The organism is Gimibacter soli, from assembly GCF_028463845.1.
Lineage (GTDB): Bacteria > Pseudomonadota > Alphaproteobacteria > Sphingomonadales > Kordiimonadaceae > Gimibacter > Gimibacter soli.
Genome location: NZ_CP116805.1, coordinates 1416219 through 1472768 on the forward strand (window position 1 = coordinate 1416219; position 56550 = coordinate 1472768).

At 61.7% G+C, this 56550-nt stretch carries 55 protein-coding genes and 1 other RNA gene (2 of these 56 running past the window's edge); 32 read left to right on the forward strand and 24 right to left on the reverse strand.

Translation table 11 applies throughout. From position 1 onward, the window contains the following. Positions 1-144, forward strand: partial view of an outer membrane protein assembly factor BamD gene (locus PH603_RS06605; protein WP_289505239.1) — the 3' portion only. It extends 225 nt beyond the left edge of the window; only the last 144 of its 369 coding nucleotides appear in the window; its start codon lies beyond the left edge, outside the window; it ends in the stop codon at positions 142-144. A gap of 70 nt (positions 145-214) precedes the next feature. Here the strand turns inward: PH603_RS06605 and PH603_RS06610 are convergent, their stop codons facing one another. From PH603_RS06610 to PH603_RS06625, 4 genes are all read right to left on the reverse strand, one after another. Next, on the reverse strand, positions 215-397 hold the full coding sequence (locus tag PH603_RS06610) for a hypothetical protein (RefSeq protein WP_289505240.1): 183 nt from the start codon (positions 395-397) through the stop codon (positions 215-217). Positions 398-606: 209 nt separating this feature from the next. Continuing rightward, the gene (locus PH603_RS06615; RefSeq protein WP_289505241.1) at positions 607-993 is read right to left on the reverse strand and encodes an MAPEG family protein; all 387 of its coding nucleotides are present in this window, start codon (positions 991-993) and stop codon (positions 607-609) included. Between the two features lie 93 nt (positions 994-1086). Further along, positions 1087-2217, reverse strand: coding sequence for a beta-ketoacyl-ACP synthase III (locus tag PH603_RS06620; protein ID WP_289505242.1), 1131 nt, complete (start codon positions 2215-2217; stop codon positions 1087-1089). Positions 2218-2248: 31 nt separating this feature from the next. Then, a complete protein-coding gene (locus PH603_RS06625) occupies positions 2249-3382 on the reverse strand; it encodes a beta-ketoacyl-ACP synthase III (protein WP_289505244.1) in 1134 nt (377 codons plus the stop codon). 212 nt (positions 3383-3594) lie between these two features. On the opposite strand from PH603_RS06625, the gene PH603_RS06630 reads away from it, so the two are divergent. The 4 genes from PH603_RS06630 to PH603_RS06645 are packed head-to-tail and all read left to right on the forward strand — an operon-like array spanning position 3595 to position 7209. Then, positions 3595-4350: a J domain-containing protein gene (locus PH603_RS06630; RefSeq protein ID WP_289505245.1), complete on the forward strand. Its 756-nt coding sequence runs from the start codon at positions 3595-3597 to the stop codon at positions 4348-4350. Further along, positions 4351-5253, forward strand: coding sequence for a DMT family transporter (locus PH603_RS06635; RefSeq protein WP_289505246.1), 903 nt, complete (start codon positions 4351-4353; stop codon positions 5251-5253). 7 nt (positions 5254-5260) lie between these two features. Then, a complete protein-coding gene (locus tag PH603_RS06640; RefSeq protein WP_289505247.1) occupies positions 5261-5998 on the forward strand; it encodes an N-acetylmuramoyl-L-alanine amidase in 738 nt (245 codons plus the stop codon). Continuing rightward, the gene (locus tag PH603_RS06645; protein ID WP_289505248.1) at positions 5995-7209 is read left to right on the forward strand and encodes a hypothetical protein; all 1215 of its coding nucleotides are present in this window, start codon (positions 5995-5997) and stop codon (positions 7207-7209) included. Before PH603_RS06640 ends, PH603_RS06645 begins: the two co-directional genes overlap by 4 nt. A gap of 10 nt (positions 7210-7219) precedes the next feature. Here PH603_RS06645 and PH603_RS06650 read toward each other — a convergent pair whose 3' ends face one another. Both PH603_RS06650 and PH603_RS06655 read right to left on the reverse strand, forming a co-directional pair. Beyond that, positions 7220-10393, reverse strand: a complete 3174-nt coding sequence (locus tag PH603_RS06650; protein ID WP_289505249.1) for an efflux RND transporter permease subunit — start codon at positions 10391-10393, stop codon at positions 7220-7222. Between the two features lie 15 nt (positions 10394-10408). Then, positions 10409-11569, reverse strand: coding sequence for an efflux RND transporter periplasmic adaptor subunit (locus PH603_RS06655; protein WP_289505250.1), 1161 nt, complete (start codon positions 11567-11569; stop codon positions 10409-10411). Between the two features lie 188 nt (positions 11570-11757). On the opposite strand from PH603_RS06655, the gene PH603_RS06660 reads away from it, so the two are divergent. Further along, positions 11758-12453 carry a TetR/AcrR family transcriptional regulator gene (locus PH603_RS06660; RefSeq protein ID WP_289505251.1) on the forward strand — a complete coding sequence of 232 codons (696 nt, stop codon included), beginning with the start codon at positions 11758-11760 and terminating at the stop codon, positions 12451-12453. A gap of 42 nt (positions 12454-12495) precedes the next feature. Here the strand turns inward: PH603_RS06660 and PH603_RS06665 are convergent, their stop codons facing one another. Further along, positions 12496-12720: a hypothetical protein gene (locus PH603_RS06665; protein WP_289505252.1), complete on the reverse strand. Its 225-nt coding sequence runs from the start codon at positions 12718-12720 to the stop codon at positions 12496-12498. Between the two features lie 132 nt (positions 12721-12852). Between PH603_RS06665 and rnpB the strand changes: the two genes are divergently transcribed. The 18 genes from rnpB to PH603_RS06755 all read left to right on the forward strand — a co-directional run bounded on the left by rnpB (position 12853) and on the right by PH603_RS06755 (position 32409). Further along, an RNA gene (gene rnpB / locus PH603_RS06670) (RNase P RNA component class A) lies at positions 12853-13239 on the forward strand. A gap of 373 nt (positions 13240-13612) precedes the next feature. Then, a complete protein-coding gene (locus PH603_RS06675) occupies positions 13613-14026 on the forward strand; it encodes a division/cell wall cluster transcriptional repressor MraZ (protein ID WP_289505253.1) in 414 nt (137 codons plus the stop codon). Continuing rightward, on the forward strand, positions 14023-14997 hold the full coding sequence (gene rsmH / locus PH603_RS06680) for a 16S rRNA (cytosine(1402)-N(4))-methyltransferase RsmH (protein ID WP_289505254.1): 975 nt from the start codon (positions 14023-14025) through the stop codon (positions 14995-14997). The genes PH603_RS06675 and rsmH overlap by 4 nt, the downstream gene beginning before the upstream one ends. 2 nt (positions 14998-14999) lie before the next feature. Next, positions 15000-15425: a cell division protein FtsL gene (gene ftsL, locus PH603_RS06685; protein ID WP_289505255.1), complete on the forward strand. Its 426-nt coding sequence runs from the start codon at positions 15000-15002 to the stop codon at positions 15423-15425. After that, the gene (locus tag PH603_RS06690) at positions 15422-17155 is read left to right on the forward strand and encodes a peptidoglycan D,D-transpeptidase FtsI family protein (RefSeq protein ID WP_289505257.1); all 1734 of its coding nucleotides are present in this window, start codon (positions 15422-15424) and stop codon (positions 17153-17155) included. The genes ftsL and PH603_RS06690 overlap by 4 nt, the downstream gene beginning before the upstream one ends. A 21-nt stretch (positions 17156-17176) precedes the next feature. Beyond that, the gene (locus PH603_RS06695) at positions 17177-18613 is read left to right on the forward strand and encodes a UDP-N-acetylmuramoyl-L-alanyl-D-glutamate--2,6-diaminopimelate ligase (protein WP_289505258.1); all 1437 of its coding nucleotides are present in this window, start codon (positions 17177-17179) and stop codon (positions 18611-18613) included. Positions 18614-18627: 14 nt separating this feature from the next. Continuing rightward, a complete protein-coding gene (locus PH603_RS06700) occupies positions 18628-20049 on the forward strand; it encodes a Mur ligase family protein (protein ID WP_289505260.1) in 1422 nt (473 codons plus the stop codon). A 48-nt stretch (positions 20050-20097) separates the two neighbouring features. After that, positions 20098-21174 carry a phospho-N-acetylmuramoyl-pentapeptide-transferase gene (mraY, locus tag PH603_RS06705; protein WP_289505262.1) on the forward strand — a complete coding sequence of 359 codons (1077 nt, stop codon included), beginning with the start codon at positions 20098-20100 and terminating at the stop codon, positions 21172-21174. Between the two features lie 4 nt (positions 21175-21178). Further along, positions 21179-22540 carry a UDP-N-acetylmuramoyl-L-alanine--D-glutamate ligase gene (murD, locus tag PH603_RS06710; protein WP_289505263.1) on the forward strand — a complete coding sequence of 454 codons (1362 nt, stop codon included), beginning with the start codon at positions 21179-21181 and terminating at the stop codon, positions 22538-22540. Further along, on the forward strand, positions 22537-23688 hold the full coding sequence (gene ftsW, locus PH603_RS06715; protein ID WP_289505264.1) for a putative lipid II flippase FtsW: 1152 nt from the start codon (positions 22537-22539) through the stop codon (positions 23686-23688). The genes murD and ftsW overlap by 4 nt, the downstream gene beginning before the upstream one ends. Next, positions 23685-24797, forward strand: a complete 1113-nt coding sequence (gene murG, locus PH603_RS06720; RefSeq protein ID WP_289505265.1) for an undecaprenyldiphospho-muramoylpentapeptide beta-N-acetylglucosaminyltransferase — start codon at positions 23685-23687, stop codon at positions 24795-24797. The genes ftsW and murG overlap by 4 nt, the downstream gene beginning before the upstream one ends. Continuing rightward, complete coding sequence (murC, locus tag PH603_RS06725) at positions 24794-26209, forward strand: UDP-N-acetylmuramate--L-alanine ligase (protein WP_289505266.1); 1416 nt, start codon at positions 24794-24796, stop codon at positions 26207-26209. Before murG ends, murC begins: the two co-directional genes overlap by 4 nt. Continuing rightward, on the forward strand, positions 26209-27144 hold the full coding sequence (murB, locus tag PH603_RS06730) for a UDP-N-acetylmuramate dehydrogenase (protein WP_289505268.1): 936 nt from the start codon (positions 26209-26211) through the stop codon (positions 27142-27144). Before murC ends, murB begins: the two co-directional genes overlap by 1 nt. Next, positions 27141-27917, forward strand: a complete 777-nt coding sequence (locus PH603_RS06735) for a cell division protein FtsQ/DivIB (RefSeq protein WP_289505269.1) — start codon at positions 27141-27143, stop codon at positions 27915-27917. The genes murB and PH603_RS06735 overlap by 4 nt, the downstream gene beginning before the upstream one ends. After that, positions 27914-29170: a cell division protein FtsA gene (gene ftsA, locus PH603_RS06740; RefSeq protein ID WP_289505270.1), complete on the forward strand. Its 1257-nt coding sequence runs from the start codon at positions 27914-27916 to the stop codon at positions 29168-29170. Before PH603_RS06735 ends, ftsA begins: the two co-directional genes overlap by 4 nt. 133 nt (positions 29171-29303) lie before the next feature. Then, positions 29304-30944: a cell division protein FtsZ gene (gene ftsZ / locus PH603_RS06745; protein ID WP_289505271.1), complete on the forward strand. Its 1641-nt coding sequence runs from the start codon at positions 29304-29306 to the stop codon at positions 30942-30944. 192 nt (positions 30945-31136) lie between these two features. Continuing rightward, the gene (locus tag PH603_RS06750; RefSeq protein WP_289505272.1) at positions 31137-31514 is read left to right on the forward strand and encodes a GntR family transcriptional regulator; all 378 of its coding nucleotides are present in this window, start codon (positions 31137-31139) and stop codon (positions 31512-31514) included. A gap of 10 nt (positions 31515-31524) precedes the next feature. Then, entirely contained in the window at positions 31525-32409 is an 885-nt protein-coding gene (locus PH603_RS06755) for a hypothetical protein (RefSeq protein ID WP_289505273.1), read from the forward strand. A gap of 4 nt (positions 32410-32413) precedes the next feature. Here PH603_RS06755 and PH603_RS06760 read toward each other — a convergent pair whose 3' ends face one another. The 8 genes from PH603_RS06760 to PH603_RS06795 form a co-directional block, all read right to left on the reverse strand. Continuing rightward, positions 32414-33103 (reverse strand): SIMPL domain-containing protein, encoded by a 690-nt coding sequence (locus tag PH603_RS06760; RefSeq protein ID WP_289505274.1) that lies wholly within the window; start codon positions 33101-33103, stop codon positions 32414-32416. Positions 33104-33192: 89 nt separating this feature from the next. After that, on the reverse strand, positions 33193-33672 hold the full coding sequence (locus PH603_RS06765) for a molybdenum cofactor biosynthesis protein MoaE (RefSeq protein ID WP_289505275.1): 480 nt from the start codon (positions 33670-33672) through the stop codon (positions 33193-33195). Positions 33673-33676: 4 nt separating this feature from the next. Continuing rightward, positions 33677-33928 (reverse strand): molybdopterin converting factor subunit 1, encoded by a 252-nt coding sequence (gene moaD, locus PH603_RS06770; RefSeq protein WP_289505276.1) that lies wholly within the window; start codon positions 33926-33928, stop codon positions 33677-33679. A gap of 4 nt (positions 33929-33932) precedes the next feature. Beyond that, positions 33933-34517, reverse strand: coding sequence for a CDP-diacylglycerol--glycerol-3-phosphate 3-phosphatidyltransferase (gene pgsA, locus PH603_RS06775; RefSeq protein ID WP_289505277.1), 585 nt, complete (start codon positions 34515-34517; stop codon positions 33933-33935). 54 nt (positions 34518-34571) lie between these two features. Continuing rightward, positions 34572-36428, reverse strand: coding sequence for an excinuclease ABC subunit UvrC (uvrC, locus tag PH603_RS06780; RefSeq protein ID WP_434783320.1), 1857 nt, complete (start codon positions 36426-36428; stop codon positions 34572-34574). A gap of 385 nt (positions 36429-36813) precedes the next feature. After that, positions 36814-37248: a dihydroneopterin aldolase gene (gene folB / locus PH603_RS06785; protein WP_289505279.1), complete on the reverse strand. Its 435-nt coding sequence runs from the start codon at positions 37246-37248 to the stop codon at positions 36814-36816. A gap of 1 nt (position 37249) precedes the next feature. Next, positions 37250-38020 carry an SDR family oxidoreductase gene (locus tag PH603_RS06790; protein WP_289505280.1) on the reverse strand — a complete coding sequence of 257 codons (771 nt, stop codon included), beginning with the start codon at positions 38018-38020 and terminating at the stop codon, positions 37250-37252. A 38-nt stretch (positions 38021-38058) separates the two neighbouring features. After that, positions 38059-38997, reverse strand: coding sequence for a 2-hydroxyacid dehydrogenase (locus PH603_RS06795; protein WP_289505281.1), 939 nt, complete (start codon positions 38995-38997; stop codon positions 38059-38061). A 299-nt stretch (positions 38998-39296) separates the two neighbouring features. Here PH603_RS06795 and rpmF point away from each other — a divergent pair, with 299 nt between their 5' ends. From rpmF to PH603_RS06815, 4 genes are all read left to right on the forward strand, one after another. Further along, complete coding sequence (rpmF, locus tag PH603_RS06800) at positions 39297-39482, forward strand: 50S ribosomal protein L32 (RefSeq protein ID WP_289505282.1); 186 nt, start codon at positions 39297-39299, stop codon at positions 39480-39482. 100 nt (positions 39483-39582) lie between these two features. After that, on the forward strand, positions 39583-40365 hold the full coding sequence (locus PH603_RS06805) for a M48 family metallopeptidase (RefSeq protein WP_289505283.1): 783 nt from the start codon (positions 39583-39585) through the stop codon (positions 40363-40365). Then, complete coding sequence (locus PH603_RS06810) at positions 40362-40877, forward strand: DinB family protein (protein WP_289505284.1); 516 nt, start codon at positions 40362-40364, stop codon at positions 40875-40877. Before PH603_RS06805 ends, PH603_RS06810 begins: the two co-directional genes overlap by 4 nt. 177 nt (positions 40878-41054) lie before the next feature. After that, complete coding sequence (locus PH603_RS06815) at positions 41055-41453, forward strand: hypothetical protein (protein WP_289505285.1); 399 nt, start codon at positions 41055-41057, stop codon at positions 41451-41453. A 16-nt stretch (positions 41454-41469) separates the two neighbouring features. Here the strand turns inward: PH603_RS06815 and nadC are convergent, their stop codons facing one another. The 4 genes from nadC to modA all read right to left on the reverse strand — a co-directional run bounded on the left by nadC (position 41470) and on the right by modA (position 45508). Further along, entirely contained in the window at positions 41470-42309 is an 840-nt protein-coding gene (nadC, locus tag PH603_RS06820; protein WP_289505286.1) for a carboxylating nicotinate-nucleotide diphosphorylase, read from the reverse strand. 5 nt (positions 42310-42314) lie between these two features. Beyond that, entirely contained in the window at positions 42315-43316 is a 1002-nt protein-coding gene (gene nadA, locus PH603_RS06825; RefSeq protein WP_289505287.1) for a quinolinate synthase NadA, read from the reverse strand. 94 nt (positions 43317-43410) lie between these two features. Next, positions 43411-44313 carry an MBL fold metallo-hydrolase gene (locus PH603_RS06830; protein WP_289505288.1) on the reverse strand — a complete coding sequence of 301 codons (903 nt, stop codon included), beginning with the start codon at positions 44311-44313 and terminating at the stop codon, positions 43411-43413. Positions 44314-44725: 412 nt separating this feature from the next. Further along, positions 44726-45508, reverse strand: coding sequence for a molybdate ABC transporter substrate-binding protein (gene modA, locus PH603_RS06835; protein ID WP_289505289.1), 783 nt, complete (start codon positions 45506-45508; stop codon positions 44726-44728). A gap of 191 nt (positions 45509-45699) precedes the next feature. Here modA and PH603_RS06840 point away from each other — a divergent pair, with 191 nt between their 5' ends. Beyond that, a complete protein-coding gene (locus PH603_RS06840; RefSeq protein WP_289505290.1) occupies positions 45700-46620 on the forward strand; it encodes a pirin family protein in 921 nt (306 codons plus the stop codon). Here the strand turns inward: PH603_RS06840 and PH603_RS06845 are convergent. From PH603_RS06845 to PH603_RS06855, 3 genes are all read right to left on the reverse strand, one after another. Continuing rightward, a complete protein-coding gene (locus PH603_RS06845; RefSeq protein ID WP_289505291.1) occupies positions 46598-49138 on the reverse strand; it encodes a hybrid sensor histidine kinase/response regulator in 2541 nt (846 codons plus the stop codon). The two genes, PH603_RS06840 and PH603_RS06845, sit on opposite strands and share 23 nt — an antisense overlap. A gap of 162 nt (positions 49139-49300) precedes the next feature. Then, positions 49301-50746: a cryptochrome/photolyase family protein gene (locus PH603_RS06850; RefSeq protein ID WP_289505292.1), complete on the reverse strand. Its 1446-nt coding sequence runs from the start codon at positions 50744-50746 to the stop codon at positions 49301-49303. Between the two features lie 54 nt (positions 50747-50800). Further along, a complete protein-coding gene (locus PH603_RS06855; protein WP_289505295.1) occupies positions 50801-51580 on the reverse strand; it encodes an IclR family transcriptional regulator in 780 nt (259 codons plus the stop codon). Between the two features lie 161 nt (positions 51581-51741). Between PH603_RS06855 and PH603_RS06860 the strand changes: the two genes are divergently transcribed. Then, positions 51742-53163 (forward strand): amidohydrolase, encoded by a 1422-nt coding sequence (locus PH603_RS06860; protein ID WP_289505296.1) that lies wholly within the window; start codon positions 51742-51744, stop codon positions 53161-53163. 24 nt (positions 53164-53187) lie between these two features. Here the strand turns inward: PH603_RS06860 and PH603_RS06865 are convergent, their stop codons facing one another. Further along, the gene (locus PH603_RS06865; RefSeq protein ID WP_289505297.1) at positions 53188-54006 is read right to left on the reverse strand and encodes a substrate-binding periplasmic protein; all 819 of its coding nucleotides are present in this window, start codon (positions 54004-54006) and stop codon (positions 53188-53190) included. Positions 54007-54201: 195 nt separating this feature from the next. On the opposite strand from PH603_RS06865, the gene phbB reads away from it, so the two are divergent. Continuing rightward, the gene (gene phbB, locus PH603_RS06870) at positions 54202-54924 is read left to right on the forward strand and encodes an acetoacetyl-CoA reductase (protein WP_289505298.1); all 723 of its coding nucleotides are present in this window, start codon (positions 54202-54204) and stop codon (positions 54922-54924) included. Positions 54925-54981: 57 nt separating this feature from the next. Here phbB and PH603_RS06875 read toward each other — a convergent pair whose 3' ends face one another. Beyond that, positions 54982-55548, reverse strand: a complete 567-nt coding sequence (locus tag PH603_RS06875; protein WP_289505299.1) for a DUF2239 family protein — start codon at positions 55546-55548, stop codon at positions 54982-54984. Positions 55549-55661: 113 nt separating this feature from the next. On the opposite strand from PH603_RS06875, the gene PH603_RS06880 reads away from it, so the two are divergent. Then, positions 55662-56550: the 5' portion of a class I SAM-dependent rRNA methyltransferase gene (locus tag PH603_RS06880; RefSeq protein ID WP_289505300.1), read on the forward strand. Its footprint extends 317 nt past the window's final position; only the first 889 of its 1206 coding nucleotides appear in the window; its start codon is at positions 55662-55664; its stop codon lies beyond the right edge, outside the window.

Below are 56550 nucleotides of genomic sequence, written 5' to 3' on the forward strand. Positions count from 1 at the left end.
ACGGGCCGCACCGACAAGGCGGTGGCGCTGTATCAGGAAATCATCAACGGCGACGAAAATCCCTATGCCGTGCTCCTGAACGGCAAGCCGCGCCGCGTGAAAAACATCGCCAAGTTTGCCTTGGCTCAGCTGTCCACCAACTGAGCCTGAAGCGGCGGCAATAAAGAAGGGGCGTGACCGGCTGGGTCACGCCCCTTTCTTTTCGGGTTTGGCTTCAGACCTTGATATCGATCTTCAATCCCTTGCCGCCACCGGCAGGGGAAACGATCTGGGCGGCGTTGCGAGGCTTGCCACCCTTATCCATCACGATATCGTTGCCATGATCCTTGTTCATCGCGCCGACCTTGGAGGCCAGCTGACTATGGACACCCGAGACAATCGCTTTGATCGCGGCCATTGTCTATTAGCTCCCTTGAACTCGAAAACTATACGCTACATTCGGTGCCTGATGAGCCGGTTCTACCTGCAAAAAATGTGGGTGTGAAGATGTGCCTAAAAATTTAGGAAATTCCAAAGTCGTCCGTATATATGTTGTTTAAAATCATGTGGTTGAATAAAAACGCCGGGCAAGATTGCCCGGCGTTTTGCGTTATTCTGGCCGTAAATTCAGAGCAGGGCGAGGGCGATCTTGAAAAGCCCGACGACCGACACGGCCCAGGCGAGCGGGCGCACCCACGGTACCGGGAAAAGATAGAGCACCGCATGCACCACGCGGGCATAGAAGAAGAGCTGGGCGCCGAGAATTGTCGCATCGGTCGAGACGCCCGCCGCATGCGCGATCAGCACGAGCGGCGCGAACATCACCATGTTTTCCATCATGTTGTTGCGCAGGCGCGTGGCGCGCTTGTTGAAGACCGAGGGCTCCGGCATGTTGTCGCGCGGGCCGGCCTGTACGGCGCCGCCATTCTTCAGGATGGCCTCGCCGGCCGGAATCATGATCAGCACGAAGAAAAGGATCGTGCTGTAAAGAAGCATCGTCAGTTCAACGGACATTGTTTCCTCCCCAGAAAATGTCACTTGGTGTGACAGAGGATAGCGACCGCCGGCCATATATGCCAGCGGCTCTTTTCAGGGAGGAATGGAGCCTCAGATCCGCTCGAGAATGAAGGAGCCGATCGAATAGCTTGCGCCGAACGAACAGAGGAGACCGAACTCGCCCGGCTTGAAATCGTCCTTGTATTTATCAAAGGCGATGATGCAGCCGGCGCCCGCCGTGTTGGCATATTCATCCAACACAATCGGGGCCTTGTCCTGTGTCGGGTCTTCACCCAGCAACTTGCGGGTCGCGAACATATTCATGTTGATGTTCGCCTGATGCAGCCAGAAGCGCTTGAAATCCTCGACCTTGTAGCCCTTCGCGGCAAGCTGGGCATTCACATGGTCGATCACCTTCGGCAGCAGTTCCTTGAAGACGACACGGCCCTGCTGGATGAAGCGCTGGTCAGGATGGCTGATCTTGTCGCGCTCGATCAGCGTACGGGTGCCGAAACCGGCGGCGATATTCGTGGAATATTCGGTGAAAAGCTTGCGGTCGTGGATGCGGAAGGCGCTGGTCGATTTCGTCTCGGCCTCGCGTTCGATCACGATGGCAACGGCGGCGTCGCCGAAGATGAAGTGGCTGTCGCGGTCGGTATAGTTCATCGCGGGCGTGATATATTCCGCCGTCACCACCAGCGCCTTGTTGGCCATGCCGCTTTGCACGGCATCAACCGCTGTCGACATGCCGAAGGTGGCGCTGGAGCAGGCCATGGCCATATCGAAGGCAAAGCCCTTGGCACCAAGGATCTTCTGCAGTTCGGTCGCCATCGAGGGCACGAAGCGTTCCCAGATCGAGGACGACAGGATCACCAGATCGATATCTTCGCCTTTGAGGTTGGCTTCTGCGAGTGCCTTTTCAGCCGCCGCCAGCGCCATCTGCACCTGCACAGGCGTGCCCATCGGGCCTTCGGGCGCCAGTTCCGAAAGGTTCGGATACATGCGCGTCGGGTCCGTCGGGCCCTTGCCGTCCATCATGAAGCGGTTCTTGATGCCCGATGCCTTTTCGATGAATTCCACGGAAGACATCTGCATGGCGTCGATGGTGCCTGCCTCGATTTCCGCCTTGTGGTCATCGTTCCAGGCGGTTGCCCAGGCGTTATAGCTTTCCACAAGCGTTTCGTTGCTGATGGAATGCGGCGGGGTGTAAACACCCGTGCCGCTGATCACGATACCGGTCATAAACCTTGCCTCCCCGTCAGGTTTTGCCGCGTCAGCCGCGTTCTACGATCAGGCTGCCGATCGAATAGCCGGCGCCGAACGAGCAGATGATGCCCTTGGCGCCTTTCGGCAGGTCGGCCCGGTGCTTGTGGAAGGCGACAACCGAACCGGCGCCTGCCGTGTTGCCATATTCATCGAGCACGGTCGGGGCCTCGTTCGGCTCGGGCTCGCGGCCCAGAAGCTTCTTCGCGGCATACATATTCATGTTGATGTTGGCCTGGTGCAGCCACATGCGGGCGAGATCGGAAACCGTGAGGCCATTGTCGGCCAGTTGCTTCGAGATGAAGTCGGTGACGATGGGCAAGAGTTCCTTGAAGACCTTGCGGCCTTCCTGAACGAAGAACATGTCCTTGCGCATCATCGAGCCGTCATCAAGCCGCGTGAAGGGGCCATAGTTCGACCGGATATTGTTGGAATACTGGGTGAAAGACCGGGTGTTCAGCACTTTCCAGTGGTCGCGGCCTTCGGCGAGATCGGCGCGTTCGAGCACAACAGCCGTGGCGATATCGCCGAAGATGAAGTGGCTGTCGCGGTCGCGGTAATTCACAAGGGTGGAGAAAATCTCCGGGTTGATCATCAGGACGCGCTTGGCGGCACCCGATTTGATCGAATTGACGGCGGCGATCAGGGCGTAGGTCGCGCTGGAGCAGCCCATGACCATGTCATAGGCCGAGCCGCCCTCGATGCCCAGATGGTGCTGCACTTCAACGGCGATTGCCGGGAAGGAGCGCTGCAGGAGCGCGGTGCCGCAGATGATCTGGTCGATATCGCCGGGTTGAAGGCCGGCCTGTGCGATGGCCTGCTTGGCGGCATCAAGCGCCATCCTGGCCTGCAGGGCGGGTTCTTCAGTGGTGCCGTGCGCGCCTTCAGGGCAGCGCGACAGCAGACGGTCGAGATCCATCACGCCACCGACTTCCACCAGATGGCGCTTCTTGATGCCCGAGGCTTTTTCGATGAATTCGGCGGAGGAATATTGCTTCGCGGGGGTCAGGCCAGCGTCGATATCGGCTGCGTGCTCGGCATTATACTGATCGACGTGGGCATTGAAGGCCGCAACCAGTTCTTCGTTGGTGATTGCGGCAGCCGGTACGTGGAGACCGGTGCCCGTGATGACTACATCAACCATATCTTCGCTTTCTCCGGACAAGCTAGGCGGGCGGTTTCCGTCCGTCCCACTGACATATTTGTCACAAACGCGCCAAGCTATACTGCCTTTTATCGGGCGGGGAAACCGAACAATCGGCTTTTGCCATCAACTTTCCTCAAGTTTTCGCCTAGTGCCTTCTAAACACTGACTTTCGAGTGGCTGACGCCGAGCGGGCATGCTAGGGGAAAGGCATGTCCATCTGGGGAAAAATCATCGGTGGTGCGGCCGGGCTTGCCCTTGGCGGGCCGCTTGGCGCGCTTGTCGGCCTTGCGGTCGGCGCAGCGGTCGACGTGGGGATCGAACGCACCCCCGCAACCGCCCGTACAGCACGCCACACGCGGGAGGTGACCTTCACCATCGGTGTGATCGCGCTTGCCGCCAAAATGGCGAAGGCGGACGGCGTCGTGACCCGCGCCGAGGTGGATGCCTTCAAGAAAGTATTCAAGGTACCGCCCGCCGAGATGCGCAATGTGGGCCGGGTCTATGATCTCGCCCGCCAGCATACGGCAGGGTTCGAGGCCTATGCCCAGCAGATCGCCTACCTGATGCAGGGCAACCGACCGGTACTGACCGATCTTCTGGAGGCGCTGTTCTTCATCGCCAAGGCGGACGGCGAGGTGCACCCGGCGGAGCTTGCCTTCATCCGCACCGTTGCCGATATTTTCGGCTTCTCGCCCGACGAGATCGAAACGATGATCCTCAGGCATATCGGACCTGATCCGGAAAGCCCTTATACGATCCTCGGGGTGACACCGATGACGGATGATGCGACGCTGAAGGCGCGCTACCGGCGACTGGTGCTTGAAACCCACCCCGACCGCCTGATGGCGGAAGGTGTGCCGGCGGACCTAATCGCGGTGGCAACGCGGCGGTCGGCGGAGATCAATGCCGCCTACGATGAAATCATGGCAGCGCGCCGCAAGGTGCGCGAACGGGGAGCCGTCTGAATGACGCCACGGGACTTCATCCTGCTGATCGGTATCAATCTCGTATGGGGCCTTAATTTTCTGGCGGTGAAGTGGGCAGTTGCCGATCTGCCGCCGCTTGTGGCCAATGCTGCGCGCTTCTTTATTGTGCTTCTGTTCCTGTTCCCCTTCCTGCGGTTGGTGCCAGGGCGGATGAAAGCGCTGATCACGCTCGCGACCGTTCTCGGTTTCATGCATTTCGGCGCTGTTTTCATTGGCATGTCGCTCGCCGAGGATATCAGCGCGGTTGCCATCGCGACCCAGCTTTCCACGCCTTTCTCGACCCTTCTCGCCATTGTCTGGCTGAAGGAAAAGGTCGGCTGGCGGCGTATCCTCGGTCTTTCCATGAGCTTTTCCGGGGTGTTGGTGCTGGGGCTTGATCCTGCAGTGCTCAACTATCTGGATGCGGTGGCCTGGATCGTCTTTTCGTCTTTCCTTTATGCAACCGGTACCATCCTCATGCGGCAGTTGCGCGATGTGAATGCGTTCACAACGCAGGCATGGATCGCCATCAGTGCAATCATTGGCTCGCTGTTGCTGTCGGCGTTCATGGAAACGGGGCAGGTAGAGGCCGTTCAGAACGCCCACTGGCAGGCATGGGCAGCAGTCCTTTATGCCGCAGTCTTCTCGTCTATCGTCGGCCATGGTGGTGTGAACTATCTGCTGCGGCGGTACGAGGTGTCGGTCCTGTCGCCTTATTTCCTCCTCACCCCATTTTTCGCCATCGGGGCTGGTGTCATTGTGCTCGGCGAAAGCCTGACATGGCGGGTGCTGCTGGGCGGTGCCCTCACACTTGCCGGCGTGTTGATCGTCACACTCAGGAACGCGCGGCGAAACCGCGCTCTGGCAGACACAATCGTGCAGGCACGGACGAGTGGGGAATAGGGCGCCCATGCAGGCGATTTCCCATCCATCACCGAACCGCGATGCCCGGGCGGGCGGTATCACGCCCGATATGGTGATCCTGCATTATACCGGCATGGAAACAGGCGAGGCGGCACTGGCCCGGCTCGTTGATCCCTCGGCTTCGGTGTCCGCCCATTATCTGGTTGAGGAAGACGGCCGTATTTTCCAACTGGTGGATGAGGCCGACCGTGCGTGGCACGCCGGCGTGTCCCACTGGCAGGGACGCGAGGCATTGAACCACCATTCCATCGGGATCGAGATCGTCAATCCGGGGCACGAGTTCGGCTATCGAGCATTCCCCGAGGCGCAGATCGCGGCGCTTCTGGCTCTGCTTGCCGATATCGCGGGGCGACGTGCGATCCGGCGTGACCTTTATATCGGCCACAGCGATGTGGCGCCGGACAGGAAAACCGATCCCGGCGAGCTTTTCCCGTGGGAGCGGCTGGCTGCAGCCGGATTCGGCGTCATGCCGGCGGTGGAAGATGCTGTCCTCGCCGACACAGGCGACGCGCCTGCCGATCAACTCGCCGCGTGCTGGCACCATCTGGCCGAGATCGGCTACAGAATTGACGCAAACGATCCCTATGGTAAAGGGGCGGACATTGTGGCCGCTTTCCAGCGCCACTGGCGGCGCGGCGCGGTGACAGGTCAGATCGACCGGGGCACGGCTGCCGCCATTGCCAGCGTCCGTGACCAGATTATCCGCCTGAAGGAGGCTTCATGAAACCTACTGCCCTCGCTGTTCTTGCCCTTTCTGCCTTCGGGGCCGCCGCGCAGGCTGCACCCCAGCTGGGGGTGACGTCGGATCACGCACCGAACGCCGAAACGGTTGCCTGTCTTGAAGCGCTGACCGCAGATTGCGCCATTGATGCAGCGCTCAAGACAGTGATTGCCGAGGAACTGGGGATCGACCGCGCCCGGGTGCTGATCGGCGTGGCACGCTCGCTGATCGCCGCCGGGCAGCAGGAACAGGCGCAACAGACCCTGATGCTGGCGATGGAAGAGGCACGCTCGGTGCAGCTGTCGCTTGTCACGCAAGGCATGATCAAGACGATTGCCCCCCTGATGGTGCGGGCCGGCGATATGGCGAGCGCACTGGCGCTGACCGAAGAACTGACGATCGAGACGATCCGCGATCAGGTCTATCTGGCCCTCGCTGATGAGGCCGGGCATCGTGGCGCCTACGGCGACATCAAGGTGGCGCTTTCAAAACTGGCGAACCCGGCGCGCGGGCGCTGGAAGATGATCGACCTGATGCTCATCCTGCCGAAGGAAGCGCTGCTTGCTGACCGCATGAGTGAAGCCATCGCCTTTGTCGGCAGCCTTGATGACCCGAAGGAACAGTATCGCGGCCTTGTGGCGCTTGCTGCGCTCAATGACAAGCTTGGCGATACCGGCACGCGCGACGCACTGATGGTGGAAGCCGGCGAAACTTTCCAGGCCGTGTTCGGGATCAATGACCGGGCCGAGGCCTCGGCGCAGGCGCTGAAAGCGCTTGTCACGGCAGGTGCCGACGAAAGCCTTATCAGTGCGGCCTACGATCTTGCCCTGATGCATGGCGGGCGGGTGCGCTCCCGCGAGGACCGTGCTGATATCGATATGGCGCTCGGCCCCGTGGAAGCTGCCAATGGCCATGTCGATACGGCATTCAAGCGGCTTGAAGGCTTCGATGAGGGGGCAGGGCAAGCGGGCTATCTGGCCGCCGTTGCCACACGCCTGCCGCAGGGCGAGAACCGGCTCATGGGGTCGGTCAATGCCGTTCTTGATGATATCGATGAAATCGACGGCGCTTATGACCGCGACCAGATGCGCCTCACGCTGCTGGACGGTCTGGTCGCCGGCGGGCACAAGGCGCCCGCCGAAGCACTGGTTAAACGGATCGAGGATGACGACAGTCAGGCCCTTGGCCTCGCGCTTCTCGCTCCAATGCTCTGACTATTAAGTCTCAGCTTTTGGCTTCCGCCTCCGCGCCTTCGGGCACGGGGGTGTGGCCGCTGCCATCGTTGCCGATGCTGATGGCTGCATAGGGCCGCATCCGGGCGAGTACGAGGAAGGCGGCCGGGGCGAAATAGAAGCTCACGATCATCGACAGGAATGTCCCGCCCACGATCGCGACGGCAAACGGCGGCCAGAAGGCCCCGCCATCGAGGATCAGCGGCATGAAACCGCCAACCGTCGTCAGCGTCGTCGAGATGATGTGGCGGCCCGTTTTCATCACTCCGTGCACCACAGCCTCGCCGTCGCCGTCACGGGCAGCGGGCATGTTGCGCAGCTCTGACAGGATCACGATGGCCGCGTTGATCGCGAGGCCGACAAGGCCCATCAGGCCGATGATCACCACGAAGGTGAGCGGATAACCGAAGAACCACAGCGAGAAGAAGCCGAGGCCCGCTGCCTGCACGGCGGCAAGGAAAGTGACGAGGGCAAGGCGGAAGCTGTTGAAGGTCAGCACGATGGTCAGCACCATCAGGATGACAAGAAGGCCGACGGTTGCGAACAGCTGCCCGAGTGCCTCGCCGCGTTCTTCGCTTTCGCCGCCAAACTCCAGCCGGTAGCCCGGCGGCATCTGCAAGGGATGCGCGGTCAGTTCTTCCTTCAGGGCGTTGAAGGCGATATCGGGGATCGTGTTGAACTCGAGGAAGCCCTGAATCTCATTGATCCGTTCGCCGTCATGGTGGGCAATAACACCAACCTTCGAATTCAGCCGCACATTGGCAACCGCCGAAACCGGCAGGTCCTCGCGGAAGCCGTCCGCCGTGTTTTGCGGCATGGTGCCGATGAGGCCCATGTCGGCAACCGAGTTGATATCGGTGCGCGCCCCGCGGTCCACGATCAGGCGCACGGGCACCTGCTGGGTTTCCTCGATGATATGGGTGGCGATCACACCGCCGGTGAGGGCGGCCATCTGGCTTTCAACATCCGAAAGCGTCAGGCCGGCAACCAGCACGTCATCCTCGCGGGCGTCGATCTCGACAAGCGGCAGCGAGCCTTTGAGCGTGGCGGAGGTGTGGGTGACTTTCGGCAGGCGGCTGACAATCTCGCGGACCTTGTCACCATATTCCTGCAGCACGGCGAGATCGGGGCCAATCACACGCACCTCGATGGGGGCCTGGATCGGCGGGCCGGTTTCCAGCTCGCGCACCTGCACGACCGCCTCGGGCAGCAGGGCCGGGGCTTCACGCTGCAGGCGCGGCATGATCTCGGCCAGCCGGTCATAATCATCCAATGTGACCATGGCTTCGGCGATGCTGACCACGCCGTCGTTCGAGGCGATCACGCTGTAATAGAATTTGCCGGGGCGCACGCCGATGTACCAGTGCAGGCTTTCCACGCCTTCATACTGGCGCACGAAGGCATCAAGCTTGCGGGCTGCCGCTTCGGTTTCCTCGATCGAGACCTGCCCTGGCATCTGCAACTGCAGGCGGAACTGGTTGCGGTCGCTGATCGGGAAGAACTGGCTTTCTACCTGTGTAGCTGCCACGAAACCGAGCATGGGGATAAGCATGGCAAGCGAGGCCGACAGGATCGGACGTTTCACCGACCAGCGCAGCGACTTTTCAAAGCGGGACGAAAGCCAGCGGCCTTCCACCCCGTCGCGCCACCAGACGCGTTCGGGCTTTGCGCTCATGTCCGCATTCGGGTCGCGGCCTTCGACCACACGGCCGGCAACGGCCGAAATGATGGTGAAGCCGATGACATAGGACGCAATCAGCGAAGCGATCACGGCGGCAGGGATCCCTACCAGAAAATCACCCGCGTTGCCCGGCATCAGAATGAGCGGCATGAAGGCGATGATGGTGGTGGCGGTGGAGCCTGCAAGCGGCAGCCACAGTTTCCGCACCGTGATGCCAACGGCGGTGGAGCGGCGCACGCCCATCAGGCGCAGATGCTGGATCTCGTCGGTGATCACAATGGCGTTGTCGACCATTATGCCAAGCGCCACGATCATGCCGGTGACAAGCACCTGCTCGATCCGCAGCCCCATGATATTGACGATGGCAAGGGCGGCGAGCAGCGTGAGTGGCAGGATGGAAGCGGACACAAGCGAGGCCCGCCAGCCAAGCGACACCAGAAGCACAGCCAGCACCACAAAGGCACCTTCGGCAAGGTTTGCCATCAGGCCGTTCAGGCGGTCATCGGCATACAGGCGCTGGTCGAAGATGCGCTCCAGCTTGATCGAAGCGGGCAGCGTTTCTTCGGATTCCGCCATCATGCGGCCAACGGCATCCGACCAGCGGTCAATGCGGCTGTCTTCAAACATGCGGGCGGCCACCACAACGCCGTACGAGCCTTCGTTGATGGCAACCGTGCTTGCCGGGTTTTCAAAGGTGCGCTCGATGCGGGCGATATCGCCTAGGCGCACGGCAGCGCCTTTTTCATCCTGTCCGAGCGATACGCGGGCGAGCCGCGCGATATTGTCGATGGCGCCCGATACCTGCACAACCATGCGGTTGGTATCGCTGCTGACGATGCCGGCAGCGCCCTTGGCGTCAGACCCGGCAACGCGGGCGGCGACCTGCGCCACCGTCAAGCCGTGGGCGGCAAGGGCCTTGGGGTCGAACGATACGCGGATTTCCTCGTTCGGCAGGCCGAGAACGTCCACAAAGTCGGTGCCTTCAAGGTTACGGAGCTTGCGTTCGATCTCCCGCGCGTGGCGGCCAAGGATGGCGTAATTGACCGGCGTGTCGCTGTGCCATGTCAGCGCCAGAATGGCCGAGTGGGCATAGATGCGGGTGTCCGAGAAATCGGGGGCTGTGACGCCTGCTGGCAGGTCCGTCACTTCAGCCACCTTGTCTTTCAGGCGCTGGGTGATGGGCTTGGCGTCTTCGACCCGGTCTTCAAGCTCAATGCTGATGAAGCTGATCCCGGCGCGGGTGACGGATTTCACCTCCTTCACCTCGGGGATTTCGAAAATCTTGCGCTCCAGCTTTTCGGTGACCTCGGCCTCCACCCGTTCCGTATCGGCGCCGGGATAGAAGGTTGTCACCTGAACGACCCGGCTTTGCATGTGCGGGTCTTCAAGGCGGGGCATGTGGGTATAGGCGTTGAAACCGGCGATCACGATCACCAGAAGGATCAGCCACACCAGCCGGGGGTGATTGTAGAGAGAGCCGCGCATGACTGTGCCCTCCCGTTAACTGCGGGGTTCGGCGGCGCTTGCCGACTGGGTGGTGCTATCCACGGCAGCCACGCGCTGGCCGGGGGCAAGGCGCTCTGTGCCGTCGGCAATGATCTTGTCGCCGTTCGAGATGGAGCCTGTCACGAACACGCGGTCGCCGTTGGTGTACAGCACTTGCACATTCTCGATCCGGGCTTCGGTGCCGGCAGCGCCGTCCACAATCTTGAAGACACGCCACAGGCCGCGGACGTCTGCGGTGATGGCGCGCAGCGGCAGCCAGGTGCCGGTGCCGGCGCGGCGATCCTCGATCACGGCGTTAACGAGCTCGCCGCGGGCAGCGCTGCCCTCGGGCAGGTCGAAGGTAACAAGCATGGTGCGGGTCTGGCCGGTGATGACGGGCACAAGCCCGCGCACTGTGCCGCCCTTGATCTCGTGACGGGAGCCGTCAAACAGCTGATAGGGCGCACCGCCCGCAATCGCTTCGGCATGGTTCTGCGGCATGCCGATATGAGCTTCGATGCGGCCGTTTTCGGTCAGTTCCACCACCGGTGCGCCGGGGCCGACAATCACGCCTTCATCCAGATAGCGTGCGGTGACGGTGGCATCGAACGGTGCCTTCAGCGTCGCCTTGGCAAGATCGACTTCCATGGCGCGGATGGCGGCATCCACACGGGCAAGGCGGGCAATGACCGTGGCATGGTTCGCCTGCGCTTCATCCAGCCGCTGGGCCGACACATGGCCGTTCTTGAACATATCTTCGGTCCGCGCCAGCGTGACATTGGCCAGATTGAGCGAGGCGTTCGCTTCCGCCCGTTCGGCCTTCAGCTGGGCAAGGCTTGCCTGAAGGCGGGCCGCGTCGAGTCGCGCAATCACATCGCCTTTTTTCACCCGGTCCCCCAGATCGACGGCCACAGAGGCGAGCGTGCCGCCCTGTTCGAACGCCAGCGCCGACAGACGCCCGGCGACGACGCGGCCGGTAAAGCTGCGGCGGGCCATATAATGATCTTCGATGGAAACTTCGGCCACATTTACGGGAAGAACGCGCGAAAGCCCTGCTTTTGCCTGCTCTTCATCAGGAGCGGCGGCGATCAGTCGAACGGCGAGAAGGGCGGTGATGCCAAGCCCGGCTGCCATGAATGCGACACGGCGGCGGGTGAGCGCGGGGAGCTGTCTCATTTCCTCAATCCTGCTGGCGTATATGGGCTGGCCAAATCGGCCCGCCTCTGTTTTTATAACGATGGTGCAATGAATACCAAAATTGGACTAGTCAGTCCAGAAAATAATCTTTCCCCATTGGCAGAAGCGTCTCCCATCGGTTACGATAGGGAAATGCCTAGTTTTCAAGGCCGCGAAGAGGGACACAAGTGACCGAGTTGAAGAGATTGGTTCGCGAAGACGAACCCTGCGATCATGATCCGGAAGAGTTGCGGGCAGCAAAGCCCACGCGGGGCCGTCCGCGTTGCCTTGAAAAGAATGTCGCCATTCTGGATGCGGCTGTTGCCCTGTTCCTCGAGAACGGCTTCGATGGCACCAGCATGGACGAGGTCGCCCGCCACGCGGGTGTTTCCAAACAGACCGTCTACAGCCACTTCTCAAGCAAGGAGCAGCTTTTCTCCGAGGCCGTGCATTCGAAGATCGCGGAATATGCGCCTTCGATCACGCTGTCGAAGCTGCAAGAGCATACGATGGAAGAAGAGCTTTCCGCCGTTTGTCATTCCTATGCCGAACTGCTGGTGAGCGAGGATGCGATTGCGGTTTACCGCCTGCTCGTTTCCGCCGCCAACAAGGGGCCGGCGCTTGCCGACCTGTTCTGGCGTTCGGGGCCGGAGGAAATGTGTCAGAATCTGATGGATTTCCTGCAGTCCTGGGTCGACCGCGGCGAACTGGTTATCGAGAATGTGGAAACCGCAGCCTTGAACCTGCTGGCGCTCCTGAAAGGTGACCTGCATTTCAAGCGCTCGATCGGCCTGATTGACAGTGTCGACGAGAAAGCCCTGCACAAGCATGTTGATGAAGTGCTGATGGGCTGGCTGATGGTCTATCGCCGCCGCAAGGCCTGAGGCTCGCGGCGGTTCAGCCTTCAATCCTGAAAACGTGGAAGATCAGTCTTCGCCGCCGTCGCGGCTGGTGAGGCTTTGGCCGACAACGGGCGACGGCGAATGCGAGGCATTGTCGGTGTCGCCGCGCAGGTCACCCGGCAGGGATTTGGCCTGCGCTTCGGTTTGCGGCCCGAGGCGCGTGTCGAAGACGATCTCGTCGCCCTTGCTGTCAAAAATGCCGCAACCGGCGAGCATGAACAGGGCAGGGGCGATCAGCAGATATTTCATGGAAAGTCCTCGTTAGGTTCTGGCGATGCATCGCCGGGCCGGACTTTGCCGCAAACTTCGGGGGCAATCAACCGCTTTCCGGTTTCACGCCTTTTCTTGACGGCGGGGCGCCACTCTGGTTCATTGCGCGCGGCAGATGGCCGGATGACCGCCGCCGCGCAAGCGGGGGAGGAAAGTCCGGGCTCCACGGAAACACGGTGCCGGCTAACGGCCGGCGAGGGCGACCTCAGGGAAAGTGCCACAGAGAGCAGACCGCCCGGCGGCGGGGCTTCGGCTCCAGCAGGGCAAGGGTGAAAGGGTGCGGTAAGAGCGCACCGCGCCCCTGGTGACAGGGGCGGCATGGTAAACCCCACCGGGAGCAAGACCAATAGGGATGGTTGTCCCCTCGAGGGACAGGCGGGTTTCTGCGCCACCGTCCGGGTCGGTTGCTTGAGCGTGTCGGCAACGGCGCGCCTAGAGGAATGGTCATCGAAGCGCGCAAGCGCGGAACAGAACCCGGCTTACAGGCCATCTGCCACTATTTTTTCATCGATTCCCATTTGGTGGCCGCATATGTGGCACCTTTCCCATGGTATCCCATGAATGGGCCTGCTTGGGCGGGCAAGAACATACCGTAAACAAACATAAAGACCATGTCGAAAGCCGCAGAATTCTGCGGCTTTTTGCGTTTCTGGTGCTTGGTGAGAAACCCATAAAAAAACGGCTAAAACCCATGGGGTTCCATTGACGCCCATGTCATCCCATGATATCCCATAAATACCCAAATGTGGGATTTGGGACTCGTGCGTCATCAGCCGTCTGCAGCGGCGACGTGCGATGAGGCTTCGGGGCGCGGCGGGCAATGGCGTTTTTCCTGTCCACATTTACGAACAAGGTCGACAAGAAGGGACGTGTGTCCGTTCCTGCGACCTTCCGTGCGGCCGTCGCCGGCGGTGCCTTCCCCGGCATCGTGCTTTATCGTCCCTTCAATCTTGCCTGCATCGAAGGGGCAGATATGGCGTTCCTCGAGCGCCTTTCAGACCAGTTCTATGATGAATTCGGCCCCTTCAATCCCGATCAGGCGGCGCTGACCGCCACCATCCTTGCCGGTGCCGTGCAGCTCGCCTTCGACCCCGAAGGGCGCGTCATGCTGCCGGGCGAGTTCAAGGAACATGCAGGCATCACCGACACCGCGACCTTTGTGGGTATCGGCCGCAAATTCCAGATCTGGGGCCCCGAGGCCTTCGAGGCCTATCAGGCCGACCAGTTCGTCAAGGCCGCCGAGGCCGCGCCCAAGCTGCGCCCTGCGAAGGGAGGTCAGTCATGACCGCGTTCGGCCATATCCCTGTGATGCTGGATGAGGTTGTCGTCGCCGTTGCCCCCGAGGCCGGCGACGTGATTGTTGATGGCACCTTTGGCGCTGGTGGCTACAGCCGCGCGATCCTTGAAGCTGCCGATTGCCGGGTCTATGGCATCGATCGTGACCCTGATGCCGTGAAGCGTGCCGAGGCATTCGGTGCGGGCTTCGATGGCCGTTTCCGTATCCTTGAAGGCTGCTTCGGCGATATGGACGCGCTTGTCCGCGAGGCGGGCGAGGGCAGTGCTGATGCCGTCGTCCTCGATATCGGCGTGTCGTCGTTCCAGCTGGATGAGGCCGAGCGCGGCTTTTCCTTCCGCGAGGATGGTCCGCTTGACATGCGCATGGCGAAAGCCGGCGAAAGCGCTGCCGATGTCGTCAATACATACGAGGCCGGCGAGCTGGCCGATATCATTTATCAATACGGCGAAGAGCGTATGTCGCGCCGCATTGCGGCTGCCATCGTGGCGGCCCGCGCCGAGAAGCCCTTTACCCGCACAAGTGAACTCGCGAACCTTGTGGAGCGCGTCATCGGCCGCCCGCCCGTGAGGCCCGGCAAGAAGGCGACCCACCCGGCGACCCGGACCTTCCAGGCGCTGCGCATCCATGTGAATGACGAACTGGGCGAGCTGACCCGCGGCCTTGAAGGTGCCGAGAAGCTGCTGGCTGAAGGTGGCCGCCTTGTTGTTGTGACTTTCCATTCGCTCGAAGACCGTATCGTCAAGGAGTTTATGGCGGAGCGTTCGGGACGGGTACCTTCCGGCAGCCGGCACTTGCCGGGCGCCATCGTGAAGGGTCCCGCCCCGACCTTCCGGCTTGACCGGAAAAGCGCCGTGAAACCGACCGATGCCGAATGTGCCCGCAACCCGCGTGCGCGCTCTGCCAAGCTGCGCGTTGCCGTGCGCACCGATGCTCCGGCGCTTGCCGGCGGGAGGGGCTGACCATGCGTCGCGCCTTCAATATCGTTGCTGCCGTCATCGCACTCGCCTCCGGTGCTGCCGTCCTTCAGTTGAAGCTGACCGTGCAGGCCAAGCAGGACGAGCTGAATGCGCTTGCGCGCCAGATTCATGACGACCGCGACGCGCTGCGCGTGCTGGAGGCCGAATGGGCTTACCTCACGTCCCCCGCATCATTGCAGGAGCGCTCGGTACGGTTCCTCGCGCTGATGCCGCCGTCGGCCGACCAGATCATCACCGATCCGCGCGTCATCCCATTCCGACCGCGGGGCGAGTTCGCCGAGGCTGACCCGGGTGTGATGCTTGAGCGCAAGCTGCTGCCGAAGCGCCCGACGGGTGAAGGTCAGCCGCACGGCGAGGAAACGAGCGGCCTTGATGTGATCAGCGAAACGGTTGTCGGAGGTGGGCGATGAACGCGGCCGCCTTCGTGATGGACCCGACCCGCTCGGGCTATGTGCCTTCGAAACGCCGGGGCGATGAACAGCCGGTGCGCAGCCAGCTGGATATGGCGCGGGGCCGCCTTTTCGCGGTGATGCTGCTGTTCCTGGTGGGCTTCATGGTGATGATCGGCCGCACGGTCGAGCTTGGCATGCGTGAAAACGCCCGTCCGCGCAGCTTTGCGGGGCAGGTGGAAGTGCCGCCGGTGAAAGTGGGCCGCGCCGATATCCGCGACCGCAACGGCGAGATCATGGCGACCAACCTGCGCACGTCCTCGCTTTTTGCCGATGCCACGCAAATCCGCGATGCCGCTGGCGCTGCGCATGATCTTGTGAAAATCCTGCCGCAGCTCTCGCTCGCCGATGTGGAAAGCAAGCTGGCGTCGGGCAAGAAATTCGTCTGGCTGCACCGCAAGCTGACGCCGCGCCAGAAGTGGCAGGTCAATGCGCTTGGCAATCCCGCCTTCCGCTTCGAAGAAGAAGAAGAGCGCGTGTATCCGCATGGTCGGCTTGCTTCGCACATCATGGGCTATGTGGATGTGGACGGGCGCGGCCTTGGCGGCGTCGAGCATTTCTTTGAGGACCGCCTTGCCGATCCTGACCGCCAGAAAGACGCGCTGAAGCTTTCGATCGACATGCGGGTCCAGTATGCGCTCGCCGACGAGTTGGAAACCGCGCGCCGGGTGCATAGCGCCATCGGGGCGGCGGGCCTTGTATTCGATGTGAAAACCGGCGAAGTGGTGGCGCTCGTTTCCCTGCCGGACTATGATCCCAATGACATTCGCGGCGTTTCGGCAGACCAGCTTTTCAACCGGGTGACGCAGGGCGTGTACGAGCTTGGCTCCACCTTCAAGACCTTCACCTTCGCCTCGGCGCTGGATCAGGGCGTTGCGACGCTCGAAGATGGCTATGACGCCACCAAGCCGCTTGTTGTTGGCCGCTTCCGCATTCGTGATGACCACCCGAAGAACCGGTATCTGACGGTGCCGGAAATCTTCGCTTTCTCGTCCAACATCGGCACGGCCCAGATGGCGCTCGATGTGGGCACCGACGGGCAGCGCGATTTCCTTGAAAAGCTCGGCATGCTCCGCCCCTCGACTGTGGAGCTGACCGAGGTCGGCGCGCCGATGTACCCGGCGCCCCAGCAGTGGAAGAAGATTTCCACCATGACCATTTCCTACGGTCATGGCATCGCGGTCAGCCCCCTGCAGCTGGCTGTCGGCACCGCCGCAATTGTGAACGGCGGGCGGCTCATTCCCGCCACACTCGTCGCCGATTCTGATGGCTACAAGAACGCCACACAGGTGATCAGCGAGAAAACCAGCCATACGATGAATGTGCTTCTGCGCATGGTCGTCAAGAAGGGCACGGCAGGCCGCGCTGACGCGGTGGGTTACCGGGTGGGTGGCAAGACGGGCACGGCCGAGAAGCCGGCCAATGGCCGCTACAACAGGAAGGCGCTGATCTCCTCCTTCATGGGGGTCTTCCCGATGGATGACCCGAACTATGTGGTCTTCGCGCTTCTTGATGAGCCGAAGGGCACGAAAGAGACCTACGGCTTCGCGTCGGGCGGCTGGACGGCGGCACCGGTGGTCCGGAACGTGGTTCTGCGTACGGCGCCGCTTCTGGGTGTGGCGCCGGAAGGTGAAGACGAAGGCCTGTATCAGCAGGTCGCGATGAAGATTAACGACAAAAAAGGCCATTAGAAGGGCGACAAGGGCAAGACGATGCGGTTGATGGAACTCCTTGGTGGAACGGGCAAAGCGGGCGACGCCGAAATCGGCGGCCTGACCGCCGACAGCCGCGCCGTGAAGCCGGGTGACCTGTTCGTGGCGCTGCCCGGCAGCAGGGCCGACGGTCGCCAGTTCATCCCAGCTGCCATCGCCGCCGGCGCCGCCGCTATCCTCTCCACACCGGGCACTCGCCTGCCCGAGGGTGCGGCCTCTGTGATCGTTGAAGACAATAACCCCCGCCGCCGCTACGCCGAAATGGCAGCACGCTTCCATGGCGCCCAGCCTGCGCATGTGGTGGCGGTGACGGGCACCAACGGCAAGTCGTCGGTTGTCGATTTCACCCGCCAGTTCTGGGCGGCAGCCGGTGAAAAGGGCGCGAGCCTCGGCACGCTTGGTGTGCGCTCGGACGCGTTCGACCTGCCGGGTGGGCTCACCACGCCCGACCCCATGGCGCTGCACGGCGCGCTCGCGCGGCTGGCGCAAGCAGGTGTTACCCACGCAGCACTTGAGGCATCGAGCCACGGCCTTGATCAATACCGGCTGGACGGCGTGCGGCTGGAGGCTGCGGCCTTCACCAACCTGTCGCGCGATCATCTGGACTATCACCAGACGGAACATGCCTATCTCTATGCCAAGGCGCGCCTGTTTGGCGAACTGCTACGCCCCGGTCACACGGCAGTGGTCAATCGCATCGATGCGGGCGGCCGCCTGATCGAAGACCTCAGCTGGGGTCGCGGCATCACCACGCTTGGCGTGGGCGAAGATGAAAAGGCGGCGATCCGCGTGCTGCGCAAGGCGGCAACGCCTACGGGCATCGACCTGACTTTCAGCTTTGAAGGCCACAAATATGACGTCTCGCTGCCGCTGATTGGCGGCTTCCAGGCGGACAATGTGCTGGTGGCGGCAGGCCTCGCGACCGCCAGCGGCATCCCGATGGAAGCGCTTGTGGCGGCCATGCCGGCGCTGAAGGGCGTGCCGGGGCGGATGGAGCTTGCCGGCATGACGGGCAAGGGGGCAGCCATCTATGTGGACTATGCCCACACGCCCGACGGCCTTGAAACGGTTCTGAAATCCGCGCGCGGCCACACCAAGGGCCGCCTGCATGTTCTGTTCGGTTGCGGCGGAGACCGCGACCGGGGCAAACGTCCGCTGATGGGGGAGATCGCCACCCGGCTCGCCGATGTGGTGATCGTCACGGACGACAATCCGCGCACCGAGGAGGCCGTGTCGATTCGCGCGGCAATCCTCGCGGCATCGCCGGGCGCGCTCGAAATTGGCGAGCGGCGTCAGGCCATTGCCGGCGCTATTGACGGCCTCGAAACCGGCGACATTTTGATCGTCGCCGGCAAGGGGCACGAAGAGGGGCAGATCGTCGGGACGGAGACGCTGCCTTTTTCAGACATAAAGACCGTCCGTGAGCTGATCGGTTAAGGGGGAACGCCACAATGGACATTTCCGAGCCATTATGGACGTCAAGTGAATGCGAAATCGCCTGTGGGCGTCAGCGCCGCCGTCCGTGGTATGCGGATGGTGTGCAGACCTCGGCGTCGTCCGTCTTGCCGGGCGATCTTTATATTGCGCTTGAGCTCGAGGGCAGGGACGACGAGGAGGAACTGGCGACCGCGTTCAATCGCGGGGCCGTTGCCGCCATCGTGCCGACCTCAAGCCCGGCGAGCGATATCGTAGACGACCGCATGATGGCGGTCCCTGATATGGAAGCGACCATCGCCTCGCTCGCCCGCTATGCGCGCCTGCGTGCGCCGATGCAAACCGTTGCGATCAGCGGTGCGCGCGGCAACCGCACGCTGACAGCGGCGCTTGTCGCCACACTCGGCTCCACGGGGCCGGTGCACAGTGCCCGTACGAGCGGGGAGGGCGACCTTGCCCGCACCATGATCCGGCTGGCGCGCGGTACGCGCTTCGGCATCTTCGATCTCGGGGTTGAAGAAGCAGCAGCCATCCAGCCTGCCGCCCGCCTGATGGGCGCGGATATCGCTGTCCTCACCGGCATCGGCGCCGATGTGGAAGACACCGCTGACGCTGAAATCCGTGTGGCAGCCGCAGCTGCCCTCGTTGAAACACTGCCCGCTGAAACCGGCACCGCCATTGTTGCGGCCGACATGCCGGGCGCTGACCGGCTGATCGGCGCCGCACTTGCCACGGGCCGCCAGGTCATCACCGTTTCGGTCGATCCGGCCTCGGGTGCCGACATTGCACCCAGCCGCATCAAGGAATGCTGGGACTGCACCTGCGTGACCGTTGATGTGCTTGGCACGCCTGTCACCTTCAAGGTCGCGGCGCCCGGCCGCATCTGGGCGATTTCCGGCCTGATCGCGCTCACTGTGGCCGTGCTGACCGGCGCCGATGTTGGCCAGGCTGCCCTCGCGCTTGCCTCCGTCCAGCCCATCGAAGGCCGTGGCCGCCACATTCCGCTGTCGGCAGCGGGCGGTCACATGCTGATGATCGACCACAGCGCCGGGCTGGAAGCGGGTGAAATGCGGGATGTCCTGAAGGGTATGACGCGGGTACCGACGAAGCCGGGTGGCCGCCGTATCGCGCTTCTGGCTGATCCTGAGGGCGCGCCGGAATTAAGTCTCGTCAGCGCCATGGTTTCGGCTGATTTGTCGCGTCTCTTCGCCCTCGGTGATCGGGTCGCGGAAGCCGGGATGGAAGCCGAAACGGCGGTCGAGCGTGTGGTGTTGACCCAGCGTCTGGCCGAGCGGGTGATCAGTGTCCTTCGCCCCGGCGATGTGCTGCTGGTTTGCGGTGGTACTGGCACGGGCCTCGGTGCGGTGGTTGCCGAACTTGTGGCGCGCTGCTCGGTCGATGACGATCACCTGACCCTGAACCTGCGGCTCGCCGAATGACCGGGCGGTCCGTGCCGCCCCAAACAGTCCTGCGTAGAGGAGTATCCGATGCTTTATAATCTGCTGGCCCCGCTTGCGAGCGATTACGGATTCCTCAATCTTTTCCGCTACCTGACCTTCCGGACCGGGGCCGCTGTCCTGACCGCGCTGTTCATCTGTTTCGTCATGGGGCCGTCGATCATCCGCTGGCTGAAATCGAAACAGAAAAAGGGCCAGCCGATCCGTACCGACGGGCCGGAAAGCCACATCATCTCCAAGGCCGGCACGCCCACAATGGGCGGCTTCATGATCCTCCTTGGCCTCGGTATCTCCACCTTCCTGTGGTCGGACCTGTCGAACCCCTATGTGTGGGCGGTGATTGTTGTCACCGTCGGCTTCGGCCTGATCGGCTTTGCCGATGATTATCTGAAGGTCACCAAGGTTTCGCCCGATGGTGTGCCCGGCAAGCTGAAGCTACTGGCCGAGGCGGTGATCGCGGGTGCTGTCGCCTGGTGGGTTGGTGACCTTGGTGGTGGCACGCTGGCTGTGCCCTTCATGAAGGAAACCGCAATCCCGCTTGGCTATTTCTACGTGCCCTTCGCCATCTTCGTGATCGCGGGCGCGGGCAATGCCGTGAACCTGACGGACGGGCTTGACGGCCTTGCCACCGTGCCGGTGATCATCGCCGTCGGTGCCTTCGGCTTCATCGCCTATATGGTCGGCAATGCTGTTTATGCGCAGTATCTGGGCATCCTGCATGTGCCGGGTTCGGGCGAACTGACCATCTTCTGCGGTGCGCTCATCGGCGCCTGCCTCGGCTTCCTGTGGTTCAACGCGCCGCCTGCCATGGTCTTCATGGGCGACACCGGTTCGCTCGCCCTTGGCGGTGCGCTCGGTACCCTTGCCGTGATCACCAAACACGAAGTGGCGCTGGTGATCATCGGTGGCCTTTTCGTGCTCGAAACCGTTTCGGTGATCGTGCAGGTCGCGTCCTTCAAGCTGACCGGCAAGCGCGTGTTCCGCATGGCGCCGCTGCATCACCATTATGAGAAAAAGGGCTGGGCGGAGCCGACCATCGTCATCCGTTTCTGGATCATTGCCGTTGTGCTTGCGCTCATCGGCCTTGCGACCCTCAAGCTGAGGTAAGTGGATGATCGTTCCTGCGGGATATGAGGGAAAAAAGATTGCCGTCTTCGGCCTCGCACGCACCGGCCTTGCCGCGATCGAGGCATTGAAAGCCGCGGGCACCACCGTGCTTGCCTGCGATGATAATAGCGACCGTGCGAGGACGCTGCCTGAGTATGCTGACCTGCAGTCTGCTGCCTGGGACGGCATCGACGCCCTTGTTCTTGCCCCCGGTGTGCCGCTGACGCACCCGAAGCCCCATTGGGTGGTGGAAAAGGCGAAAGCGGCCGGTGTTTCGATCATCGCGGACTTTGACCTTTTCGAAGCTGCCCGCCCCACACTCGCGCCCCACAAGTTGGTCGCCATCACCGGCACCAATGGCAAGTCGACAACGACCGCGCTGATGACCCATGTGGCCGCCGCCTGCGGTGCGCCGGCTGCCATGGGCGGCAATATTGGCACCGCACTGATGGCGCTGAAGCCGCTGACCCAAGGCGGTGTCTATGTTGTCGAGGCATCAAGCTATCAGCTCGATCTCGCCAGAAACTTCACGGCGGATGTTGCGATCCTTCTGAATATAACGCCCGACCATCTGGACCGTCACGGCGGGATGGCAGGCTATGTGGCTGCCAAAAAACGCCTGTTCACGCTGCAAGGCCCGGATGGCCGCGCGGTGGTTGGTGTTGACGATGCCCCGTCCGCCCGCGTCGCTGCCGAGCTTGGCGACCGCGCGGTGCCGGTATCGGTCATGAAATCACTTGATCGCGGTGTTTACGTCGAAGGCGGCCAACTGATCGACGCCATGGAAGGTGCGCCGGTTGCGGTTGGCTCGCTGGGCGATTTGTCGCGCCTTCGCGGTGCGCACAATTGGCAGAATGCGGCGGCGACCTATGCGGCCGCCCGTATCCTCGGTTTTGACCGCGCGGCTATCTGGGCGGCGCTCAAATCCTTCCCGGGCCTTGCCCACCGGCAGGAGCAGGTCGCCGTTATCGGCGGGGTGGCCTTTGTGAATGACAGCAAGGCGACGAATGTGGACGCCGCCGCCCGCGCCCTTGATGCCTTCCCGCGCATCCACTGGATCGCTGGCGGGCAGGCCAAGGAAGACAGCCTCGCCGGGCTTGAAGCTGGCCTTGCCCATGTGCGGGCAGCTTACCTGATCGGCGATGCCGCCGACCTGTTCGCGCGCCTTCTGGAAGGCAAGGTCGCTGAAATCCACAAGGACGGCACGCTCGACCGCGCCATCGCCCATGCGGCATCGAAGGCTGCGTCGGGCGACGTTGTGCTGCTGTCGCCGGCCTGTGCCTCTTTCGACCAGTTCACCAGTTTCGAGCACAGGGGTGATGTGTTCCGCACCCTTGTGAAGTCCATGCAGGGAGCCGCCGCATGATCGCCTTTTCGCGCAACGACAATAGTGTGATGTCGCGCTGGTGGTGGACGGTGGACCGCTGGATGCTCGGCCTTGTTGTCGTGCTCGTTATGACCGGTCTATGGCTCACGCTGACGGCGTCGCCTGCGGTCGCCGAACGGCTCGGCCTTGATGCGCTCCATTTCGTGAAGCGCCAGACGATGTTCCTCGGTCTCGCGCTTTGCACGGTGGTGGGCGTGTCGATGATGTCGACGTCGCTTGTGCGGCGGGTGTGCGTGCTTGGCATGCCCGTGATGCTCCTGTTGATGGTCGCGACATTGCTGATCGGGCCGGAAATCAAGGGCGCCACGCGCTGGCTGCAGATCGGCAGTTTCACCCTGCAGCCGAGCGAGTTTCTGAAACCCTTCTTTGTGGTTACTACCGCCTGGGTGCTTTCCAGCCAGTTTGGCGGCGAGGATATCCCGTCGAAGCGTATCGCGGCCATGCTTTACGGTCTCGTTGCTGGCCTTCTGGTGCTGCAGCCGGACTTCGGCCAGACGGTGCTGATCAGCGCAGTATGGATTTCGCAGATGGCAATTGCCGGCCTGCCGATCATGTGGGTGGCGCTTGCCGGTGTTTCGGGCCTCTTCGGTGTCGGTCTTGCCTATGCCCTGCTGCCGCACGTGGCAAGCCGTATCGACCGTTTCATCAACCCGGAAAGCGGCGACACCTATCAGGCGGACAAGGCGCTTGAAGCCTTCCAGTCGGGCGGGCTGCTGGGCCGCGGCCCGGGCGAGGGCGTTGTGAAACTGCACCTGCCGGACGCCCACACCGACTATATCTTCGCCGTCGTCGGCGAAGAATTCGGCGCCATCGCCTGCATCCTGCTGCTTCTCCTGTTTGCCGGGATTGTGGTGCGTGGTCTTGCCCATCTTCTGGATGAAGAAGACCCCTTCCGTATGCTGGCCGCCGCTGGCCTCATCATGCAGTTCGGCTTGCAGACGCTGATCAATGTGGGCGTGAACCTTGTGATCCTGCCGTCCAAGGGCATGACGCTGCCCTTCATCTCCTACGGCGGTTCGTCGATGCTGGCGCTGGCCATCGGCGTCGGCATGATCCTCGCGCTGACCAAACGCAATCGCTTCATCCGGCCGGGCCTTGATCCGGTTGGCTGGAAGGCGGCTGAATGAGTGTGCCTCTCCATATCCTTCTGGCCGCTGGCGGCACCGGCGGGCACATGGTGCCGGCCGAAGCGCTGGCTGCCGAGCTGACCGCGCGTGGGCACCGCGTTTCGCTTGTCACCGATGCGCGCGGTGACGCCTTCAAGACGATCATGGCGGGGATCGACCGTTTCGTGCTGCAGGCAACCAGCCACATGCAGGGCGGCATCGTCGGCAAGCTGAAGGCAGGCATCAGCCTTGTCGGCAGCTTCTTCGCCGTGCGGCGCCACTTCCGCGCCGTGCAGCCCGACGTGATTGTCGGCTTCGGTGGTTATCCTTCGATGCCGGCGGTGATGGGAGCAAAAAGCCTTGGGCTGCCCTATATCCTGCATGAACAGAATGCCGTGCTTGGCCGTGTGAACCGCTGGACCGCCAAAGGGGCGGCAGTGGTGGCGCTGACGACGGCGGCGACCGAACGTGTGCCCACAGGCGCCAGAACGGCTGTGACCGGCAATCCGGTCCGCCCCGCCGTGCGCGAGGCCGCGAAAACAGCCTATGCAGTACCGGAGGAAGGTGGTCCGGTCCGGCTTTTTATCCTCGGTGGCAGCCAGGGCGCACATATCCTGTCGAAGACAGTGCCCGGCGCGCTGGCGATGCTTGACGACGCCACCCGGTCGCGCCTTCAGGTGCAGCATCAGGCCCGGCCCGCTGATGGCCCCATGGTCACGGCCCTTTATGCAACGGCGGGCATTACGGCAAAGGTTGAGGCCTACTTCGAAAATGTGCCGGAAATCCTCGCCTCAACCCATCTTGTCATCTCGCGCGCGGGGGCATCGACCCTTGCGGAACTGACCGCTGTTGGCCGCCCGGCGATCCTTGTGCCGCTGGCCATCGCAGCCGACGATCACCAGCGCGCCAATGCCGCCCCGCTGGTGGCCGCAGGCGGCGCGATCGCAGTTGCGGAAAAGGACTTCACGCCGGATCATCTCGCCGCTATGGTGCGCGACCTTTTGAAGGAACCCGCCCGGCTTTCCGCCATGGCGGCATCCATGAAATCCGCTGCACAAGGTGACGCCGGCAAGGCGCTCGCCGATCTTGTGCTGGCCCAACTCTCACCCCGTCAGGAGCAGATCGCATGAAAGGCATCCCCTTCGATATCGGCGCAGTACATTTTGTCGGTATTGGCGGCATCGGCATGTCGGGAATTGCCGAGCTCATGCATAACCTTGGCCACCGGGTGCAGGGATCGGACCTTTCGGACAGCGCGAATGTTGAGCGTCTGCGCAAGCTCGGGATCGAGGTCAAGATCGGCCATATGGCCGAGAATGTGACCGGCACCCGCGTTGTGGTGATCTCGTCCGCTGTCAAAAGCACGAACCCTGAAGTCGTCGAGGCCCGCCGCCTTGGCATCCCTGTGGTTCGCCGCGCCGAAATGCTGGCCGAGCTGATGCGCCTCAAATGGTGTGTGTCGGTCGCCGGTACCCACGGCAAGACAACAACGACCTCGATGGTCGCTACGCTTCTGGAAAGCGCTGGCATCGACCCGACCGTGATCAACGGCGGCATCATCAACAGCTATGGCACCAACACCCGCCTTGGTGAAGGTGACTGGATGGTTGTGGAAGCGGACGAAAGCGACGGCACCTTCGTCAAGCTCCCCGCCACCATCGCGATCGTGACGAACATGGACCCCGAGCATCTCGATTTCTACGGCGATGTCGAGAAGATGCGGGCGGCCTTCATCCAGTTTATCGAACGCGTACCCTTCTATGGCGCGGCGATCTTGTGTGTCGATCACCCGGGCGTTCAGGGGCTGATCCCCGAAGTGCTCGACCGCAAGATCGTCACTTATGGTTTCTCGCCGCAGGCCGAAGTGCAGGCCATGAACCTGCAATCGTCGAAAGGCATCAGCACCTTCGATGTGGTGATCCATGGCCGTGGCGGGGCAGAAGACACCGTGATCGAAGGGATCACCCTGCCGATGCCCGGCCGCCACAATGTGCAGAATGCGACGGCGGCGATTGCGGCCGGTCTGCAGATGGGCATTTCGCACGACAAGCTTCTGAAGGCTTTCGAGAATTTCTCGGGCGTGAAGCGCCGCTTCACCAAGGTGGGCGAAGCCAAAGGCGTGACGGTGATCGACGATTACGGCCATCACCCGGTGGAAATCGCCGCCGTGCTGAAAGCGGCGCGCGAAAGCTTCGATGCCAAGGTCGTTGCCGTGGTGCAGCCGCACCGCTACACGCGCCTCAAATCGCTGTTCGAAGATTTCTGCACCTGTTTCAATGATGCCGACACGGTGATCGTCACCCCGGTTTATGAAGCGGGCGAAGCGCCGATTGAAGGCGTGGACCGGGACGCGCTTGCCGAAGGGCTTGTCTCCCACGGTCACCGGCAGGTGGACCGGGTGGACGGTGAAGACGATCTCGCCGCTGTCGTGGCGCGCTATGTTGACGATGGCGATGTGGTCGTTTGCCTCGGGGCAGGGTCGATCAGCGCGTGGGCAAACCGTCTGCCGCCGCGCCTGCAAGCGGCAATCGAGGTGCGCTGATGGTGATGTTGGCGCACAAGGCGGACTTTCTGGGCAAGCTACCCCATATACGGGGCCGGCTCGTCGAGGATGCGCCTTTGTCGCGCCTCAGCTGGTTCCGCACGGGCGGTACCGCAGACCTTCTGTTTGAACCCGCCGACGCTGACGACCTGATCGCATTCTTGCGCGCACTCCCTACAGACGTGCCGGTCACCGTGATCGGCGTGGGCTCCAACCTCCTTGTCCGCGATGGCGGCGTGGCGGGCGTGGTGATCCGCTTGGGGCGTGGCTTTGCGGGCATTGAAACCCGCGGCGATATCGTCAAGGCGGGTGCCGGTGCCATGGATGTGCATGTCGCCCGCAAGGCGCAGGAAGCGGGCCTCGCCGGGCTTGAGTTTCTGGTCGGCGTGCCCGGCACCATCGGGGGTGCCGTCCGCATGAATGCGGGCGCCTATGGCCGCGAGGTCAAGGATGTGCTGCTGCATGCCCGTGCGGTGGACCGTCTTGGTCATGTGCACGAGCTGGACCTTGTCGACATGGGCTACAGCTACCGCCACGCTGACGTGGCGGATGACCTGATCTTCATCGATGCGGCCTTCAAGGGCACGACCGATGACAAGGCGACCATCGCCGCCCGGATGGATGAAATCACCACGGCCCGCGCTGACAGCCAGCCGATCGGCACCCGTACCGGCGGCTCCACCTTCAAGAACCCCGAAGGCGGCAAGCGCGCGTGGGAACTGATCGATGAAGCCGGCTGCCGGGGCTTTGCCATCGGCGATGCCATGGTTTCCGACAAGCACTGCAATTTCCTGATCAATAGAGGCAAGGCGACCGCTGCCGAGATCGAGGCTGTGGGCGAAACCGTCCGTGCCCGCGTCAAGGAAGCGTCGGGCGTTGAGCTTGAATGGGAAATCAAGCGCATTGGCCGCGAAGCCGGGGAGGGCGCTGCATGACCGCACTGATCCGCCCCCGCCGCGTCGTCAATGGTGTTTTCTTCGGGCTTGTGCTCGCCGCCCTTGCCTATGGCGGTATCCAGGGCTGGCAAAGCGGCTGGTTCGTGGACCGCAGCCGTGACGCCGGCTTTGTGCTGAGCGACATTTCGGTCGAGGGTGCAACGCGCACCCGTCAGGGGGATGTGCTTGCCGCCCTTGATGTGGACACCGGCATGCCGATCCTCGCGATTGACCTGATCGCCATGAAGGAACGGCTGGAGACGCTGCCGTGGGTGAAAACGGCGGTTGTCAGCCGCGTATTCCCGGGCTCGCTTGTCGTGAAGGTTTCCGAGCGCCAGCCGTTCGCGCTGTGGCAGGCGGACGGCAAGGTGCATCTGATTGACGCTGAGGGCATCATCATTACCAGCCGCGGCCTTGCCGAATTCACCGGCCTGCCGTTGATCGTCGGGGCTGGTGCCACCCGCGACCTGCCGAGCCTTGTGACGCTGCTGGACGACGCCCCCGAATTCAAAGGCATGATCAAATCGGCTGTGCGCATCGGGGGACGGCGCTGGGATCTGGTGTTCACCAATGGTATCCGCCTGAAGCTGCCTGAAGATATGGGCTCCTACAGTGCCCGTATGGCGTGGTCGGATTTCCGCACCCTTGAAAAGCAGGACCAGCTTCTGGCCCGCGAGATCGATGTGATCGACATGCGCCTGCACGACCGCATGGTCCTGCGCGTGTCGCCTGCCGGCAAGGCCCAGATGGACGGCCGGGAGAGCGCGACATGAGCGCCCGGAACGAAGGCCTGATCGCCGCCCTTGATGTGGGCTCCGCCAAGGTCGCCTGCCTGATCGCCGAAATCGGCCCCTCGGGCCAGATCACGGTGAAGGGTGTGGGCAACCGCGCCTGTCACGGCGTGTCGGCAGGGGCAGTGATCGACATGGCGGAAACCGAAAAGGCGATCCGGGCAAGCGTCGATCAGGCTGAGCGCATGGCGGGTGCGACGATTGCCGATGTGGTTCTGTCCTTTTCGGGCGGTGATCCGCGCAGCGCCGTGATCGAAGCCGAGATCGAAATCGGCGGTCATGCAGTGGCGGAAGCCGATGTCATTCAGGTGGTGAACAAGGCGCGGTCGGATTTCGATCCGGGCGATGCCTCGATCCTGCATGCGGTGCCGGCGGCCTATTCGCTCGATGGCAATTATTCGCCCCACCCGCCGGTTGGCATGTATGGCAAGAAGCTGGGTGTGGCCCTGCATATCGTCACCTGCGATGACGGCCCGCTCCGTAACCTTGAGGCCTGCGTGCGCCGCGCGCACCTGAACGTGGCCGATGTCGTGCTGGCGCCCTATGCCGCCGGCCTCGCCACGCTGGTGGAAGACGAAGCCAAGATGGGGGCTGCCAGCATCGATATCGGCGGCGGCACGGCGGGCATCAGCGTTTTTGCGCAAGGTGCCTTGGTCCACAGTGAAGTGGTGCCCATCGGCGGCTCGCATGTGACGGAAGAAGTTGCCCGCGCGCTTCTGACCCCGTTCGAGCATGCCGAGCGGCTGAAAACCTTCAATGGTTCAGCACTGCCGGACCAGATGGACAACAAGGTCGAGATCGAAGTGCCGCAAGTGGGCGAGACCGACCGCGAGACGAGCTTCGCCCGGATGCCGCGTTCGGCGCTCAATCACGTTGTCCAGCGTGAGCTAGAAACGCTGTTTGCGACGGTTGGTGACCGGCTTGATGCATCGGGCTTCGGTGGTGTCAGCGGGCGGCGCGTGGTGCTGTCGGGCGGTGTGGCGCAGACCGAAGGGGTGCGTGAACTGGCAGCCGCAGTCCTTGGCCGGCAGGTGCGGATCGGCCGGCCGACGCTTGTGGGCGGGTTGCCGGCGGCGGCACAGTCGCCTTCGTTCGCAACCGCTGTGGGCATGCTGATCTATACCGCGCGGATGCAGCGGCACGGTCGTCAAAAGAGCAAAAACTGGCGTACGGCGGGTACCAAGCCGAAGGGCACAATCGCCAAACTTGTTTACTGGATTCGAGAGAATTTCTGATCGGGGGAATCTGCCCCGGCCAGAACAAGAAAAAAGTACGAAAAAAGCAGGGAAAACGGGACAAAAACGCGGAAGGGGACTGGCGCCGATTCGGCGGTCGGGCTACAAGGAATGAAACGGAGGAACATGGGCAATGTCGATCGAGTTTGAAAACATGGAACTGACTGAACTGACACCGCGCATCCTGGTTATCGGGGTCGGCGGTGCGGGCTGCAATGCGGTGAACAATATGATCGCCGCACAGCTCCAGGGTGTGGATTTCGTGGTGGCGAATACGGACGCGCAGGCACTGGCTTCGAGCCTTGCCGACAACCGCGTCCAGCTAGGTGCACAGATCACCCAGGGCCTCGGTGCAGGGGCCCAGCCGAAGGTGGGTGAAAGTGCCGCCGAGGAGTCGATCGAGGCGATCGACCGTATCCTTGATGGCTGCCACATGGCCTTCATCACCGCCGGCATGGGTGGCGGCACCGGCACCGGGGCTGCCCCGGTAATCGCCCGCCGTGCCCGCGAACGTGGCATTCTGACCGTAGGTGTGGTGACCCGTCCCTTCCACTTCGAAGGTGGCCGCCGCATGAAGATTGCCGACGCAGGCATCGCCGCGCTGTCGAGCCATGTGGATACGCTGATCATCATCCCGAACCAGAACCTGTTCCGGGTGGCAAACGAGCGCACGACCTTTGCCGATGCCTTCAATATGGCGGACGAAGTGCTGCACTCGGGTGTGCGCGGCATCACGGACCTCATGGTCATGCCGGGCCTTATCAATCTCGACTTCGCAGACGTTCGCACCGTCATGTCCGAAATGGGCAAGGCCATGATGGGCACGGGCGAAGCGGACGGCGAAGAGCGCGCCATGGCCGCTGCCGAAGCCGCCATCGCCAACCCGCTGCTGGAAGACGCCAGCCTCAAGGGTGCCAAGGGCGTGATCATCAACGTCACCGGCGGCATGGACATGACCCTTTACGAGGTCGACGCTGCCGTGAACATGGTGCGCGAGCAGGTGGACCCTGATGCACTGATCGTTTTCGGTTCGGCTTTCAACCCGGAACTCGATGGCCGCATCCGCGTGTCTGTCGTTGCGACTGGCATCGAAGGCGGTGCCATCGACCTGCCGGTGCCGAGCCGCGCCACCATCGCGGCCCGTGTGGCGACCCCGACCCCGGTTGTCGAGCCGGTTAGGGAAGAGGCCCCGGCTGTTCAGGAAGAAGAAGTCGCGGTTGAAGAACCCGTGGCGGAAGAGGCCACTGACGAGTTCGCTGAAGCTGTTCTCGAGGAAAGCCTGATCGTTGGCGACAGCATGGATACGTCCGACTTCGCCGAGGATTATGCCGAGGAAGAGGCTTCGGAAGAAGATTTCGCTGAGGACGACGCCGACGATATCGAAGCTCGTGCGCTTGCCGCCCGGGAAGACGAAGGCTTTGTGGCCGAAGCGCCGATGATGCCGAAAGCCCGCCAGACCGCCTACCGCGCGGCTGATGTGGTGCAGGAAGAAGCTTATGCCAAGGGCACGACCGAAGCGCCGCGCCGCGAGGCCGAGCCGATCCAGCCCGGCAGTGCAGCCCCGGCGGCAGCACCGCGCCGCAGCCTCTTTCAGCTGATGACCTCGGGTTTCCGTAATAACGAGGAAGCGGGCGCCCAGGCCCCGGTTGACGAGCCTTCGAACGACGAAGCCCGCCGCCGCACCAGCCTTGGCGGGGTGAGCGCAGAGGACCGCCCGGCACCTTCAAGCGAACAGCTTGAAATCCCGAGCTTCCTGCGCCGCCAGCAGAACTGAATAACCAGAAAAACCGACAGGACGTAGCTGCCACCATGTCCTGTCGATAAGACATTGCCTGCCTTGAAGGCCGGACCTGCCGTCCGGCCTTTTTCTTTTGTCTTGTGTCCAGTATGTACCCTATGTACCATGTGTACGACTGGTACATAGGGTATTCTGTGAAATACCTGGGTCGTAGTGAACGAGGCGTGGATGCAGATCACCGTAGATATCGAAGCTGAAGAGCCCCTCTTTGCCCAGCTTGTCTCGGGCATCAAGGAGGCGATCGGCAGTGGCAGGCTGGCGCCCGGCGCGCCGCTGCCTTCGATCAGGCAGCTCGCCAACGATCTGGACCTGAACAGCAAGACAGTCGCCAAGGCATACCGGATGCTGGAGCGGGATAATGTGATCCAGACAAAGGGCTACCGCGGCACCTTTGTGCATCCCGAAGCGAAAGAACATCTGGCTTTCGATCTCGCTGGCTGGGTGGAAGCCCAGCTCGCGGATGCGGTGGAGACGTGTCGGGCGCGCGGTGCCAGCGACAGCGAAATTCGCATCGCATTTGGCGCCATCATGCAGCAGAAACAATAGGAGACCAGCGATGCCGTTTCTTTCAGCGACAATGTTCGAGACTATCTTCTATCTGGTATTTGCGGCCCAGATCGCGCTGGTCTCACTTTATTATCCGAAGCAGATTGGCGCTCGAATCCTTCATGTCTTCGATCATTATCCGCCAGCCGACTATCCGAAACTATATGCCGGTGCCGGGCCTGAGGGGATCGACCGGGGCCGCAGGCAGATTGCCCTTTATCTGGGGGTCAATCGGGCGATCGCCGTACTGGGGCTGATTGTCCTCGTCAGCTTGATCGCATCCGGCTACGAGTTCGGCCCGAAAGGCGGTGCGGAGCTTTTTGTCGGCGGCTACTTCATGGTGCAGGCGCTGCCCTATATCTATCTCGCCGTGGCAGAATTCGCGCAGTACAAGGCTTTGCGCAGGGCATTTCACACGGTTCGCCGGTCAGCCGATCTGACGCGTCGGCGCCTCTTCGATTATATCGCGCCCGGCTATGTTGTGGCGGCGGTCGTCTCCTATGTCGTCTGGGTGGTGTTCCAGATCGGTGGCCGTCCGGTAAGTGAATGGCGCGAAGATGTCTATCTTGCCGTGCCGCTGATCACCGCCATGAATGTCGCCTATATCTTCATGATCCGGCATTTCATTTCGGGGCGGCGTCTCAATCCGCTTGCCGGGCCGACCGACCAGTTTATCCAGACCGAGATGCAGGTAAAAACGCTCGTTCTCTCGTCGATCTTCTGCAGTGTCTTTCTGACGCTGATGATTGCGGCAGGCCGCTACGGGTTCGAGTTCATGGATCCCATTGTCACGAGCCTTTTCCTGCAGCTTTGCATGGTTTTCTCGGTGGGGATGACGCTGAAGTCGGTCAATCCTAAAGAGGTCGATTTCGAGGTCTATCGCGGCAACAGTTGAACAGTCAGGTGGCCAGACGGAATTCGAGGGTGGAAACCACCCTCAGCTTCTTGATGATCTGGCCGGACTCTGCGCTGCCTTTGCCGCCTTCACCTGCAAGAATTTCGATATTGCCCTGATGGGCGCGCTTCAGCCCGATAAGGCGGGTGAAAGCTTCAGCCGCGTAGCGTTCCGCACTTTCCCTTGCCCTGGATGAGGCCTCCCACAGAAGCTCGGGCGCAAGGCTGCTGATATCGGAAATCTGAAAAACCGGCGCCGGGCGGGAGACGAGCGTCACACCGTTCGCCTTGAGCCGCGCGGTATCCTGATAGGCCGACGCCACCGACCAGACGGCCCCCGTCTCGATGCGGATCGTACAGGCAGCACGGACGGGTGCCCCTTCCTTGCGGGTCAGGCTGGGCGCCCCGGAGGACCAGTCGCGAGGGCGGAGGCCGTGGCTGATCAGGAAACTGTCCACCGCGCGGCACTGGCGTGACAGGGCAGCGAGGGCGTCGATTTCCTTTTCGCCGTGCGCTTGCAGGCGCAGGGTCCAAACGGCGCTGTCGGCCATTATCTCGCGTTCGGCAAGGCCCTGAACCGTGACGAAGCGGTCTTCCGGCTTTTCATGCTGGTTGGTGGCGACAATCCACCCAGAGAGGGAAATTCGGCTGGCGGTGACCATGCCGACACTGGTGTTACTCTTGTTCGAAATCATGTCCTAAACCTTGGCGCCGCTCTTGCTCCTGGCGGCTTTGCGCACTCAAGATGTGTGCCAAAATGGGACATAAATGTGGCAGAGGCTACCTATTCCTGCACTTTTTCGCCTTTTTCCCAGCGGGCGGCGTCGGCATCGTCCTTTGCCTTGGCTTCGACCCATTCGCCAGCCGTTCCATGGCGACTTTCCTTCTTCCAGAAGGGGGCGCGGGTTTTCAGATAATCCATCAGGAAATCGGCAGCTTCAAACGCCGCGCGGCGGTGGGCGGAGGCGGTGACAACAAGCACGATGGGGTCGCCGGGCGTGAGACGACCGTAACGGTGAATCACGCGAACTCCATCCAGCGGCCAGCGTTTGCAGGCATCTTCGGCGATGGCAGTCAGCTCGCGCTCCGTCATGCCGGGATAATGCTCCAGCGTCATGGCTTCCAGGTCGCCGGTCAGGTCACGGACAAGGCCGGTGAAGCTGACAACAGCACCGATATCCGTGCGGCCAGCGGTGAGGGCGGCGACTTCGGCACCGGTATCGAAAGCTTCCGCCTGGACGCTGACGCTGGGTGTGGGAGCCACGGCGTCAGCCCCCCGTCACCGGCGGGAAGAAGGCAATCTCAAGCGCACCCTGCACCGGCGCATCGAATTCGACATGGACCTGATCACGGGCAACGCGGATGGAGGCCATATTGGCGAGCGCTTCGCGGTGCCCTTCGCTGCGGGTGGAAAGCCAGTTGGCGAGATCGGCGATGGTGACAATGTCACCCGGCACATCGAGGGTTTCTTCGCCCGTGCCCACACGCTCCCGGAGGGACGCGAAATAAAGGATCAGCATGATGTCACACCATGTGGCGGAGGCCGGTCCGCAGATAGTCGTAGCCTGTGTAAAGCGTCAGGATTGCCGCGATCCAGAGGCCGAAAAGGCCCAGTTCCTGCGCGGGCAGGCCAAGGGCCGGCGCACCTTTCGTCCAGCACAGGGCGCCGAGCGCCACCATTTGCACGGTCGTCTTCCATTTGGCGAGGCGGGTAACCGGCACACTGACATGCAGCCCCGCCAGAAATTCACGCAGGCCCGAAACCAAAAGCTCGCGGCACATGATGATGACGGCGGCAATCACATGCACGCCCGACACCCAGTCGGCCGCGACCACCATCAGGAGGATGGCACCCACCATCAGCTTGTCGGCGATGGGGTCCAGAAACTGGCCGATCTTCGAGACGCTGCCCGTGGCGCGGGCCAGATAGCCGTCGAAAAAGTCGGTGATGCCGGCAAGCGTGAAGGAGATGAAAGCAATGTGGCTGCCCAGCCGCTCATCTTCCATGAAGAAGCTGGCGATCAGGATCGGGATCACGATGATCCGCGACATGGTCAACAGGTTGGGCAGGGTCCACATAGAAGTGCGGCTTTCGGAATCGAGGGCCAAACTGGCTGCTACCTTACTCGTTCCGCCGCGTGCGTCAACAGATGCAACAAAAGGTTATCGATCGTGAAAATGATCGTAGATGGCCTGCGCCATGGCGGCAGATATCCCGTCGACGCTCATCAGGTCGCGCACATCGGCGCCGGCCACTGCCTTGGCCGAGCCGAAATGGTGCATCAGCGCCTTCTTGCGTTTCGGGCCGATGCCCGGCACACCGTCGAGCGGTGATTTTACGATATCGCCAGCCCGGCGCGCCCGGTGGCTGCCGATGGCAAAGCGGTGGGCTTCGTCGCGCAGGCGCTGCAGATAGTAAAGAACCGGGTCATTCAGGGGCAGGGTGAAGGTGTCGCGCCCCGGCATATGGAACTGCTCGCGCCCGGCATTCCTGTCCGGCCCTTTCGAAATGGCGACGAGCGCAACATCGCTGACGCCCAGTTCTTCGAGCGTTTCGACAACCGATGACAGCTGCCCCTTGCCGCCGTCGATCAGCACCACATCGGGCCACATGCCGCGCTCGCGGTTTTCGTCTTCCTTCAGGAGGCGGGCGAACCGGCGCGTCATCACTTCCCGCATCATGCCGAAGTCATCACCGGGGGTGAGGTCTTCGGACTTGATGTTGAATTTCCGGTACTGGTTTTTCATGAAGCCTTCAGGCCCGGCGACGACCATGCCGCCGACTGCATTGGTGCCCTGGTTGTGGCTGTTGTCATAAACCTCGATCCGCTCGGGTGGGGCATCAAGATCGAAAAGCTCGGCCACGCCTTCAAGGAGCCGTGTCTGGCTGGCGCTTTCGGCGAGCCGTCGGTCGAGCGCTTCATTGGCGTTCCGGATGGCTTCCTTCATCACGTCGGCCTTGCGGCCGCGCTTGGGGATGGCAATTTCCACCCGCCGGCCCGCATGGGTCGACAGGGCATCGGTCAGCAGCGCCATTTCCGGCATGTCGTGGGAGACAAGCACCTGTCGGGGCACCGGCTTGTCGGCGTAGAATTGCCCGATGAAGGCTTCCAGCACATCGCCGATGCCTTCGGTTTTGTCGTGGCGCGGGAAATAGGCGCGGTGCCCCCAGTTCTGGCCGTTCCTATAGAAGAACATCTGGATGCCGATCTGGCCGCCTTTTTCGGCGGCCGCAATCACGTCGGCCTCGTCCACCATCGCATTCACCATGCTTTGGTGGCTCTGGATCTGGGTCAGCGCCCGCAGGCGGTCGCGGAACACGGCCGCGCGTTCGAAATCGAGCGCGTCGCTCGCTTCCTGCATGGCTTCGGCAAAGCGCTTCTGGATATGGCTGGTGCGGCCTTCAAGGAAGGCGCGGGTTTCATCCACCATCTCCGCATAGTCATCGGCGCTGACCTTATCGACGCAAGGGGCGGAGCAGCGCTTGATCTGATGCAGCAGGCAGGCACGGCTGCGACCTTCAAGCATGCTGTCGCTGCAGGAGCGCAGCTGGAAGACCTTCTGCAGGGTATTGAGCGTTTCGTTCACGGCAGAGGCGCTGGCGAAGGGACCAAAGTAGCGGCCCTTGTTGCGCCGGGCGCCACGATGCTTCGAAATCTGCGGCCAGCGGTGATCCTCCCGCAGGAGGATATAGGGGAAGGATTTGTCATCCTTCAGAAGCACGTTATAGGGCGGGCGGTAGCGTTTGATGAGCGAGGCTTCAAGGAGCAGCGCTTCGGCCTCGGTACGGGTCGTCACAAACACCATCGACCGCGTGGCGGATACCATGCGCTGGATGCGGATGATCAGCTGATCGAACCGCGTGTAGCTTGTTACCCGCGCCTTGATGTTCTTTGCCTTGCCGACATAGAGCACATCGCCGTTCGCATCGAACATGCGATAGACCCCCGGCTGGGTGGGGGCTGTCTTCAGGTGACGCTTGATGGTGGCTACGCCGTCGTTTTCGATCACAGGTGTCATATCCGGACTGGGGCAGGAAGTGCGGTGGCAATTCTGGCGTCTGGCGCGTCGGGAATCAATGCTGCGGAACCGACTTTGATTCGTCTAAAAAGATTTCCACGAATCCTGTGGATAACCATGTGGGCAACTTTGGTTCTGTCGCCGCAACGCCGCTGTAACACTGGGGTCAGAGCTGATTGCCCATTTTTTGTGCATTCGAGTTAAGTGTTTGAAAACATTGGGTCAAGGGCCTATTTCATCCTGCCACTATATTAAAATAAAAATGGCATCTTGTCTGACCATATGGGCTGTGGCAGCGCGCGATTCGGTGTGCACAACTCAAGTGCCCGGAATCCGGTCAAAGCGTTGAAAAGCCGAAATATTACCGAACTGTTAAGTATTGATTTCAGCTGGGACGGTGGCGTTCGATCTCGACGCCGACGCTGAGGGCGCCTTCAACGGCTTCGAGCTTTTCCACCTTCACGCGTGCGCCGATCACCCGCAGATCGACGAGGCAGAGGTCGGCGATTCGCTCGGCGAGCGTCTCAACGAGGTTGATATGACCGGCTTCCAGGATGGTCTGGATGCCTTTCACGATCTCGTTGTAACAGACGACGTTGGCCAGCTGGTCCTCGTGATGCTCCAGCGTCTCTTTCACGGAAAGATCCACATTGATGCGGATACGCTGGTGCGCGCCTTTCTCGTGTGCCCAGACGCCGATCTCGGCCGAGGTCTCATAGTCGCGGACAAAAACATGACGCACGCCGCGGGTGGCGTCGGCGTAAGGCAGGCGCAGCACATTCGCAAGCGGGTTCGATTTGGGCATTGCCTCGTCGGCCATGTCAACTCTCCACGATATCAGGGGTCTGCCAGGCTAGATGCTGGCCCCCGTCGAGCGCCAACATTTGCCCCGTCATGGACGGAGTCTCAAGCAGAAACCGCACGCTCGCGCAGATTTCATCAAGCGTGGGGCCGTGGCCGAGGGGCACCTTGGCCGCTTCCTGATCGAAGGTTTTCTTTGTCTGATGGATGCTTGGCAGCACCGGACCGGGGCCGATGGCATTGACGCGAACACGCGGTGCCAGCGCCTGTGCTGTTGTCTGCGTCAGGGTCCAGAGGGCAGCTTTCGAGGCCGTATAGGACATGAAAGTGGGATTGAGCCGCCAGACGCGCTGGTCAATGAGGTTGATCACATTGCCTTGGCACGCTGCCGGCAGCCCGGCGGCCAGCGTCTGGGTCAGCAACAGGGGGGCGAGCGTGTTGACCGACAGATGCGCCTGCCAGCTTGCCGCTGTCAGCGTGTTGATCTCGTCGGGCTCGAAGAGCGAGGCATTGTTGATGAGGATTTCAATCGGCTGGCCGAGGGCTGCCGCTGCTTCGGGTACTATCTTCTGCACGACGGCTGCTTCCGCGAGATCGGCCTGCACGATGGCGGCCTCGCCACCCTTCCCGCGAATGAGCGCTGCCGTTTCCTCGGCGCCTGCAAGCCCATGCTCGCGGCAATGGAGGGCAACGGCGTGGCCGTGGGCCGCGAGATCAAGCGCGATGGCGCGCCCGATGCGCTGGCCCGCACCCGTTACGAGGGCGGCCCCTTCTCTCCTGGCTGTCGTCATCGTCCGGCTCCCCGAATTTGTTTCGCTGAAGTAAGGCTTCAGTAGCCGGTGTCAAGATCGAGCAGGTTTTCAGGTCGTTCGCCGCGTTCGATCCGTGCGATATTGCGCGCCACATATTCAGCCGCCGTGTGAGGGCGGGTGATTGCTGCCACATGCGGGGTGATGATGATCTTCTCATGCTCCCATGCCGGATGATCTACCGGCAGCGGCTCTACCGGGAATACATCCAGCATGGCGCCGGCCAGATGGCCGCTGTCGAGCGCGGCGATCAGGTCTTCCAGCACCACAAGCCCGCCGCGACCGGCATTCACAATGGCAGCCCCCTTGGGAAGCTCGGCGAGCGTTTCAGCTTCGAGCAGTCCTTTGGTCTCGGGGGTCTCGGGCAGCAGGCAGAGCAGGATATCGCTGGCGCGCAGGAACGGGCGAAGCCCTTCGTCGCCATGATAAAGCGTGCGACCGGGCTCGGGGGCGCGTTCGCGCCGCGTCCATCCGCTGATCTGGTAGCCGAAGGCGGAAAGCGAGTCTGCGACCACATGGCCAAGCGTGCCGTAGCCCATGATGCCCACGCGAACGTGCGAGGCTGCAGGGGAGAAAACACGGCCCCATTTGCCGTGGCGCTGTGCGGCGATCAGTTGCGGTAGCTGGCGGTGGAACATCAGGGTCGCCATGGTCAGATATTCGCGCATGCCTTCATGCAGCGCGTCGTCGCCCATGCGAATGACCGGCACGTTACGGGGCAGGTCGGGGTCGCGCATCAGATGGTCGATCCCGGCGCCGAGCGAGAAAATGGCCTTTATATTGGGATAGCGCGCCAGAAGGCCTGGCTCGGGTTCCCACACGAAGGCATAGGCGGGGCCATCTTCCGGATTGCCCCAGTCGGGGTTGCCACGAAAGTCCACGCCCGGTATCGCCGCCTGCACGGCATGGCGCCAGGCATCGTGGGGATAGCCATCAAGATAGAAGAGAATCCGTGTCATCTTGCCTCCCGTTCAGACAGGGCGAGTGTGCCATGTGGCGGAGGCCGGATGAAAGTCCTTTTCTTGGCCGGAAATCGGTGAGATTGGGCTTGAAACCCAGCCCTAAAGCCTGTATCCACCGCCCCGGATGGATTGTCTTGCAAGTGTGCCTTTGGCGTCTGCGAGTCTTTCCCTTGCAATTTGGGTGCTCTCCTCTTATGGTGCGCGCCTCGAATCAAGTGGCGCACGCAGTGTGTGGGTCGCGAAACTATCAAGGGACGCCCTGAGGCGATGCCCTCTGAGCGGAAAAGGTAGAAGAAATGGCTGTACCTAAGAGAAAAACGACGCCGTCCCGCCGTGGCATGCGCCGTTCGCACGACGCCCTGAAGGCGATCAACGTGCAAGAAGACTCGCACACCGGCGAGTACAAGCTGCGTCACCATATCGATCTGAAGAGCGGTATGTATCGTGGCAAGCAGATTCTGGAGCCCAAGGGCGACTACTAAGTCCAGCCCGGCTTCGGCTCAAAAAAACCCGGCAGGTCTTTTTCCTGCCGGGTTTTTTGTGTTTAATCGGCACGCAACATCCAAGCCGGGAGGAACCCTCATGCGCTTCCGTTTCATCGCGCCCATCGCCGCAGTCCTCACCATCGCCTGCACGGAGACAAATACGATCACCGGGCGGGACCAGTTCCTGATGATTCCTGCAAGCCAGGATGCCGCCCTCGGCCTTGAGGCCATGAACGAGGTGAAGCAGTCCGTGAAGCTCGTGAAGGGCAAACCGGCCGAGCGCGTGGCGCGGATCGGCAAGCGGATCGCGGCGCTTTCCGACCGGCCGGACATGCAGTGGGAATTTGTGGTCATTGATGAAGACGTGCTGAACGCCTGGGCCCTGCCGGGCGGCAAGGTGGCCGTTTACAAGAAGATGCTCGATATGATGGAAAGTGACGACCAGCTCGCTGCCGTGCTCGGCCACGAGATCAGTCACGCTGTGTTGCGCCACGGGGCTGAAAGCCTGTCGCGCGCGCAGGCCCAGAATATGGCGATTGCCGGCCTCGGGCTGGCGGTCGGCACCTACACCAAAAGCGGGGAAACCGCGCAGCTTGCCGCGACACTCGCGAATGTGGCCGCGCAAGGCTTTGTGGCACTTCCCCACAGCCGCTCGATGGAGCTTGAAGCCGACGATATCGGCACCCGCTATATGGCCCGTGCGGGTTACGATCCCCGTGCAGCCGTGACGCTGTGGCAGAAGATGCAGAAGATGAAGGAAGGCTCGGGCGGCCAGCCCCAGTGGCTTTCAACCCACCCGACCGACCAGCAGCGTATCGACCGCCTGTCGGCCAAGATGGCCGACTATCTGGCTGAATATCAGCGCGCGAAGAAATCGTGACCCTGATCACGTCGGCCTATGCCCGCCAGATGGCGCCCTATAATGCGTGGCAGAACGCCTCTCTCGTGATAGCCGCCGACGGGCTGACGGATGAGGCGCGGAAAGCCGACCGCGGTGCCTTCTTCGGTTCGATTGCGGCAACGCTCAGCCACATCCTCTGGGCTGACCAGATCTGGCTCAGCCGCTTTGGCACAGGGGAGCCGCCAACTGCCCCCGGCATCGCAGATTCCACTGCCGCATATCCTGACTGGGAAGCCTATAAGAAAAAGCGCGCGGCGATGGATGAGGTCGCGAAGGACTGGGCGGCTATGCTTGATGACGACTGGCTGAAAGGCGACCTTGAATGGTATTCGGGCCTCCTGAAAGCCAACATCACCAAGCCCCGCGCGCTTCTGGTTGCCCATATGTTCAACCATGCCACCCATCACCGGGGGCAGGTGCATGCCATGCTGACGGCCGCCGGCGCCAGGCCCGACGATACCGACCTCATGCTGATGACGGTGGTGGATTAGCCGTCCGTTTCATTGAAAATCCGGGTCAATCGTGATATGCCTGCCGCCGGCTGCCGGACCCGGCGCGTGTAGGGGCACGCGACTTCGATATCTCTCCGCAGTTTTTGTTCCTTCCGTTTTGCTTCCCTCGGACCTTCCGGCTGCCTGAGTCTTATCTCATTGGCAAAGGAACATACGATGAGCCGTCTTCTCAAAACGATTGTGGCTGCCAGCATGGTGGCCGGTTTCACGCTGTCTGCATCTGCCGAAAGTCGCGTCAGCATTGTCTGGCACTGCCATTACAAGGAAGGCAAGGGGCCGCAGGATCTGCTGGCGATCAATGGCAAATGGCTGAAGCTGGCCCGTACGAAGGTCAAGGGGGGTGACCTCAACAGCTATCTCGAAAACGCGGTCTTCGGAAAGATCGGTCATTTTGTCTTTGTCGACAGCTATCCGTCGCTCAGTGCCTATGAGGATGTCCGCAAATGGATGATGTCGTCCGACGAGGGCAAAGCGATTGAAGCCGAGTTCAATGCGGCATCCGAATGCAAGAAGAACGAAGTTTACGATTCATGGGAAACCATGCCTGCGAAATAGCAGGTAGCGATCAGTTTCAGCCCCAGTCGAGGCCGATATCGACGGCTGGGGCTGATTGCGTGAGGCGCCCGACCGAGATGAAATCGACGCCGGTTTCGGCAATCGCGCGGATGGTGGTGAGGTTCACCCCGCCCGAGGCCTCCAAGGGTACACGGCCCGCGTTCAGCGCCACAGCCTTGCGAAGTGTGTCGGGCGTCATGTTATCAAGAAGAAGACTGGTGGCGCCTGCTGCAATGGCTTCCTCGGCCTGATCAAGCGTGTCGCACTCAACCTGGATTTTCGCCTGCCCGTGCGCCTTGGCGCCTTCCACAGACTTGGTTACACTGCCAGCAACCGCAATGTGATTGTCCTTGATGAGGACGGCATCGAAAAGCCCCATGCGGTGGTTGACCCCGCCGCCCATCAGGGTGGCATATTTGGCGAGCTTCCGGAGGCCCGGAATGGTCTTGCGGGTATCCAGCAGCCGTGCCTTCGTGCCTTCGATCTTGTCGACATAGGTGCGCGTGAGCGTGGCGATGCCCGATAGGTGCTGCAGGATATTGAGCGCCGTGCGCTCGGCCGACAGGAGCGCGCGTGCCTTGCCGGTCATCCGCACAAGTGCGGTGCCCGCCGGCACCTTGTCGCCGTCCTTCACCAGAAAATCGAGTGTCGCTTCAGGGTCCAGCCGGTGGACGATGGGGGCCACAAGCGGCAGGCCGGCGATCACCATGTCTTCCCGCGCGTTCATGGTGGCGGTGAGCATGGCATCAGCGGGGATCGTCGCCTCAGCCGTTACGTCGCCCGTGGCGATATCCTCGGCAAAGGCGGCGTCGATGAAGGCGTCAATCTCGGCCTGCGTCAGCGGGAAGGCGGACATGGGGGTCAGACCTCGACCTTCGAAACATCGGGGGCGGGGCCTTGCGTCGGGCTCATTTCCAGCATCCGGCGCAGCGGCTTTTCAGCCTTCACGCGGGTTTCTTCATCCAGCTGGATTTCGGGCCCGAGGTCGCGCAGGCAAAGATAGAGCTTCTCCATCGTATTCAGCGCCATGAAGGGGCAGGTGTTGCAGCTGCAATTGCCGTCCGCGCCCGGTGCACCGATGAAGGTCTTGTGCGGGGCCGCCTTTTCCATCTGGTGGATGATGCCGGGTTCGGTCGCCACGATGATCGTGTCGGCCGGGCTATTGATCGAGAAATTCAGGATGTCGCGGGTGGAGCCCACATGGTCGGCATGCGCGATGATATTGTCCGGGCATTCGGGGTGCGCGGCCACGGGGGCATCCGGATACTGGGCTTTCAGCTTGATCAGCTCTTTCTCGCTGAATTTCTCGTGCACGATGCAGGTGCCCTGCCACAGGACCATGTCCTCGCGGCCGAGCTGGCGGGCGAGATAGCCGCCAAGGTGCCGGTCCGGCCCGAAGATGATCTTCTGGTCCTTTGGCAGGCTGTTCACGATATGCTTGGCGTTTGAGCTCGTCACAATGATATCGGAAAGCCCCTTCACCGCTGCCGAGCAGTTGATGTAGCTGAGCACGATATGATCGGGGCGGGCCTTGACGAAGGCTTCGAACTCGTCGGGCGGGCAGCTGTCTTCCAGGCTGCAGCCGGCTTCAAGATCGGGCAGCACCACGATTTTCTCGGGGCTCAGGATCTTGGCGACTTCCGCCATGAAGCGCACGCCGCAGAAGACGATGACATCGGCATCCGTGGCCGCTGCCTTGCGCGACAGGTCGAGGCTGTCGCCCACGAAGTCGGCAATATCCTGGATCGCGCCATCCTGATAATAGTGGGCGAGGATTACCGCGTTCTTTTCCTTCCTGAGGCGGTTGATCTCGGCAACGAGATCGAGGCTCGGGTCAAGGGCGGGGTTCAGGGGCAGATTCATCGTCACTCTCCTGCCCGGCGGGCCGGGCGTAACCTAGACTGGCGGCATTGATAGCGGCGGGGCGGCCCGCATGCAATCAATTGCTTCTTGCCTGTCAGGATAGGCGGTAGCGGGCGCCAAGGCCGGGGGCGGGGTCGGCGCTCACCCGCCCGTCATCGACAAGGGCGATGAGATGGGCGAGGACCGACCGGGCGGCGGCCGGAAACAGCCTTGGGTCGATTTCCTTGTACATCCGCTCCACCATCATATCGATATTGTCGATGCCGGCTTCAAGATGACCGACAATCTGGGCCTCGCGCATGCGGCGGTGGCCGATGATGGCGCGCATGAAACGCGCGGGTTTGTCAACTTCCGGCCCGTGTGTGGGGCGCAGGAGCGCAGGGTTCATCGCGACCAGCCGTTCAAGGCTTTTGAGATAGGCGCGCACGTCGCCGTCCGGCGGCAGGATCACGGTGGTGGCCCATGCCATCACATGATCGCCCACAAAGACTGTGTCTTCTTCCGCCAGATGGAAACACAGGTGGTTGGATGTGTGGCCGGGGGTATGCAGGGCCGTGATTGTCCAGTCCGGGCCCTTGATCACTTCTCCGTCAGCAAGCGTCACGTCCGGGGCGAAGTCCTTGTCGGCACCCGCTTCCACATCTTCACCTTCCAGCCCCGCACGCCGTCCGGCACCATGCGGGCCGAAGGCGAGGATCGGGGCGCCGGTCTGGTCTTTCAGCCAGCGCGACAGGGGCGAATGATCCCGGTGGGTGTGGGTGACAAGGATATGGCTCACTTTGCGGCCCGCTATCGCCTGCATCAGCGCCTCGCCGTGGGCCGGCATCTCGGGGCCGGGGTCGATGACGGCAAGCTTTTCCGTGCCGACGATGAAAGTGCCGGTGCCGGTGTAGGTGAAGGGGCTGGGGTTCGGGGCCAGTACGCGGGTGACAAGCGGGCTCAGTGCCTCCGCCACGCCAGGGTTCATCGTGAAATCCTGTTTGAAATCGATGGGCATGCCTTGGTCCCTGTCCGTTCGGGCGGGAGCTTAGCGCGGCAGGTGCCGGTGTCCAATCAGAAAGGGAAGGCCTTGAAATGGTTAGAGCCGGTTACGCGGGCGTCCTTGCAGGCAGGCAGTGGACGGCAGGCAGGCGTAACCGGCTCTATTTCCGAGCGTCCCGCGTCAGTGGCAGCTGGTTGCGGGCGCCGCATCCCATTCAGTGGCAGCTGAAGATCGGGATGCTGTGTCTTCGCACGTCCGGTGGCAGCCGGGTGGGTCGTGCGGATCACTTGTCGGGAGTATCGCAACCCCCGTGCCAAATTGTGGCAAACCAGAGATTCCGCCATTTGGCACGAAAAAAGCGATGAAACGCCGCTAAAAAGCGTCCCGAAACGGGACTTGGTCGGGAGATGTGCCAAAATGGGACATTTTATTCTGTGCTATTATGAGACAGTTCAGCCGCAGGCAGGAATCCGAAGCGCTTCCATGTACGTGCTGCTTCGGGGGCCGCAAGGCGAGTAAGGAGGGTGTCGAGGTCAGGCCGGTCGGAGACGACCCCGCCTGAGTAGCGTACAGCACCGCTTGCCTCGGCGGCGATCGGGGTGATGACCCGGACAGCCAGATTGCCTGCTGTGTCGCTTTCATAAACAAGGCCAGGCAGGCCGCCGCGCTCCACAAGGCGCAGGGTGGCACGCACGCTTTCCCCCATGGCGAGGCGGTCTTTCAGCGTATCGACAAGGCCGAGATGTTTGAGGAAGGCTTGTGCATAGACACCGGCGGGGGCGCTGCGCGGGTCAGCAATCGCGAGGCGCCGGTTGCCGAGGATTTCCATGAAGGCGGCAGCATCGATGGTGGCGCGGTCCTTCACCTTGTCGTCTGCAGGTACGGCAAGGACCAGCCGGTTGCCGGCAATCACTTGCACGTCATGCAGTTTGCCCGCCTTCAAAAGCCAGTCGGTCCAGTCTGCATTGGCGGAAATATAGATATCCGCCGGGGCGCCGGCCTCGATCTGGCGGGCGAGGGTCGCACTCGGGCCGAACACATAGGTCGCCTCATTGGGGCCAAGGATCGCAGGCAGCGCCTCCACAAGGCTTGCTGCTGCAAAGATGATCGGCTTGTGCCGTGTTTCCGATTGCGCGGTGGCGGAAGGTGCCAGCAGCAGGCAAAGGGCGAAGAAGGCTGTCAAGAAAGTGTGAAGGCGTGATCCATACATTCGGCTGATCCGGTTTTCCTGTGCGGAATAACGTAGGCATTGACCAACTTAGCCAATGACATGCGCGAAGCGCAATCCTGTCTTTGCCGGTGGCGGGGTGTCTGGTCATCACTTGATCGTGGTTTTGCACGAGGTTGCAAGGGCTGTGATTGCGACTAGACTGGAGGCTGAAATCCAACAGGGGAACTGCCATGAGCTGGACCGACTGCGATACACCGGGCTGCGATACCGCAGGTGACGAAAAGGCGATCCGCTATGTGATCCGGCCGAAACCGCGCGATCTTGGCGGCTTTTCGGTGCGCCGGTCGCTCCCGGCCATTGAGGCGCGGTCGGTTGGTCCCTTCGTATTCTTCGATCAGATGGGACCGGCCGAATTCGCGCCGGGCACGGGGATCGATGTGCGCCCGCACCCCCATATCGGGCTCGCGACCCTTACCTGGCTGGTGGACGGCGCCATCATGCACCGCGACAGTCTGGGCTCGGTGCAGGAAATCCGCCCGGGTGCGGTGAACTGGATGACGGCGGGGCATGGCATCGTCCATTCCGAACGCACGCCGGACGCCGAACGGGCAGCAGGCCACAAGCTATACGGGCTGCAGATATGGATGGCCCTGCCGAAAGACCGGGAGACGATGGACCCGGCCTTCGACCATTACCCTGCCGACAGCCTGCCGACCTTCGAGGGGCCGGGAATGCGCGGCATTCTGGTTGCCGGTGAAGGCTGGGGCAAAACATCCCCTGTGACAGTACAAAGCCGCACCCTTTATGCCGATATCAGCCTTGAAGACGGGGCTTCGGTGAATGTGCCGGCGGATCACACCGAACGGGCGGTCTATATGCTGGATGGGGCCGTCACCATCGGCAGCGAAAGGCACGAACCCGGCGCCATGCTGGTGCTGGAAGAGAGCGCACCTGTAACGGTGACAGCGTCGGGCGGGCCGGCGCGGCTGATGGTACTGGGCGGTGATCCACTAGATGGCCCGCGCCGCATGTACTGGAATTTTGTCGCAACCGACGTGTCGATGATCGAGGAAGCCAAGGACCGCTGGCGCGAGGGCAGGTTTGATCCCGTACCGGGCGACGATGAATTCATTCCCCTGCCGGAGCGCTGAGGTTTTTTCTCCGGCCAGTTGACGCCTTCGCGGCAGCTATCGGCGTGATGGCTGAAAGCAACTGGTACATTTCGTTCCAGTCATACGGCTTGGTCAGGCAATCGTTGAAGCCAAGCCGCAAATATTCCCGTCGTTGATCGTCAAAGGCATTTGCTGTTAGCGCGATGATCGGTGTGGCGGCATGCTCGGGCATTGTGGCGCGGATCAATTCCACCGCTTCTGTGCCCGTCATTTCCGGCATCTGGATATCCATCAGGACCAGGTCAAAACTGCCGGACCGCATCAGGTTGACGGCTTCAAGGCCATTTTCAGCCATGACAAGCTGCATGCCCCAGTGGCCGGCCAGTTTCTTCTCAAGAATCCGGCGATTGATGGCGATATCTTCCACAATCAGGATTTTCAGGGACTTCGCATGCTCATGCTGCCGGCCGGGCGTCGGGTCGCGCAGGTCTCGTTGTTCCTGCGATTTGGGCAGCAGTGCTGTGAAGGTGAAGCGATTTCCGGATCTGCTTACAGCGGTATAGGTTACGTCGCCATTCATCATCTGTGCGATGCGACGGCTGATGGAAAGGCCAAGCCCGGTTCCCCCGATTTTGCTGTCCGCTTCCATCGTGCCACGTTCAAAGGGAAGGAACAGCCGGTCCAGAATGGCCGGATCGATCGGGGTGCCGGTATCGTCGATGGTCAGGCGAAGGGCAACGGGGGCCAAGGGGTCTGCCGGCGGGTCGATTGCAAGCGTCGCCGTCACGCTACCGCCTGCCGTATATTTGACAGCATTGCCGATGAGATTGCTGGCAATCTGCCTGATGCGACCGCCATCACCGAGGAGATAGAGCCCGCTATCGCCCAATACCTGAACGGCAAGCGACAAGCCTTTTTCTGCCGCCGCCGCTTCGAATAGCCGGGCAACTTGTGTCACCACCCGGTATGGCAGGAACGGCTCTGACGTCAGTTTCAGCTTTCCGGCTTCTGATTTCGACATATCGAGAATGTCATTCAGGATACGCGTCAGGTGCTCGCCATTCTCCCGGATGATGGCAAGGTATTCGGTGATTTGCGGGTCATCCGTTTCCACCGAGATCAAGTCCAGCATGCCCAGCATGGCAGTAAGCGGCGTTCTTACTTCATGGCTGACCATGGCCAGGAAATTTGATTTGGCGCGGTTGGCGGTGCTTACCGCCTTCAACGCCTTCCGAAGTTCTGCCTCCACCTCGATTTCGCGCGTGATATCAATGTCCATCCCGACGACGCGGATCGCTTCGCCGTGGTCATTGCATTTGGCGACGGCCCTTCTGTTGATCCAGATTTCACGACCGTCGCCCCGTGTGACGCGGTAACGAAGGCTGAGGGTGCTGATGTCGCTCTGCAGGAAATGCTTGAAGGCTTCGATGATTGATGCGCGGTCCTCGCTGTGGATCATGTTGATCGTCGCGTCGCGTCGCCCTGTGAATTGCGCAGGGTCGATCCCGTAAATATCGAACATGCCCTGATCCCATTCCTTTGTTTCCTCAAGGACATTCAGGTCCCAAAGCCCAAGGCTGATGGATTGCCGTGCCAGTTCAAAACGCTGGCGAGCGGTCAGCAATTCGCGGGCATCGCGCCGTTCCTCTGTCACATCCATCACTAGTCCGACCACGAGTGATTTTCGGTCCTTTGTGCGCTGGCGGACCCGGACCTTCAGAATGCGTTCTTCATCAGCTTTGGAGCGATAAACGAGTTCTCGTGTAAGAATGTCATCGTCAAGATCATCGCGCAGGAAAACGTCTTCGAATATATGGCGCTCTTCAGGTGTGCAGCGCGCCGTCAATCGCTCGAACGAGGGGTGGCCGTCGACGGGATCCAGTTTGAGCAGTGCAAACAGGCCTTCCGAGAATTTCAGGTCGCCGGTCGCCAGATCACGGACAAAATAGCCTGATCCGGCTGCATGCTCCATGGAGGTCAACAGGTCATCGGTGAAGGCAAGTTGTTTGCGCGGCTCATTCAGAACGCGGCGCCAAAGGGCAGGGCCGAAGGTCAAGACGAGGATCGAGATACAGAAGAAGGCAACGGCAAAGTCGCGCGAGGTCTGCCAGGTTGCGATGTCTTCTTGCGCCCGCGTCAGTGTGACCAGACCAATCTGGCGACTGGTTTCAGCGATTTCGGCAAGTCCCCGCCCGGCCATCCGGTCATCGATCCGTACCCGCCTGTCTATATCGGCTATCGCGGCGCCCGCCTCTTTCATCTCGATAGCCACATCAAGATTGGCGAGATAGGCCTGCAGGGTCGAACGTACCTCGCGACCCTTGCCAAAGCCGAAGCTTTCCTGATTGAAAGATTTCTCAAGGGCAGTGAGTGCTGTCAGAGCGCCGTTGATCTGGCGGCGGGTCTCTTCCGCCCGGTCGGCTTCGCCGCGCAGGACATAATTTTTGAAATTGTGGATGAAGCCGCCGTAGCCCATCAGCTGATGAAGGGCGGAGAGGGCATTCTCGCGCTGGACTTGAGCTTCAAGTGTCGCCTGCAGCGCATCTTCTGCGTGCATTCGCCGGGTTTCAGTTGTGGCGACCAGAGTGCCCAACAGGCAAACGGCCACAAATCCGATCAGAAATTTCCACACTGATCTTGTCCGTGCCAATATGCCCCCGAGTTCTGGAGGATAGCGTTAATCGGCTGGGTTGTAACCATTTTTCTGGCAGGAATGCCGCTAGGGGGTGGTTCCTCTTGCCTGATAGGCGTCAAGGGCGCGGGCGCGAGCCATTGACCGGTCAAGCATCGGTAGGGGGTAGGTTCTACCAAGCGCAACACCCGACGCGTGCAAAACCCCAGCGGGGGCCGTGTGTGGTTCGTGGATGTGGGCGTCGGGCAGATTGGCAAGCTCTGGCACGAAGCGGCGAATATAATCGCCAGTCCCATCGAACTTGGCAGACTGTAGGGTCGGATTGAAAATCCGGAAGAAGGGTGCGGCATCGGCGCCGCAGCCGGCAACCCATTGCCAGTTGGCGGGGTTGCTGGCGGCGTCGGCATCCACAAGCGTATCCCAGAACCATGCTTCGCCGTGCCGCCAGTCGGTCAGCATGTCCTTGGCGAGGAACGAGGCGACGATCATCCGCACCCGGTTATGCATCCAGCCGGTTTGCCACAGCTGCCGCATACCGGCATCGATGATGGGGAACCCGGTCTGCCCCCTCTGCCAGCGCTTCAGGTCGGCGGGGTCGGGTTCATGCCAAGGGAAAGCGGTGAAATCCTCGCGGATCGGGCGCGTGGCAAGGTCGGGTTTGGCCACAGCCAGATGCCAGCAGAATTCCCGCCAACCAAGCTCCCTTTGGACATGGGCTGCCCCTTGCGCGAGCGCGGGTTCCATCGCGGCGATATCGGCAAGCCGGGCAAACAGCCGCCGCGGGCTGATATTGCCGAACCGTAGATAGGGGGAAAGTGTCGTGGTCCCGTCCTCGAGCGCGGGAAAGTCCCTGTCATGACCATAGCCCCTGAGGCCTGCCTCGATGAAATGGTCGAGTCGTTTGTGGGCCGCCGTCTCGCCCGGCTCCCATGTGGCTGCGATACCGCCCGTCCAGTCCACGCCCCGGGGCAGCAGGCCAAGCGCATCAAGCGACAGGGTCGCGGGCATGTTGTCGGGCGCCGAAAGCTTTTCGGGTGCGGGGATGGGAGCGCGCGGGCCAAGCTCGATACAGGCACGCCAGAAGGGGGTGAACACCGAATAGGGCTTGCCGGCACCAGTCCGGATTTCCACAGGGTCGAACAACAGATGCCCGCCGAAGCGTCGGCAGACGATCCCGTTTTCTTCGGCCCAATGGTGCAGGGCATCTTCCACCGCATGCATGCCGGGGGTAGGGTCATGTTGCAGATACAGGGTCCGGGCACCTGTCTCTGCGACCAGCTTTTCCACTTCTGTGAGCAAAGCGCCATGACGAAGCACAAGCGGCGCACCGGCGCGGGCGAGGTCGCGGGCATGATCGGCGAGGGCATGATGCAGCCACCATTTCGCGGCACCGCCCGTCGGGCGGGGGCGGGTCTCGTCATGGATATAGGCGGGGACAATATGGTCAGCCTCGCGCGCGGCAGCGGCCAGCGCCGGATTGTCATCAAGGCGCAGCGACTGGGCAGTCACAAGATAAAGGGCAGTGGTCAGCATCAAAAAACTCCCGCACGAACGGCAGCAATTTTACGCGGGGATGTTACGGTTGGATTAGCTGGCCTCGCCGGAACGCCGAAGGGGCTCAAGGAGGGCTTTTATCTCTGCCGCGGTGCGCGCGATGCGGGCGGCTATTTCAGGCACGTCCCGGTCGGCCAGCATACGGGCCTTCAGGCCAAGCGCGCCGACCGAATAGATGACACCGATCTTTTCAAGCTCGACCGGGCAGGCGATGGCCAGTACCCCACGGTCCAGTTCCTCGTCCGACATGCCATAGCCGCGCGCCTTCACGGCATCAAGGTCAGCAAGGATGGCCTCATGATCGGTGAGGGTGAGGTCATCATAGGCAACAAGCGGTTTTTTCAGCTCTTCCAGTTGCCGTTCGCGCGGCTGGTGCGCAAACAGCACCTTGCCAGCGGCCGAGGCATTGATCGGGAAGGCGTCGCCCGGATGCATGATCGTGTGGCTTGGATGCACCGGCATGGTGGTGTGGATAAGGTCGATCCGGCTGTCCTTGAACTGCACCAGATAGGCCGCGATGCCGAGGTCTTCGGTTTGCGCGCGCAGCGCCGGCTCCACAAGGGTAGCGAGCGTGTCGGTATCGAAAGCCAGATGGAAGATGCGCAAAAGGCGCGGCCCGATGGTGAAGGTCGCCCGGCCGCTGCCGCCTTCCACATAGCCGATATCGACAAGGCTGTGGATCATGCGGTGGGTGGTCGCCATCGGCAGCCCGATCGCGTCAGCGATTTCCTTCAGCGCAAGGCCTGATGGGCTTGCTGCCACGGCATCAAGGATTGCCGCCAGTCGCTTGATAGGGGAGGAGGCCCCGGCCATAAGTGTCAGTTCCCTCTCTGCGGCAGGGGATTGCCGCATCTCTCCCCAAAGCCTTCCCACAGCCGCCGCCCCTTTTCAAGACCTTGATGCTGCTATATGGTCGCCGCGTGAACGGGGCGGACAATCCGCCCCCGGTGCCATCTTCCCGAGGAATGGACCCAATGAAGAAACTGACCCCCCTGGCGCGGACGTTGGCCGCTGCCGTGGCCCTTGTGGCCCTCAACCCGATGAAGGAGACGACGATGGCGGCTGAAACGGCTGACATGATTGTGCTTGGCGACTATGTGGTCACCATGGACGATGCGGCAGGCGTGATCGAGCATGGCGCCGTCGCCGTGAAGGATGGTGCCATCGTTGCTGTCGGCAAGGCTGACGAGATCAAGGCGAAATACACCGCCAAGGAAATCATGAACGGCGACAGCAAGGTGCTGATGCCGGGTCTTGTGAACGGCCATACCCACACCTCGATGACGCTCCTGCGTGGTGTTGCGGACGATCTGGATCTGATGACCTGGCTGACGAAATTCATCTTCCCGATGGAAGGACGTTTCGTTGATCCCGAGTTCGTGCGCATCGGCACCAGCCTCGCCTGCTGGGAAATGATCCGCGGCGGCACAACTTCGTTCGTCGATATGTATTTCTACCCGGAAGTGATTGCGGGCGTGGTGGAGGAGTGCGGCCTGCGTGCCGTTGTCACCGCCCCGATGATTGATTTCCCGAGCCCCGGTTTCAAGGGCTGGGAAGACAGCTTTGCCGCTGGCGTGAAGTTCGTGGAAAGCCACAAGGGCAAATCGGCCCGGGTGAAGCCGGGCCTTGCCCCGCATGCGCCCTATACCGTTTCGAAAGAGCATCTGGCCGAGGTATTGGGCGCTGCCAAAAAACTGGACGTGCCGATTTCGATCCACGTGGCGGAAGACCAGTCAGAAACCAAAACGATTGCCGACAAATACGGCATGACCTCGATCGAGCTTCTGAGCGAGATCGGCTATCTGGATCATCCTGTGATCGCCGCGCATGTTGTGTGGCCGAGCGAGCATGACCGCGCGCTTATGGCCAAAGGCAAGATGTCGCCGATCCATAACCCGACGTCGAACCTGAAGACGGGCGCCGGGATCGCGCCGGTGCCGCAGATGCTGGATGACGGCATCACGCTTGGCCTTGCGACCGATGGTGCGGCCTCGAACAACGACCTTGATATGTGGGAAGAGATCCGCTTCGCGGCCCTCCTGCACAAGGGCAACATGCACAATCCGACCGTTGTACCGGCCCTCAGCGCCCTGAAGATGGCAACGTCCGAAGGCGCCAAGGCGGCAACGCTTGGTGATGTGACGGGCAAGCTGGTGCCGGGTCTGCGCGCCGACATGATCCAGGTGGACCTGACAAGCCCGCGCCTTGCACCGCTTTATGATGTGATTTCGCACCTTGTGTATGCCACCAACTCGGGCGACGTCGTTACCACCATCGTGGATGGCCGGGTGCTGATGAAAGATGGCAAGGTGCTGGCAATCGATGGCGCCAAGGTGAAAGCCGAAGCCGATGCGCTGGGCGCCAAGATCAAGGCCGCCCTCGCCGAGGCCAACTGACTGAAATGCTTTACCGGTGGTGCCTCAGGGCGCCGCCGGTGCCTCCGGTGCGGGGTCTTCGCCCGCCTCATCTGCGGGGGTATCGTCTTCCCCACGCAATCTCCCAAGATAGACATTGTTGATCTGCTGATCGGCGCCAGCGGCCTGAATTTCGGCAAGGGCTGCGTCGAAGCGCGCGGCCATGGCTTTGTCACTGAAACACAGAAGGCGCGGGGTGGGTGGTAGGTCGAACGCCAGTTCGTAGGGCAACTCGCCCTCCCAGCCGCGCTCATTCAGGGAATATTCGACAAGAAGCCGGTCGCCGATATAGGCATCCAGCCGTCCGCGCTGCAGAAGATCAAGCGCATCGGTGTTGATCAGATAATTATAGCTGCCGAAATAGCGGATGAAGGGTTTGAGCGCATTGCCGAGCGCACGTTCGGCCTTCGGGAAGGTCGCCACATTCAGCCCGGCCAGATCGATCATGCTGTAAACGCCTTTCGGTAACCCCTTGCGCACCAGCACGGCGTCGCGCCAATAGGAGAACGGTTGGCTCGGGATACAGCCTTTGACATCCGCACTGTTGACCGAAATCGCATGGGCCCGACCGGAGGACAGAAGCCGCTCCAGCCGCAACGTCGGGACATGCATGATGACAACCTCGCGCCCCATGCGGGCAAAGGCTGCCCGGATGATATCAATATCAATGCCGCGGGAGGGATGTTCGAACACATAGGGCGGCACTTCCTGCATCGTGCCGATGACGAGGGGGGCGGGCTTCTTGGTCTGGTCATCTGCCTGCGCCACCTGCGGCACAACCAGTGCGGTAAGGATGCCAAACAGGCGCAGGGCAGGACGGATCAAGCGGACACCTCGGGTGCATACGAATACGGGCTGGTCAGCAACCATTTTTAGACTAGACGCTTCTGCTGTCATGTCAATGAAACGGCGCGTGATCAAAGTTGGGAGCGGTCTCATTATCGCTTTGAAATTGCGCACTGAATTTCGCACAATGGGACCGTCGAGGGGCCTAACTTCATTCACGGGAGGATTTCAGACATGACGATCGTTGCATTGGTTACCGGCGGAACACGGGGGATCGGCGCCGCTATCAGCCGTAAATTGAAGGCCGATGGCTATACGGTCGTTGCCAACTATTGTGGGAATGACGAGAAGGCGAAGGCCTTTACCGCCGAAACCGGCATTCCGGCCGCGAAGTTCGACGTGTCTGATTATGACGCTTGCCAGAAGGCGGTTGCTGATATCGAAGCCGCGCACGGCCCTGTTGGTGTGCTCGTCAACAACGCTGGTATCACCCGCGATGGCACGCTCCTGAAAATGGACCGGAATGCCTGGCAGGAAGTGATCGACACCAACCTTGGCTCCTGCTTCAACATGGCCCATGCTGTGTTCCCCGGCATGAAGGACAGGAAGTTCGGTCGCATCATCAACATCGGCTCGATCAACGGTCAGGCCGGCCAGTATGGCCAGGTGAACTATGCCGCCGCCAAATCGGGCATCCATGGTTTCACCAAGGCACTGGCACAGGAAGGCGCCCGTTTCGGCATCACTGTCAACGCCATTGCGCCGGGCTATGTGGATACCGACATGGTGGCTGCGGTGCCGAAGGATATTCTGGACAAGATCATCGCCAAGATCCCGGTCGGGCGGCTGGGCAAGGCTGATGATATTGCACGTGGTGTGTCGTTCCTTGCCGCGAAGGATGCTGATTTTGTGACCGGGTCGACCATGTCGATCAACGGCGGCCAGCATATGTATTGATCCGGGCCAAAAAAGCCGGCATGAAAAAAGGGAGCGATTTTCGCTCCCTTTTTGTTTTCAGAAGGCCGGTTTGGCGAGTTTGGCGATATAGGCGCGGATATCGGCTGGCCAGTCCTTTGTCAGAGCATCGAATGTGGCCTTGTCGCCAGCGAAGAAGGCCCGCGACGCTTCCTCGAAGCCCGGCCTGTCGCCCGCCATGGCGGACATGACACGATAGGCTGCGGTCTGTGCTTCGCGTTTTGCAGCCTTCGGGTCGTGCCGGGCGGCTTCAATCAGTTTCCTCAATGTTACCGAGGCACCGCCGGGCTGCGATTTCAACCAGTCCCAATGCCGGGGCAGGAGGGTCACTTCACCCGGCACCACGCCAAGCTTGGGGCGGCCCCTGCCGCGTGCCGGTTTTTCCTCGAGCGCTTCGACGCCAAGGCGGGCGATGGTCTCAGTCTCCGTCCCGCGTGTGTCGATATCCGTGACGCGGCCAGTGGCATCATCGAAAATCTGGATGAGGCGGCTGTCGCCACTGTTCACCACCTCGCGGACAAGAAGCGCGACCTTGGCGAGATCCCCGCCGCCGATCCGTTCCTCGCCCGCGAAGGCTGTGTAGGTTGTTTTTTTATCTGCTGTCATGACTCGGGTCCTTGTTTTGTGTGATTTTATTATCCGGGTTAAAATGTCTTGTCAATTATATCCGGGTAATAAAATCGCGATTGTGGTGATGGACAGGTAAAGGGTGCCTCACTATGCTCCGCGCCATGAACGGACGCCCTGACCTGACCCTGATCCTGAAACGCGATGCCGCCAAGGCTGTCGCCGCTGGCAAGCCGTGGGTTTTCAAGGGGGATACCGAATGGTCGTCAGCCTGCGATATTGCCGATCCTGGCACGCTGGTGACACTTGCCGACCCCAAGATGGTGCCGATGGCAGTGGGGTACCTGAACCCGCGCAGCAATCTGGCGGTGCGGGTTCTGTCCACCAATCCGAAGACAGTGATCGATGACCGCTGGTTCGAGGACAAATTTGCCCGCGCGCTGAAGAAGCGGGACAAGCTGTTTGATGCCCCCTTCTACCGGCTTGTCCACGCCGAAGGGGACGGCTTGCCCGGGCTGGTGATCGATCGTTACGGCGACATTCTGGTCGCGCAGGTGACGACGGCCGGGATGGAATGGCTGACGCCTGTGTGGCTGCCGGTGATCGACCGGCTGCTTTCCCCCGCCACTATCGTGATGGACCTTTCCACCTCGGCCCGGCTTTCGGAAGGGCTGGAGCTTGAAAAGGCGATGATCGGCAAGCCTGTGGAAGGCGAGATCGATGTGCCGGAAAATGGTGTCATCTACCGCGCCGATGTGGTGGAAGGACAGAAGACCGGCTGGTATTTCGACCAGCGCGCCAATCGCCGCACGGTGATGGAACGCTCCGCCGGCACGACAATGCTTGATCTTTATGCCCACACCGGCGCTTTCGGGCTCGCAGCCGCCAAGGCAGGTGCGCGCGAGGTCACAATCGTGGACCGGTCTGCCCCTGCCATCGACAAGGCCCGCGAAGCGGCGGAGCGAAACGGCCTCGCCCATCTTTGCACCTTTGAGGTCGCCGAGGCCTATGACTGGCTGGACGCGGCCGCTGCGAAGGGCC

Excerpts from the sequence above, each read along its gene's own strand:
- mraY (WP_289505262.1), top strand. The coding sequence starts at position 20,098 with ATGCTTTATAATCTGCTGGCCCCGCTTGCGAGCGATTACGGATTCCTC.
- PH603_RS06875 (WP_289505299.1), bottom strand. The coding sequence starts at position 55,548 with ATGACAGCAGATAAAAAAACAACCTACACAGCCTTCGCGGGCGAGGAA.
- PH603_RS06620 (WP_289505242.1), bottom strand. The coding sequence starts at position 2,217 with ATGACCGGTATCGTGATCAGCGGCACGGGTGTTTACACCCCGCCGCAT.
- PH603_RS06840 (WP_289505290.1), top strand. The coding sequence starts at position 45,700 with ATGAGCTGGACCGACTGCGATACACCGGGCTGCGATACCGCAGGTGAC.
- PH603_RS06645 (WP_289505248.1), top strand. The coding sequence starts at position 5,995 with ATGAAACCTACTGCCCTCGCTGTTCTTGCCCTTTCTGCCTTCGGGGCC.
- rpmF (WP_289505282.1), top strand. The coding sequence starts at position 39,297 with ATGGCTGTACCTAAGAGAAAAACGACGCCGTCCCGCCGTGGCATGCGC.
- murD (WP_289505263.1), top strand. The coding sequence starts at position 21,179 with ATGATCGTTCCTGCGGGATATGAGGGAAAAAAGATTGCCGTCTTCGGC.
- PH603_RS06625 (WP_289505244.1), bottom strand. The coding sequence starts at position 3,382 with ATGGTTGATGTAGTCATCACGGGCACCGGTCTCCACGTACCGGCTGCC.
- PH603_RS06760 (WP_289505274.1), bottom strand. The coding sequence starts at position 33,103 with ATGATTTCGAACAAGAGTAACACCAGTGTCGGCATGGTCACCGCCAGC.
- PH603_RS06860 (WP_289505296.1), top strand. The coding sequence starts at position 51,742 with ATGAAGAAACTGACCCCCCTGGCGCGGACGTTGGCCGCTGCCGTGGCC.
- ftsL (WP_289505255.1), top strand. The coding sequence starts at position 15,000 with ATGCGTCGCGCCTTCAATATCGTTGCTGCCGTCATCGCACTCGCCTCC.
- nadC (WP_289505286.1), bottom strand. The coding sequence starts at position 42,309 with ATGTCCGCCTTCCCGCTGACGCAGGCCGAGATTGACGCCTTCATCGAC.
- murB (WP_289505268.1), top strand. The coding sequence starts at position 26,209 with ATGGTGATGTTGGCGCACAAGGCGGACTTTCTGGGCAAGCTACCCCAT.
- PH603_RS06855 (WP_289505295.1), bottom strand. The coding sequence starts at position 51,580 with ATGGCCGGGGCCTCCTCCCCTATCAAGCGACTGGCGGCAATCCTTGAT.
- ftsW (WP_289505264.1), top strand. The coding sequence starts at position 22,537 with ATGATCGCCTTTTCGCGCAACGACAATAGTGTGATGTCGCGCTGGTGG.
- PH603_RS06815 (WP_289505285.1), top strand. The coding sequence starts at position 41,055 with ATGAGCCGTCTTCTCAAAACGATTGTGGCTGCCAGCATGGTGGCCGGT.
- PH603_RS06630 (WP_289505245.1), top strand. The coding sequence starts at position 3,595 with ATGTCCATCTGGGGAAAAATCATCGGTGGTGCGGCCGGGCTTGCCCTT.
- murC (WP_289505266.1), top strand. The coding sequence starts at position 24,794 with ATGAAAGGCATCCCCTTCGATATCGGCGCAGTACATTTTGTCGGTATT.
- PH603_RS06845 (WP_289505291.1), bottom strand. The coding sequence starts at position 49,138 with ATGCACGCAGAAGATGCGCTGCAGGCGACACTTGAAGCTCAAGTCCAG.
- PH603_RS06700 (WP_289505260.1), top strand. The coding sequence starts at position 18,628 with ATGGACATTTCCGAGCCATTATGGACGTCAAGTGAATGCGAAATCGCC.
- nadA (WP_289505287.1), bottom strand. The coding sequence starts at position 43,316 with ATGAATCTGCCCCTGAACCCCGCCCTTGACCCGAGCCTCGATCTCGTT.
- PH603_RS06695 (WP_289505258.1), top strand. The coding sequence starts at position 17,177 with ATGCGGTTGATGGAACTCCTTGGTGGAACGGGCAAAGCGGGCGACGCC.
- ftsZ (WP_289505271.1), top strand. The coding sequence starts at position 29,304 with ATGTCGATCGAGTTTGAAAACATGGAACTGACTGAACTGACACCGCGC.
- PH603_RS06635 (WP_289505246.1), top strand. The coding sequence starts at position 4,351 with ATGACGCCACGGGACTTCATCCTGCTGATCGGTATCAATCTCGTATGG.
- PH603_RS06750 (WP_289505272.1), top strand. The coding sequence starts at position 31,137 with ATGCAGATCACCGTAGATATCGAAGCTGAAGAGCCCCTCTTTGCCCAG.
- ftsA (WP_289505270.1), top strand. The coding sequence starts at position 27,914 with ATGAGCGCCCGGAACGAAGGCCTGATCGCCGCCCTTGATGTGGGCTCC.
- rsmH (WP_289505254.1), top strand. The coding sequence starts at position 14,023 with ATGACCGCGTTCGGCCATATCCCTGTGATGCTGGATGAGGTTGTCGTC.
- PH603_RS06790 (WP_289505280.1), bottom strand. The coding sequence starts at position 38,020 with ATGACGACAGCCAGGAGAGAAGGGGCCGCCCTCGTAACGGGTGCGGGC.
- PH603_RS06735 (WP_289505269.1), top strand. The coding sequence starts at position 27,141 with ATGACCGCACTGATCCGCCCCCGCCGCGTCGTCAATGGTGTTTTCTTC.
- moaD (WP_289505276.1), bottom strand. The coding sequence starts at position 33,928 with ATGCTGATCCTTTATTTCGCGTCCCTCCGGGAGCGTGTGGGCACGGGC.
- PH603_RS06665 (WP_289505252.1), bottom strand. The coding sequence starts at position 12,720 with ATGAAATATCTGCTGATCGCCCCTGCCCTGTTCATGCTCGCCGGTTGC.
- PH603_RS06655 (WP_289505250.1), bottom strand. The coding sequence starts at position 11,569 with ATGAGACAGCTCCCCGCGCTCACCCGCCGCCGTGTCGCATTCATGGCA.
- PH603_RS06610 (WP_289505240.1), bottom strand. The coding sequence starts at position 397 with ATGGCCGCGATCAAAGCGATTGTCTCGGGTGTCCATAGTCAGCTGGCC.
- PH603_RS06690 (WP_289505257.1), top strand. The coding sequence starts at position 15,422 with ATGAACGCGGCCGCCTTCGTGATGGACCCGACCCGCTCGGGCTATGTG.
- PH603_RS06850 (WP_289505292.1), bottom strand. The coding sequence starts at position 50,746 with ATGCTGACCACTGCCCTTTATCTTGTGACTGCCCAGTCGCTGCGCCTT.
- uvrC (WP_434783320.1), bottom strand. The coding sequence starts at position 36,428 with ATGACACCTGTGATCGAAAACGACGGCGTAGCCACCATCAAGCGTCAC.
- PH603_RS06830 (WP_289505288.1), bottom strand. The coding sequence starts at position 44,313 with ATGCCCATCGATTTCAAACAGGATTTCACGATGAACCCTGGCGTGGCG.
- phbB (WP_289505298.1), top strand. The coding sequence starts at position 54,202 with ATGACGATCGTTGCATTGGTTACCGGCGGAACACGGGGGATCGGCGCC.
- PH603_RS06640 (WP_289505247.1), top strand. The coding sequence starts at position 5,261 with ATGCAGGCGATTTCCCATCCATCACCGAACCGCGATGCCCGGGCGGGC.
- PH603_RS06805 (WP_289505283.1), top strand. The coding sequence starts at position 39,583 with ATGCGCTTCCGTTTCATCGCGCCCATCGCCGCAGTCCTCACCATCGCC.
- murG (WP_289505265.1), top strand. The coding sequence starts at position 23,685 with ATGAGTGTGCCTCTCCATATCCTTCTGGCCGCTGGCGGCACCGGCGGG.
- PH603_RS06615 (WP_289505241.1), bottom strand. The coding sequence starts at position 993 with ATGTCCGTTGAACTGACGATGCTTCTTTACAGCACGATCCTTTTCTTC.
- modA (WP_289505289.1), bottom strand. The coding sequence starts at position 45,508 with ATGTATGGATCACGCCTTCACACTTTCTTGACAGCCTTCTTCGCCCTT.
- PH603_RS06650 (WP_289505249.1), bottom strand. The coding sequence starts at position 10,393 with ATGCGCGGCTCTCTCTACAATCACCCCCGGCTGGTGTGGCTGATCCTT.
- PH603_RS06795 (WP_289505281.1), bottom strand. The coding sequence starts at position 38,997 with ATGACACGGATTCTCTTCTATCTTGATGGCTATCCCCACGATGCCTGG.
- PH603_RS06755 (WP_289505273.1), top strand. The coding sequence starts at position 31,525 with ATGCCGTTTCTTTCAGCGACAATGTTCGAGACTATCTTCTATCTGGTA.
- folB (WP_289505279.1), bottom strand. The coding sequence starts at position 37,248 with ATGGCCGACGAGGCAATGCCCAAATCGAACCCGCTTGCGAATGTGCTG.